Source organism: Phytobacter sp. (assembly GCF_059074235.1).
Window position 1 is genome coordinate 456820 of the sequence record NZ_JCACPZ010000001.1, and the last position, 57671, is coordinate 514490.

Below are 57671 nucleotides of genomic sequence, written 5' to 3' on the forward strand. Positions count from 1 at the left end.
TGGTTGCTCCGCTCTTGTCCTCGTTTGAGATTGATGCACTGGAGGCGGCTCAACAGGCTGCACCGGAATTACCTCGCGGTTTGTTGCTGGACGAGTGGCGAGATGACTGGCATGAACTGACGACACGCCTGGCGTGTGTCTCTATTCACCTCAATCACCGTTTGCTGGATGAAGCGCGCGTGGCCATGTTGCGCGATGCCGGATTACATATTCTGGTCTATACCGTCAACACCCCGGAGCGTGCAGCCGAGCTGTTGCGCTGGGGCGTTGACTGTATCTGTACCGATGCGATCGACGTCATCGGGCCGCATTTTCAGCCTTAAGGCGTGACCGTTTTTAGCGGAATAATGGCCTGCGGTGTGCTGATCGTGTTCTGATTTAGCATGCCGTTGGTCTGTTTAGGTGGCGGCAACATATGCTGTTGCTGAGTCAGTGTCGCGTCGCTGCTAACGCTTTGGTTCAACATGCCGCCGTTTGTGTTGGGGAGCACCTGCTGGGTGCTCGGGTCGAGCTCCCCCGGCTGTGCCTGCCTTACCCGCTGGGCGTTGTTGTTAATCTGCGCTTCCAGATGCTGTTGTTGCAGGCGCGTTTGCGTTTGCAAATTCTGATTTAACATCCCCTTTTGCTGCTGTTGCTGGTTCAACATCTGCGTTTGCATCCGCTGCTGCGTCGGGTTCTCATAACCCGGCAGGTTAGGGTTGTTTGTCGTGTTAATCGGCTGTGCGAATGCGGTCAGCGGCAAAAGTGCGGCTACAAGAATCAATCGTTTCATCATCATTTCCTCCTTCTGAGGCTTCCCTTAAGTTTACTCACTTTCACGCACTACGATGATCTTTTAGGAGTTCTGAACCAGGCTTAAGCGGGGACTGTCGCCCCAACTGAGGAGAACGACGATGATGAAGCAGAAGTTTGCACGTTGGGTGGCGATTGCCGCTCTGACGGCGGGAGGGTGTTTTAGTGTTGCCGCCGCGCCCCCGCCTGTCGCGGCGCCTGCGCCGGTATCCTATGGCGTTGAGGCTGATGTTTTCCACCCGGTTCGGGCGAAGCAGGGCATGGTGGCCTCCGTTGATGAGACTGCAACCCGGGTTGGGGTTGAGATCCTCAAACAAGGAGGGAATGCCGTCGATGCGGCTGTCGCAGTCGGGTATGCCCTGGCGGTCACCCATCCTCAGGCGGGTAACCTTGGCGGTGGCGGATTCATGATGATTCGCACCAAAGACGGCAAAACGGCGGCCATCGATTTTCGTGAAATGGCCCCTGCTGCGGCCACTCGTGACATGTTCCTCGACGATCAGGGCAACCCGGACAGCAAAAAATCCCTCACTTCACATTTAGCTTCAGGTACGCCGGGCACAGTGGCAGGCTTCTCACTGGCGCTGGAAAAATACGGTACGCTGCCGCTTAACAAGGTGGTGCAACCAGCGATTAAGCTCGCGAAGCAGGGCTTTGTGGTCAACGATGCACTGGCTGATGATCTCAAAACCTATGGCAGTGAAGTCATTCCCAACCATGAAAATAGCAAAGCCATCTTTTGGAAAGACGGCGAGCCGCTGAAGAAAGGCGATAAGCTGGTGCAGGCCAATCTGGGTAAAAGCCTGGAGATGATTGCCGAGAAGGGCCCCGATGCCTTCTACAAAGGGTCGATTGCCGATCAGATTGCTCAGGAGATGAGTAAAAACGGGGGGCTTATCACCAAAGAAGATCTGGCGAGCTACAAAGCGGTTGAGCGCACGCCGATTAGCGGTGACTACCGTGGCTACCAGGTCTTCTCCATGCCACCGCCATCCTCCGGGGGGATCCATATCGTACAGATCCTTAATATTCTGGAGAATTTCGACCTCGCCAAATACGGCTTTGGCAGTGCGGACACGATGCAGGTGATGGCGGAGGCTGAAAAATACGCTTACGCCGACCGGTCGGAATACTTAGGCGATCCGGATTTCGTGAAAGTCCCCTGGCAGGCGTTGACCAGTAAGGATTACGCCAAATCACTGGCCCAGCAAATCGACGTCAACAAGGCCAAACCGTCGAGCCAGATTCGCCCCGGCAAACTCGAACCTTACGAAAGTAATCAAACTACGCACTATTCGGTGGTGGATAAAGACGGCAACGCCGTTGCGGTGACCTACACCCTGAACACCACATTTGGTAGCGGGATTGTTGCGGGAAATACCGGCATTCTGATGAACAACGAAATGGATGATTTTTCTGCCAAACCGGGTGTGCCAAACGTCTATGGGCTGGTGGGCGGTGATGCCAATGCCGTAGGGCCGGGTAAACGTCCGCTCTCTTCGATGTCGCCAACAATTGTGGTGAAAGACGGTAAAACCTGGCTGGTAACCGGTAGCCCTGGCGGTAGCCGTATTATTACTACTGTGCTGCAAATCGTGGTGAACAGCATCGATTTTGGGATGAACGTTGCCGAAGCGACCAACGCGCCGCGCTTCCACCATCAATGGTTACCGGATGAGCTGCGTGTGGAAAAAGGCTTTAGCCCGGATACCCGCAAACTCCTGGAGCAGAAAGGGCAGAAGGTGGTAGTGAAAGAAGCCATGGGCAGTACACAAAGTATTATGGTCGGCCCGGATGGCACGCTGTACGGGGCATCTGACCCGCGTACGGTGGATGATTTAACGGCGGGGTATTAATTTTTCCCCCTCACCCGATCCCTCTCCCCAAAGGGAGAGGGATCTGCGTGGAACAGGATTCAGTGCTTCGCCCGCGCCATAAAATAGGCATCCACATATTCACCGTTACGTAGCGCGTATTGCTTGCCGGTGCCTTCAATTTCAAAACCGAACTTGCGATACAGCGCCAGCGCTGGCGCATTGTCGACGAAAACTGTCAGCTCAATACGTTCAATGCGCAGCCAGTTGTCGCAAAGGTTTACCATCTCACGCACCATTGCACTGCCAACGCTGCGCCCACGAAACTCGCTGGAAACGCTGATACCAAAAGTGGCCACGTGGCTGCGACGCGGGTTTTGTTCTACATCCACCACCAGATGCCCGGCGACAACATCGTCAATACAGGCAACCAGATGGCGACGACCCGGCCGCGGTTTTAGCCGCTCCTCCCACATTTCCATAGAGGGATGAGGAATTTGTAGCGTGTCGTGATAGACCTCCGTATGCGCATTGATTTGACGTAATGGCTCGGCGTCCCGGGGTTCTGCATGGCGTACCACGATACTGCTCATTTCCTTTCTCCTTGTTGAATGTTCCCTTTCAACTTCCCTGAGTTACCAAAGTGAGTCAAGCGGCATTTTTTGCAAAAAGGGGTAGACAAGTGCGAATGATAATGATTATTATTGCCATGCGTTCAGGGAAACCTATGCGGTAATCCTGAAAGCACGACATTGCTCACATTGCTTCCAGTATTTCTTAGCCAGCCGGGTGCTGGCTTTTTTTTTGCTCGTTTTTCTCACCCACTGACCACTTGTCCTGTTCAAGGGGTGCGTCACTCTTCAAACCAACAACATTGTTGATTTCCTGGATGGGTGGCAGAACGTCGACCTGCCCAATAAATTCTCCCCCTTTCTTTACCGCAATCTGGCGATACACCAGGGCACCATTTACCTTTCCATTTTCATAGATTTCGACGGTATCAGCGATGCATTGCCCCACAACTGTGCCGTCGATAATAAGCTCACGGCAGCTTATGTTGCCTTCCACAGAGCCATTACGCATGACTTTAATCAGACCTTCAGGGGCGGTGATATTGCCGTGCAGGCTGCCGTGAATGTATACCGGGGTCGAAGACGCTATGTTGCCTTCCACATGGACATCGCTGGCAATAACCGTATTAGTGTGTTTTTCGATACTTGTGGGCGCAGCTTCATTAGCAGGTACAGGCGCGCTTAAAACCGCCGGCACTTCAATGTGTTTGTTTTTTTTGAACATAGGGATGATCCATCCTTGAAATGTTTGAATGGCTAAGGTGATGAAAGCCAATGATCCTGAATATTTGGCAAGCGTATGCAGACCCAGGCACCAGAGCACAAGCGCAAAGAACCACAGTAAAAGGGTGAGGTTTAGCAGGTAGTATTTTCTTTCCATGTGTGGTTCCTGAGTCACCTGTTGACGCTGTCAGCGGAAGGTCTCACTGACCTGATAACACGAAAATGCGGCTCTTTTATGCGGAATTCGGATTGGTACGTCAATATTGTGAAAGGTACTTTAGGAATTATAAGTCTTTGTTTACCTTTGTTTTATAAGAGCCATTGATGAGTTCATTGCAAGTGATAAAACCCACGAATAATTAATCCGCGATGCCCGGCGGTTTTTATCACAAGCTGACTGCGCTAAGGTTTAAAGCTGCAACGCTCAACAAGGATAGAATCATGACCTTACATTGCGCATTTATCGGCTTTGGCAAAAGTACGACCCGATACCATCTTCCCTATGTGCTGAACCGTAAAGAGAGCTGGCACGTGGCCCATATATACCGCCGCAGCCCGAAGCCGGAAGAGCAGCATCCTCAGTATCAACACATCCATTTCACCAGCAGTCTTGATGAAGTACTTAATGACCCGCAGGTCAAACTGGTGATTGTCTGTACCCATGCTGACAGCCATTTTGACTATGCGAAGCGGGCGCTTGAGGCCGGGAAAAACGTGCTGGTCGAAAAGCCGTTTACGCCGACCATGGCTGAAGCCATCACCTTGTTTACACTGGCGAAAAGCAAAGGGCTGACCGTCACGCCGTATCAGAACCGCCGCTTTGACTCCTGCTTCCTGACTGCCAAAAAGGCCATTGAGAGCGGCAAGTTAGGTGAGATTGTCGAAGTGGAGAGCCATTTTGACTACTACCGTCCGGTTGCCGAGACAAAACCGGGGTTACCGCAGGATGGCTCGTTCTACGGCCTGGGCGTGCACACGATGGATCAAATTATTTCACTGTTTGGTCGCCCGGATCATGTGGCTTACGACATCCGCAGCCTGCGTAATAAAGCCAATCCGGATGATACCTTCGAGGCACAGCTCTTCTTTGGTGACCTGAAGGCCATCGTCAAAACCAGCCATCTGGTGAAAATCGACTATCCGAAATTTATCGTTCACGGCACCAAAGGGGCGTTCATAAAATTTGGCATCGACCAGCAGGAAACCAGCCTCAAAGCCAACATTATGCCTGGCGAACCGGGCTTTGCCGCCGATGAGAGCACGGGGGTGCTGGAGTACGTGAATGACGCCGGGGAGACGGTACGTGAAATCCTGACGCCAGAAACGGGTGACTACGGCCGGGTCTATGACGCGCTGTATGCGACAATCAATGATGGGGTGGAAAATTACGTCAAGGAATCTGACGTTCTGACCAATCTTGAGATCCTCGAACGGGCCTTCGAACAGGCGTCTCCTGCCACGGTAACCCTCGTAAAGTAAGGGATTTTAGCGAAATCCGAATCGTTCATTTTTTTTGAACAGAGGAGTCAATTTTCACCCTCTATGATTGCCGGTCGATCGGGTACACACTTACTCCATCGAAACGAACACGAGGGTGAAAACATGATTTACTTACGCAAAGCAAACGACCGTGGCCACGCAAATCATGGCTGGCTTGACTCCTGGCATACCTTTTCGTTTGCCAACTATCACGACCCTAACTTTATGGGCTTCTCCGCACTTCGCGTCATCAACGACGACGTGATTGATGCCGGGCAGGGGTTTGGTACCCATCCCCATAAAGACATGGAAATCCTGACCTATGTGCTGCAAGGCGCGGTGGAACATCAGGACAGCATGGGCAACAAAGAGCAGGTTCCGGCGGGTGAGTTCCAGATTATGAGCGCAGGCACCGGGGTACGTCACTCCGAGTACAACCCGAGCGCCACCGAGCCGCTGCGTCTGTACCAGATCTGGATTATTCCAGAAGCAACGGGCATTACGCCGCGTTACGAGCAGCGTCGCTTTGACGCGAAGCAGGGCCGCCAGCTGGTGCTCTCTCCGGATGCCCGTGATGGTTCGCTGAAAGTGCATCAGGACATGGAGCTGTATCGTTGGGCGTTGTTGAAAGATGAGCAGTCTGTTTACCAGGTGGCTGCAGATCGCAAAATCTGGATCCAGGTGGTGAAAGGTGAAGTGTCCATTAACGGCACCAAAGCGACCACCAGCGATGGCCTGGCTATCTGGGATGAGCAAGCTCTGTCGATTCATGCGGACAGTGACAGCGAAATTCTGCTCTTTGACCTGCCGCCAGTTTGATCCGGCTTAAATAAATGACTCAACCTTCTGGTTAACACCGGAAGGTTGAGTGCTGTCCGTGATAAACTGAACCATTGTTTCTTAGCTTATTACTTCAGGACGATGAAAAAGAAAAGACCCGTACTTCAGGATGTGGCCGATCGCGTAGGCGTGACCAAAATGACGGTCAGCCGTTTTCTGCGAAATCCGGAGCAAGTCTCCATCGCGCTTCGGGGAAAAATAGCGGCCGCGCTTGATGAGCTGGGTTACATTCCCAATCGCGCTCCCGATATCCTCTCTAACGCCACCAGCCGTGCGGTGGGTGTTCTCCTTCCTTCCTTAACCAACCAGGTTTTCGCTGAAGTTCTGCGCGGCATTGAAAGCGTCACCGATGCTTACGGTTACCAGACTATGCTGGCACACTTTGGTTACAAACCGGAGATGGAAGAAGAGCGTCTGGAATCGATGCTTTCCTGGAATATCGATGGCTTGATCCTGACTGAGCGAACTCATACACCACGTACCCTGAAGATGATTGAAGTGGCTGGTATCCCGGTGCTTGAGCTGATGGACAGCATCTCGCCTTGTCTGGATATCGCCGTGGGTTTCGATAACTTCGAAGCTGCCCGCCAAATGACAGCCGCTATCATTGCACGTGGTCACACCGGTGTTGCCTACCTCGGCGCACGTCTGGATGAACGTACTATCATCAAACAGAAGGGGTATGAGCAGGCGATGCTCGATGCCGGGTTAACGCCTTACAGCGTGATGGTGGAACAGTCTTCTTCTTACTCCGCCGGTATTGACCTGATGCGTCAGGCCCGACGCGAATACCCGCAACTGGATGGAATTTTTTGTACCAACGATGACCTGGCCATTGGTGCGGCCTTTGAGTGTCAGCGTCTGGGGTTAAGAATTCCTGACGATATGGCGATTGCCGGGTTCCATGGTCATGACATCGGTCAGGTGATGGAGCCGCGTCTGGCAAGCGTACTGACGCCGCGTGAGCGCATGGGGCGCATCGGTGCAGAACGTCTTCTGGCGCGGATTCGCGGTGAAACAGTTACGCCAAAATTGTTAGATTTAGGTTTCACTTTGTCACCGGGTGGATCAATTTAGTCTGACAAATTTGAACTAGCTCACACTTATTCACTTCTGGCACGAATGGTTATTGCTTCTCCATTTCCCCGGCAGGACAATGTTACCGTTAACTGTTACCCGTAACAATTCATCTTTGTCTCAGTGGGAGCTACGCTTTGAGCACGACAAATCATGATCACCACATCTATGTCCTGATGGGCGTTTCTGGCAGTGGTAAATCCGCTGTCGCCAGTGAAGTGGCGCATCAAATCCATGCCGCGTTTCTTGATGGCGACTTCCTTCACCCGCGCAGCAACATCATGAAAATGGCCGCAGGCGAGCCGTTAAATGATGAAGACCGCAAACCCTGGTTGCAGGCGCTGAACGATGCCGCTTTCGCCATGCAGCGCACCAACAAAGTTTCGCTGATCGTCTGCTCTTCTCTGAAGAAGCGCTATCGCGACCAGCTGCGTGACGGCAACCCGAACCTCTCCTTTATCTACATGAAAGGGGAATTTGAGGTTATCGAAAGCCGCCTGAAAGCCCGTAAAGGCCACTTCTTCAAAACGCAGATGCTGGTGACCCAGTTTGAAGCCCTGGAAGAGCCGGGTGCGGATGAGCGCGACGTTCTTGTCGTTGATATCGACCAGCCGCTGGAAGGCGTTGTCGCCAGCACAATTGCAGTGATCAATAAATAAAGGCAGTGGTTTTGAGTACATTAACGCTTGTTTTAACAGCAGTTGGCTCTGTTTTGCTGCTGCTGTTTTTAGTAATGAAAGCGCGTATGCATGCTTTCGTTGCCTTGATGGTGGTTTCTATTGGAGCAGGTCTTTTTTCAGGTATGCCGTTAATTAAGATTGCGGCAACGATGGAAAAAGGGATGGGCGGTACGTTGGGCTTCCTCGCCATTGTGGTGGCCCTCGGTGCCATGTTCGGCAAAATTTTGCATGAGACCGGTGCAGTCGACCAGATTGCCGTGAAGATGCTTAAATCTTTCGGTCATAGCCGTGCGCACTACGCAATTGGCCTGGCCGGTCTGATTTGCGCACTGCCGCTGTTCTTCGAAGTGGCGGTTGTGCTGCTGATTAGCGTGGCCTTTTCCATGGCGCGCCATACTGGCACAAACCTGGTGAAGCTGGTCATTCCGCTGTTTGCGGGTGTGGCGGCAGCGGCGGCGTTCCTGTTGCCGGGGCCAGCACCGATGCTGCTGGCGTCCCAGATGCATGCGGATTTTGGCTGGATGATCCTGATTGGCCTGTGTGCGGCCATTCCGGGTATGCTGATTGCCGGGCCGCTGTGGGGCAACTTTATTAGCCGCTACGTTGAGCTGCACATCCCGGATGATATTTCCGAGCCGCACCTGGGCGAAGGCAAAATGCCGTCATTCGCCTTCAGCCTGTCACTGATCCTGCTGCCGCTGGTGCTGGTGGGTCTGAAAACGATCGCCGCGCGTTTTGTTGCAGAAGGTTCAGATCTCTACAACTGGCTGGAGTTTATCGGCCACCCGTTCACCGCGATTCTGGTGGCGTGCCTGGTCGCTATTTATGGGCTGGCGATTCGTCAGGGCATGGCGAAAGACCGCGTGATGGAAATCTGTGGTCAGGCACTGCAGCCTGCCGGGATTATCCTGCTGGTGATTGGTGCGGGCGGGGTGTTCAAGCAGGTTCTGGTGGATTCGGGCGTTGGCCCGGCATTGGGTGAAGCTCTCACCGGAATGGGCCTGCCGATTGCGGTAACCTGCTTCGTGCTGGCTGCGGCGGTGCGCATTATTCAGGGTTCCGCCACCGTTGCCTGTTTAACGGCAGTGGGCCTGGTAATGCCGGTAATCGAGCAACTGCATTTTTCTGGCGCGCAAATGGCAGCCCTGTCGATTTGTATCGCTGGTGGCTCGATTGTGGTGAGTCATGTGAACGATGCAGGCTTCTGGCTGTTCGGTAAATTTACCGGTGCAACGGAAGCGCAGACGCTGAAAACCTGGACGCTAATGGAGACCATCCTCGGCACCACTGGTGCGATTGTTGGGATGATTGCATTTACGCTACTGAGTTGAGGTTTCTGCTTGGGGGGGCGGTGCGGTCTGATGCCCTCACCCCAACCCTCTCCCACGGGGAGAGGGAGCAAACACTAAAAAAGGCAACTTGCGTTGCCTTTTTGCTTTTACCTAGCCTTTCATCCACAAACGTATCCCGTCCAGGAACATCTGGGTGGCGAGCATCACCAGCACTAATCCCATCAAACGCTCCAGTGCATTCACCCCTTTCTCGCCGAGCAAACGCAAGAACAGCGATGACTGCAACAAGATCGCCACGGTTCCACCCCAGGCGATCAGCAACGCAATCACCAGGTGGCTCATCTGATTCGGATACTGATGTGAAAGCAGCATCAGCGTTGCAAGCAATGTTGGCCCGGCGACCAGTGGAACCGCCAACGGTACAATAAAAGGCTCTTCACCGGCGGGCAGGCCCATGCTGCTGCCAGACTCGCTCGGGAAAATCATCTTAATGGCAATCAAGAACAGAATAATGCCGCCAGAAATAGAGACGGTTTCAGCACGCAGGTTCAGGAATGCCAGAATATTTTCGCCCGCAAACAGGAAAACTAGCATCAGCGCCAGGGCGATGAGCAGTTCGCGAATCATGATTTTGCGACGACGTTTCGGCTCGGTATGCTTCAGTACCGACATGAAAATAGGCAGATTCCCGAGAGGATCCATAATCAGGATCAACAACACTGCCACTGAAATGATTTCGCTCATGACTCTTCCTGTTTTGCCGCAGATTAGCGGTATTTCTGATGGCTTGCCCATCATTGATTAATTTCACTTGCGACTTTGCGTGCATTTTGTAATGTGGGCTATTAGCGCCAGTTAGGACACTGGCTCGCACAAACAGCACACACCTTCGCAGGAAATACGTTATGAAAAATGTTGGTTTTATCGGTTGGCGCGGAATGGTCGGCTCCGTACTCATGCAACGCATGGTAGAAGAGCGCGACTTCGACGCCATTCGCCCGGTCTTCTTCTCAACTTCCCAGCTTGGACAGGCAGCCCCGACGTTCGGTGGTCAGTCTACCGGCACGTTGCAGGATGCATTCGATCTGGAAGCGTTGAAGGCTCTCGACATTATTGTCACCTGCCAGGGCGGCGATTATACCAACGAAATCTATCCAAAGCTTCGTGAAAGCGGTTGGCAGGGTTATTGGATTGATGCTGCCTCATCACTGCGTATGAAAGATGACGCCATTATTATTCTCGACCCGGTGAACCAGTCCGTTATTACCGACGGACTGAACAAAGGCATTAAAACCTTCGTTGGCGGTAACTGTACCGTCAGCCTGATGTTGATGTCCCTGGGCGGTCTGTTTGCCAACGATCTGGTTGAGTGGGTTTCTGTTGCCACTTATCAGGCGGCATCCGGTGGCGGCGCGCGTCACATGCGTGAGCTGCTGGCACAAATGGGCCAACTGCACGGCCACGTTGCGGCTGAACTGGCTGACCCGGCTTCGGCTATCCTCGATATCGAACGCAAAGTAACGCAGCTTTCTCGTAGCGGTGAACTGCCGGTCGATAACTTCGGCGTGCCGCTGGCAGGTAGCCTGATTCCGTGGATCGACAAACAGCTTGATAACGGCCAGAGCCGTGAAGAGTGGAAAGGCCAGGCGGAAACCAACAAGATCCTCAGCACCGCTTCTGCAATTCCTGTTGATGGCCTGTGTGTCCGCGTCGGCGCACTGCGTTGCCACAGCCAGGCATTCACCCTGAAATTGAAAAAAGATGTGTCTATTCCGACCATCGAAGAGCTGCTGGCGGCACATAACCCGTGGGCGAAAGTGGTGCCGAATGACCGTGACATCACCATGCGTGAACTCACGCCGGCAGCTGTGACTGGCACGCTGACCACTCCGGTTGGTCGTCTGCGTAAACTGAACATGGGCTCCGATTTCCTCTCCGCTTTCACCGTGGGCGATCAGCTCTTGTGGGGCGCGGCAGAGCCGCTACGCCGTATGCTTCGCCAACTGGCGTAATCTCAAATTGTTCAAAAAGGGGTGCTTGTCACCCCTTTTTTTTGCGTAAAAAAGGATTCTACGCGAATGTTGTTATTTTTCTCAGGAGTCAGATAAAGCGTTGGCTATGCTTTAAGTAGGGTGCTTCTGTGCCTTGCCTGAAGGTGGGACGGATCAGAGAGGATGCACATATTGTGCTGAGCCGTTCAGGTCAAAAAAAGTGTCATAACCGGGTGTATAACCTTCCCGGCTTAGGTGTGACACAAATAAAAAAGGATGAAACCATGTCCGTGCTTGTAGATAGAGACGTGATTAACGCGCTAATAGCAGGCCATTTTGCGGATCCCTTTTCCGTTCTCGGCATGCATCAAACTGAGGCCGGGCTGGAAGTCCGCGCATTATTACCTGACGCCTCCGAGGTTTGGGTGATTGAACCCAAAACCGGGCGCAAAGTGGGCAATCTGGATTGCCTCGATTCACGAGGTTTCTTTAGCGGCATCATGCCGCGTAGAAAAAATGCATTTCGCTACCAGCTTGCCATTATCTGGCATGGCCAACAAAATCTCATCGACGATCCTTACCGCTTTGGTCCATTGATTCAGGAGATGGACGCCTGGCTGCTTTCCGAAGGTACCCACCTGCGACCTTACGAAACCCTTGGCGCACATGCCGATACGATGGATGGCGTGACCGGTACACGTTTTTCCGTCTGGGCGCCGAATGCCCGCCGTGTGTCGGTCGTGGGGCAGTTTAACTACTGGGATGGCCGTCGCCACCCGATGCGTTTACGTCGGGAATCCGGTATCTGGGAGCTTTTCATTCCTGGTGCACATAACGGGCAGCTCTATAAATTTGAGATGATTGATGCGCACGGCAAACTGCGCATTAAATCTGACCCTTACGCGTTTGAAGCACAAATGCGCCCGGAAACCGCATCAATGATCTGCGACCTGCCGGAAAAGGTTGAGCAGACCGAAGCCCGTAAAAAGGCCAACGAATTTGATGCCCCCATCTCCATCTACGAGGTACATCTGGGGTCCTGGCGTCGCCATACGGACAATAATTTCTGGCTGAGCTATCGCGAGCTGGCGGATCAGTTAATCCCCTACGTGAAGTGGATGGGCTTTACCCACCTCGAACTGTTGCCCATCAACGAACACCCTTTTGATGGCAGTTGGGGCTATCAGCCGACCGGGCTTTACGCACCGACCCGTCGTTTCGGCACCCGCGATGATTTTCTCTACTTTGTGAAAGCGGCGCATGCCGCCGGGCTGAACGTCATCCTCGACTGGGTGCCGGGTCATTTCCCTTCTGATGATTTTGGCCTGGCAGAATTTGACGGCACCAGCCTGTATGAGCACAGCGACCCGCGCGAAGGCTACCATCAGGACTGGAATACGCTCATCTACAACTATGGTCGTCGTGAAGTCAGCAACTATCTGGTGGGCAATGCGCTTTACTGGATTGAACGCTTTGGTATTGATGCGCTGCGTGTGGATGCGGTGGCCTCCATGATCTACCGCGACTACAGCCGCAAAGCGGGGGAGTGGATCCCTAACGAGCACGGCGGGCGTGAAAATCTCGAAGCGATAGAGTTTTTACGCAGTACCAACCGTATTCTCGGCGAACAGGTGCCGGGTGCGGTGAGCATGGCCGAAGAGTCGACGGATTTTCCCGGCGTCTCACGTCCGCCATCGCTGGGAGGATTAGGCTTCTGGTACAAGTGGAACCTGGGCTGGATGCATGACACCCTGGACTACATGAAGCTCGATCCGGTGCACCGTCAGTACCATCACGACAAACTCACTTTTGGCATGCTGTACAACAACACAGAAAACTTTGTCTTGCCGTTGTCTCATGACGAAGTGGTGCACGGTAAAAAATCCATTCTGGATCGCATGCCGGGCGATGCCTGGCAGAAGTTTGCCAACCTGCGCGCTTACTACGGCTGGATGTTCGCATTTCCCGGCAAAAAGTTGCTGTTTATGGGCAATGAGTTCGCCCAAGGTCGTGAGTGGAACCATGACACGAGTCTTGACTGGCATCTGCTGGAAGGTGGCGATAACTGGCACCACGGCGTGCAGCGTCTGGTTCGTGACCTGAACCGCACTTATCGCCACCATAAAGCCATGCATGAGCTGGATTTTGACTCCTATGGCTTCGAGTGGCTGGTGGTGGATGATAACGAGCGTTCAGTGTTTGTGTTTGTGCGCCGCGATAAAGCAGGCAATGAGATCATTGTTGCCAGCAACTTTACGCCGGTACCCCGTCACGGCTATCGCTTTGGCATTAACCAGCCAGGGCGCTGGCGCGAAGAGTTAAACACCGACTCGATGCACTACCACGGCAGCAACGCCGGGAACGGTGGAGGTGTCTATAGCGAAAACATTCCGAGCCACGGTCGCGAACATTCGATCTCCGTGACATTGCCGCCGCTCTCCACCATCTGGCTGGTCAGGGAGGGGGAATGACGACCCTTACCGCAGGCCAGCCAGCACCACTTGGTGCGCATGTGGTGAAAGGTGGGGTGAATTTCACCCTCTTTTCTGTTCATGCGCACCGCGTGGAGTTGTGCTTGTTTGACGAGGAAGGCAACGAACAACGCGTTGACCTTCCGGCGCGTACAGGCGATGTCTGGCATGGTTTTCTGGCAGGATTGAAGGCGGGGCAACGTTACGGTTACCGTGTGCATGGACCCTGGGATCCCGCTCAGGGTCACCGTTTTAACCCGATGAAGCTGGTAATTGACCCTTGCACACTGCGTATTGATGGCAATCTGCCTGATAACCCGCTGCTGCACGGTGGCCATCACTCCCCGGACCCGCATGACAGCGCGGCGGTTGCTCCGAGATGTGTGGTCGTGGATGAAACCTACGACTGGGAAAACGATCGCCCACCCGCAACGCCCTGGGGCAATACCGTTATCTACGAAGCCCATGTTAAAGGGCTCACGTATCTGCATCCGGGACTGCCGGAAGATATGCGCGGCACTTATAAAGCGCTCGGTCATCCGGTGATGATTGAGTACTTCAAAACGCTGGGGATCACCACACTAGAGTTGATGCCGATCGCCCATTTTGTCAGTGAGCCCCGTCTGCAACGGCTGGGGTTAAGCAACTACTGGGGATATAACCCGCTGGGCCTGTTCGCGCTTGAACCGCGCTACGCCAGCTCGCCGCAGGCTGCCATTAACGAATTCCGTGATGCGGTAAAAACGCTGCACAAAAACGGGATTGAAGTGATGCTCGATATTGTGTTGAACCACACGGCTGAAATTGACCTCGACGGGCCAACTGTCTCCCTGCGCGGAATCGATAACCGTAGCTATTATTGGATCAGGGGAGATGGCGATTATGAGAACTGGACCGGCTGTGGCAACACGCTGAACCTCAGCCATCCTGGCGGCGTCGCCTTTGCGCTCGCCTGCCTGCGGCACTGGGTTGAGTCGTTCCACGTTGACGGTTTCCGGTTTGACCTGGCATCCGTGATGGGCAGAACGCCGGAGTATAGCCCCCATGCACCGCTGTTTGAGGCAATTAAACAGGACCCGCTTTTATCGGGGCTTAAGTTGATTGCGGAGCCCTGGGATATTGGTCCTGGCGGCTATCAGGTGGGCAATTTCCCACCGCCATTTGCCGAGTGGAATGATCATTTCCGCGATGCGACGCGTCGCTTCTGGCTGGAGCAGTCGCTGTCGTTGGGTGAGTTTGCCGGACGCTTTGCGGCGTCCAGTGATGTGTTCCGCCGTGAGGGGCGTTCGCCCTCCGCCTCTGTCAACCTGGTGACGGCTCACGACGGCTTTACGCTGCGTGATTGTGTGAGTTTTAACCATAAACATAACCAGGCAAATGGCGAAGAAAATCGCGACGGTACTAACAACAACCATAGTAATAATCATGGTATAGAAGGTTTAAGCAGCAGTTTTGAGATAACAGAAAGGAGGCGAACCAGCGTCCATGCCCTGTTGACCACACTGCTGCTTTCTCAGGGAACACCAATGCTGCTGGCAGGTGATGAACACGGTCACAGTCAGCACGGTAATAACAACGCTTACTGCCAGGACAACGCATTGACCTGGCTTGACTGGCAACAGGCAAACAGTGGGCTGGTGGGCTTTACCGCGGCATTGATCCATCTTCGCCAGCAAATTCCGGCGTTAACCCGGAATCAGTGGTGGGAAGAGGGTGATGGGAACGTTCGTTGGTTAAACAAGGCGGCGCAACCTCTTAGCGCCGGGGAGTGGCAAGGTGGCTTGCATTGCCTGCAAATCCTGTTGTCCGATCGCATTCTGATCGCACTCAATGGGACACCTGAGGTTGCCGAACTGGTTTTACCCAATGGGGAGTGGCGCGCCATTCCTCCGTTTGCCGGAGAGGATAATCCGGTAGTCATGGCTGTCTGGCATGGGCCCGCGCACGGAGTGTGCGTATTTGAAAGGTCATAAAAAAGGAGTTCGTCATGGTTAGATTAGAGAAGAACGATCCATTAATGTTAGCGCGCCAGCTGCCATTAAAATCTGTAGCCCTGATACTTGCTGGTGGGCGAGGGACGCGCCTGAAAGATTTAACAAAAAAACGTGCCAAGCCTGCCGTCCACTTTGGCGGGAAATTCCGCATCATCGATTTTGCTCTGTCCAACTGCATTAACTCCGGTATTCGCCGTATTGGTGTCATCACTCAGTATCAATCCCACACGCTGGTGCAGCACATTCAGCGTGGTTGGTCTTTCTTTAACGAAGAGATGAATGAATTTGTCGACCTGTTGCCTGCGCAACAGCGTGTGCATGGGGAGAGCTGGTATCGCGGCACCGCAGATGCGGTCACGCAAAACCTCGACATCATTCGACGTTACGGGGCTGAATACATCGTTATCCTGGCCGGTGACCATATCTATAAGCAGGATTATTCCCGCATGCTTATCGATCATGTCGAAAAAGGTGCGCGTTGCACCGTGGCCTGCATGCCGGTGCCCATTGAAGAGGCAAGCGCGTTTGGTGTAATGGCCGTGGACGAAAATGACAAGGTTATCGAATTTGTCGAAAAACCAGCTAATCCGCCTGCGATGCCGAATGACGACACCAAATCACTGGCCAGTATGGGAATTTATGTCTTCGATGCTGAGTACTTGTACTCCTTGCTGGAAGAAGACGACAAGAATGAAAACTCCAGCCACGATTTTGGCAAAGATATCATCCCGCTGATCACTAAGGCTGGCATGGCTTATGCACATCCCTTCCCATTATCCTGCGTGCAATCGGACCCTGAATCAGAACCTTACTGGCGCGATGTGGGAACACTGGAAGCGTACTGGAAAGCGAACCTCGACCTTGCGACCGTCGTACCCGAACTGGATATGTACGATCGGAACTGGCCAATCCGTACCTATAATGAATCTTTGCCACCGGCAAAATTTGTACAGGACAGGTCGGGTAGCCATGGGATGACGCTGAACTCACTGGTTTCGGGTGGGTGCGTGATATCCGGATCGGTGGTGGTGCAATCGGTACTGTTCTCGCGAGTGCGTGTGAATTCGTTCTGCAACATTGATTCTGCGGTGCTTCTACCCGAAGTGTGGGTCGGACGCTCCTGTCGCTTGAGGCGCTGCGTCATTGACCGCGCTTGTGTCATCCCGGAAGGGACGATTATTGGTGAGAACGCAGAAGAAGATGCTCGACGGTTCTACCGCTCCGAAGAGGGCATTGTGCTGGTGACGCGCGAAATGCTGCGCAAACTGCAACAAGAGTAACAGCATCGAGATAGCCTTGCGCGGAAGGGGTCCGCGTGCTGTTTTTCCGCTAGCGCCCGGTAAGCGTTAGCGGTTTTGACAGGAGCGAGAATGCAGGTTTTACATGTATGTTCCGAGATGTTTCCGTTACTGAAGACCGGTGGTCTGGCAGATGTTATTGGCGCATTGCCCGCGGCACAAATTGCTGATGGTGTCGATGCGCGCGTGCTCCTGCCTGCTTTTCCTGATATCCGCCGAGGAGTGACGGACGCTCAGGTTGTCTCCCGCCGGGAGACGTTTGCGGGTCGTATCACGTTGCTGTTCGGACATTTCGATGGGGTTGGGATTTACTTAATTGACGCGCCGCATCTCTATGACCGGCCCGGCAGCCCCTATCACGACACCAATCTTTTTGCCTACACCGACAACGTATTGCGTTTTGCTTTGCTGGGTTGGGTGGGTGCTGAAATGGCCAGCGGGCTTGACCCCTTCTGGCGACCTGATGTGGTTCATGCGCATGACTGGCATGCAGGTCTCGCACCTGCATACCTTGCGGCAAAAGGACGCCCGGCAAAGTCTGTCTTCACGGTACATAACCTGGCCTATCAGGGGATGTATTACGCGCAACACATGAGTGAAATACAGTTGCCATTGTCTTTCTTTAATATGCATGGTCTGGAGTTCAACGGGCAGATTTCGTTCCTCAAGGCCGGTCTGTATTACGCCGATCATATTACGGCTGTCAGCCCGACCTATGCCCGTGAAATCACCGAGCCGCAGTTTGCGTATGGCATGGAAGGACTGCTACGTCAGCGTCAAATGGAAGGCCGGGTCTCAGGCATTCTGAACGGCGTGGATGAAAAAATTTGGGATCCGGCAACGGACCTGTTGCTTGCCTCGCGATACACGCGCGACACGCTTGAAGAAAAAGCAGAAAACAAACGCCAGCTTCAGGTCGCGATGGGCCTGAAAGTGAACGACAAGGTGCCGCTGTTTGCGGTGGTGAGTCGTTTAACCAGTCAGAAGGGTCTTGATTTGGTCCTGGAGGCGCTGCCGGGGCTGTTGGAGCAGGGCGGACAGTTGGCGCTGTTGGGCGCAGGCGATCCGGTTTTGCAGGAAGGGTTCCTGGCCGCAGCAGCAGAACACCCCGGGCAAGTCGGGGTGCAGATTGGTTATCACGAAGCGTTCTCGCATCGCATCATGGGTGGCGCAGATGTCATTCTGGTGCCAAGCCGCTTCGAACCGTGTGGATTAACGCAACTTTATGGACTGAAGTACGGCACATTGCCGCTGGTACGACGTACCGGTGGGTTGGCTGATACGGTGTCCGATAGCTCTCTGGAGAATTTGGCAGATGGAATCGCCAGTGGTTTTGTATTTGAAGACAGTAATGCCTGGTCGCTGCTTCGTGCGATTCGGCGTGCTTTCGTGTTGTGGTCCCGTCCTTCACTCTGGCGTTTTGTTCAGCGTCAGGCGATGGGCATGGATTTTAGCTGGCAGGTCGCCGCGCAGTCATATCGCGATCTTTATTTTCGGTTGAAATAGGTTCCTGGAATCACTCATATGAATGCACCTTTTACTTATGCATCACCCACTTTGAGCATTGAGGCGTTAAAACATTCAATTGCTTACAAGCTGATGTTCACCATCGGTAAAGATCCGGTTATTGCCAATAAGCACGAGTGGCTGAACGCCACGCTGTTTGCCGTGCGTGATCGCCTGGTTGAACGTTGGCTACGTTCAAACCGTGCACAACTGTCTCAGGAAACGCGACAGGTTTACTACCTGTCGATGGAGTTTCTGATTGGTCGCACCCTTTCCAATGCGCTGCTATCACTCGGTATTTATGATGATGTTAAAAATGCACTGGGAGAGATGGGGCTGGATCTGGCTGAACTTATCGACGAAGAAAACGACCCAGGACTTGGGAACGGGGGCTTAGGCCGCCTTGCTGCCTGCTTCCTGGATTCTCTGGCGACGCTGGCATTGCCAGGTCGCGGCTACGGTATCCGCTACGACTACGGCATGTTCAAACAAAACATCGTCGACGGGCGGCAAAAAGAGTCCCCGGATTACTGGCTGGAATACGGAAACCCGTGGGAATTTAAGCGTCATAATACCCGCTATAAAGTGCGTTTCGGCGGACGTATTCAGCAAGAAGGGAAGAAGTCAAACTGGCTCGAAACCGAAGAGATTCTGGCGGTCGCGTATGACCAGATTATCCCCGGTTACGATACTGACGCGACTAACACCCTGCGCCTGTGGAATGCGCAAGCCAGTAGCGAAATCAACCTCGGTAAATTTAACCAGGGCGATTATTTCGCGGCTGTGGAAGATAAAAACCACTCTGAGAACGTGTCGCGCGTACTTTATCCGGATGACTCAACCTATTCCGGGCGTGAGTTGCGCCTGCGTCAGGAGTATTTCCTGGTCTCCGCAACGATTCAGGACATCCTGAGTCGCCACTTCCAGTTGCACAAAACCTATAGCAACCTTGCCGAGAAAACGGCGATTCACCTCAATGATACCCACCCGGTATTGTCAATTCCTGAGCTGATGCGTTTATTGATTGATGAGCATAAGTTTGGCTGGGATGACGCCTTCGAGGCGACCTGCCAGGTGTTCTCATACACCAACCACACATTGATGAGCGAAGCGCTGGAAACCTGGCCGATTGATATGCTGGGTAAAATTCTGCCGCGCCATCTGCAAATCATTTTCGAGATCAATGACTACTTCCTGAAAACCATTCAGGAACAGTACCCAAACGATGTCGGTTTACTCAGCCGTGCTTCCATCATTGACGAATCTAACGGGCGTAGGGTGCGTATGGCCTGGCTGGCGGTGGTGGTCAGTCATAAAGTGAACGGGGTATCCGAGCTGCACTCCAACCTGATGGTGCAGTCGCTATTTGCCGACTTTGCGAAGATATTCCCTATGCGCTTTACCAACGTCACCAACGGCGTGACCCCACGTCGCTGGCTGGCACTGGCTAACCCCCCACTGTCTGAAGTGTTGGATGAGAATATTGGGCGCACCTGGCGTACCGACCTTAGCCAGTTAAGTGAGTTGGAACAGCATATCGATTATCCGCTGGTGAACCAGGCGATTCGTCTGGCTAAACTGGAGAATAAAAAACGTCTGGCAGAGGTCATTGCCCAGCAACTTAACGTGGTAGTGAACCCGAAAGCGCTGTTCGATGTGCAGATCAAACGTATCCACGAATATAAACGTCAGCTGATGAACGTACTGCACGTCATCCTGCGTTACAACCGCATTAAGTCGGACCCAAAAGCGGAGTGGGTACCACGTGTCAATATTTTCGCCGGAAAAGCCGCATCTGCGTATTACATGGCGAAGCACATCATTCATCTTATCAATGATGTGGCAGCGGTGATCAACAACGATCCGGAGATTGGCGACAAGCTCAAAGTGGTCTTCATTCCGAACTACAGCGTGAGCCTGGCCCAGGTGATTATTCCGGCAGCGGATCTCTCCGAGCAAATCTCACTGGCAGGCACGGAAGCCTCCGGTACCAGTAACATGAAGTTTGCCCTTAACGGTGCGTTGACCATCGGTACACTGGATGGTGCAAACGTCGAGATGCTGGAACATGTGGGCGAAGAGAATATCTTTATCTTCGGCAACACGGCGGAAGAGGTTGAAGAGCTGCGTCGTAAAGGCTACAAACCGCGTGAGTACTATGAGCAGGATGAAGAACTGCACCAGGTATTGACGCAAATTGCGACAGGGCTGTTTAACCCTCAGGATCCTGGCCGCTACCGTGACCTGGTGGATTCACTGATTAACTTTGGCGACCACTACCAGGTGCTGGCTGATTTCCGCAGCTATGTGGATTGCCAGGACAAAGTAGATAATCTCTATCGTCACCCGGAAGAGTGGACCACCAAAGCGATGCATAACATCGCTAACATGGGTTACTTCTCTTCTGACCGCACCATTCAGGAATATGCCGAGAAGATCTGGCATATCGATCCGGTACGGTTGTAAAACAACAAACCCGGTAGCGCAGGCTTACCGGGTTCTGAAAAGACGATGCCATAAAGCCGGGTTTTACACCCCGGCTTTTTTATTATGATGCCAGTGACAGTTCGGTTTTGCCGTTGCGTGTCAGCCATTGTGCAACGCGGGACTGTTCATCTGCATTTAGCCACATACCGAGTTTGGTACGACGCCATATAGCATCGTCCAGGCGGCGAACCCACTCATTATCAACCAGGTAACGCAGTTCGGCTTCGTACAGCTCATGACCAAAGTGCTCACCCAGATCCTCAATCGAGGTTTTGTCTTTCAGGATCTCGTCGCTATTACTGCCATAAGTGCGGGCGAAATGGCGGGCCAGTGATTCGGTAATGAACGGGTAGCGACGACGCAGTTTCGCTGCATAGTCATCACGGTCGCCTTCGAGTTCCCCGCCGGGCAGGACGCTGCCTTTGGTCCATGCCGGGCCGATACCCTGATAGTACGTCGCCAGTTTTTCCATGGCATGCTCGGCAAGTTTACGGTAGGTCGTAAGCTTACCGCCGAACACGGACAGCAGCGGTGCTTTGCCCCCGACATCATGGATATCCAGGGTGTAGTCGCGGGTAATGGCCTGCGGAGAATCAGACTCGTCATCACACAGCGGACGCACACCGGAGTAAGTCCAGACGATATCATCGCGGGAGAGCGGTTTCTTGAAGTGCGCGTTGTACGCTTTCAGCAGGTAATTAACCTCGCTTTCGTCGATCTCAACGTTTTTCGGATCGCCTTTGTATTCGACATCGGTAGTACCAATAATCGAAAACTCATCCATCCAGGGAATGACAAACACAATGCGCTTATCTTCGTTTTGCAGGATGTAGGCCTGCTTTTGTGTGTGCACTCGTGGCACAACAATATGACTACCTTTAATCAGGCGGATACCGTACGGCGACGGCAGGTGCATGCCGTCATCAAAGAACTGTTTGACCCACGGACCGGTGGCATTCACCAGGCCGCGCGCCTGCCAGCTAAATTTTTCCCCGGTGTCGATATCTTCTGCCTCAACAATCCACAAACCATTTTCACGTCTTGCCGATGTCGCGCGGGTACGTGTTAACACTTCCCCGCCTTTTTTCACCACCATTTGCGCATTCGCCACGACCAGGCGTGCATCGTCCACCCAGCAGTCGGAATATTCGAAACCGCGCACGATTTCCGGTTTAAGTACGGATTCTGAGCCAAAACGCAAACCTTGCGAACCTGGCAGGCTGGTACGTTTACCCAGGTTATCGTACATAAACAGACCAATGCGAATCATCCATGCCGGACGCAAATGTGGGCGATGCGGTAAACGGAAGCGCATCGGGAAGGCGATATGCGGTGCCATTTTCAATAACACTTCACGTTCAGCCAGGGCTTCGCTTACCAGACGGAATTCATAGTGTTCCAGATAACGTAAGCCCCCGTGAATCAATTTGGAGCTTGCACTTGAGGTTGCACAGGCTAAATCCTGCGCTTCCAGCATGAGCACGGACAGACCCCGCCCGGCGGCGTCTGCCGCGATACCGGCACCGTTGATGCCCCCGCCAATGACAATCAGATCTTTGGTTTCCATGCTGCCCTCACGTACTTTCGTTAAAGCTCATAAATGTTCGATATCGCTCATAATAGCAAAGGAATGCGACCTTGGTAACATCAAAAAAACAATTTAGAGTGATATGCATAACATAATGGCGTTTCAGTGCCGGGAGGACGTAAAATGACCGTCCTACTACGTGCGGCCCGTTTCCCCTCACCCTAACCCTCTACCCGGAGGGGCGAGGAGATAGCCGAGGCAGTTTTGGCGCGACTTACCTGCAATGACTAAAAGAGAGCCCCATGGATCATTTTGTTTGTATCAACGTTGAAGAAACTCACCAGAAACTGCAGCAGAAGAAGGCGGTGTTGGTCGATATTCGCGATCCACAAAGCTTTGCGATGGGCCACACGCCAGGGGCTTTCCATCTTACCAATGACACCCTTGCAATCTTTATGCGTGAGACCGATTTTGAAACGCCGGTCATGGTCATGTGCTACCACGGCAACAGCAGTAAAGGTGCCGCGCAGTATCTCTTACAGCAAGGTTATGACAGCGTATTCAGCGTGGATGGCGGGTTTGATGCCTGGCATCGCCACTTCCCGGCGGAAGTTGCGCACGGAACCCTTCAGGGATAACTGAAACTGCCGCTATACTGTCCTCTTTTCCAGGGACTAAGCGACCACCTTCCATGTTGATGATCACTTCCTTTGCTAACCCGCGTGTCGCCCAGGCGTTTGTCGATTACATGCAGACCCAGGGCGTTATTCTGACTATTCAGCACCATGAACAGAGCGATATCTGGCTGGCAGACGACAGTCAGGCTGAGCGGGTCAGAGCGGAGCTGGCGCGCTTTATGGAAAACCCTGCTGACCCACGTTACCTTGCTGCGAGCTGGCAGTCAGGGCAGACAAGCAGTGGTTTGCACTATCGCCGTTTTCCTCTGCGTGCGGTGTTGCAGGAGCGAAGCGGGCCGTTAATGATTTTCGTTTTTGTGGTCTGTGTGTTCGTCTATGTGCTGATGAACATTGTCGGTGATCAGGCCGTGCTGGTCAGGTTGGCCTGGCCGTTTAACGATGCTGTCCAGTTCGAAGTCTGGCGCTACTTTACCCATGCCGTAATGCACTTTTCGCTGGTTCACATCATCTTTAACCTGTTCTGGTGGTGGTATCTTGGCGGAGTGGTTGAAAAACGTCTGGGGAGTGGCAAGTTGCTGGTTATCACACTTATCAGCGCCTTACTCAGCGGTTTCTTCCAGTTCAAACTCACGGGCCCGTGGTTTGGTGGGCTGTCAGGTGTTGTTTACGCCCTGATTGGCTATGTTTGGCTGCGTGGTGAGCGGGATCCGGAACGTACGGTCTACCTGCCCCGTGGGTTGGCAATTTTCACGGTAGTGATACTGATTGCCGAATGGTTTAACGTATCGGACTCGAATGTTTCTACCGGTGCCCATACCGCCGGGTTACTGATTGGCCTCGCGATGGCGATGGTTGATACAATGAATGCGCGAAAACGAACATAATTATCCAGAGACAATCCATGAAACAAACACAACGTCATGACGCGATCATTGAACTGGTTAAAGTACAGGGATATGTCAGCACGGAAGAACTGGTAGAACAATTCGCAGTGAGCCCGCAAACCATTCGTCGCGATCTCAATGACCTGGCGGAGCAAAATAAGATTTTGCGCCATCACGGCGGTGCGGCACTGCCTTCAAGCTCGGTGAATACGTCCTGGCACGATCGTAAAGCGACCCAGACGGCAGAAAAAGAGCGCATTGCGCGTAAAGTGGCGAGCCAGATTCCTAATGGGTCGACACTGTTTATTGATATCGGCACCACGCCTGAAGCCGTCGCGCATGCCTTGCTTGATCATAGCAATTTGCGCGTGGTGACGAACAATCTGAACGTCGCCAACACATTGCTTAAAAAAGAAGACTTTCGCGTCATCCTGGCGGGGGGGGAATTGCGCAGCCGCGACGGTGGGATTGTGGGCGAGGCCACGCTGGACTTCATCTCCCAGTTCCGTCTCGACTTCGGCATTCTTGGCATAAGCGGCATCGATGCTGACGGTTCGCTGCTGGAGTTTGACTACCACGAAGTGCGTACTAAACGGGCAATCATTGAAAACTCGCGCCACGTCATGCTGGTGGTGGATCACTCTAAATTTGGTCGTAACGCGATGGTTAACATGGGCAGTATCAGCATGGTCGATACGGTTTACACCGACACGCCACCGCCTGCTGGCGTAATGCAGGTACTGACCAGTAATAACATTCAGCTTGAGCTGTGTTGATGTGAAGACGGCTGGCGCAGTGCCAGCCGTAAAGTGCGTTAAACCCCGTACCCCATCATTTTCAACAACCGCTGGGCATGCTGAACGGCATCCTGGCGGTGGGCCACGCCCAGTTTCTGATACAGATTGCGAATGTGCGTTTTGATGGTGGTCGCCGCGACGGCGAGTTCACCGGCAATCTGTTCGTTGCTGTAACCAGAATAAATCAGTCCTAATACCTGCCATTCACGTTGAGTAAGCGGGCTGGTGCGAATCAGTTCTGGCACATCCGGGTGGGTGAGCAGACGCTCAACAAAGTTCTCATCAAAGTGGGCAAACTTGTGGCGATGATGCTGGTTGATGTCGCGCAGGATACGCTGCGCACGGTGTTGATCCAGTTCAGGCAGCGTATTGAGCTGAATAAGCTGACGCAGTTGCTGCGCCATAGCCTCGCCCTCAATCACAAAATGGCTGATAAACCCGGTCCGGTTGGCAAGCTGCAGGGCTTCCAGTAGTACGCGTTGCGCGTCGTTTTTGCGACCGGCCTGCCAGTAGAGCTGATTGAGCAGCAGCAGGTTGCGGTTCAGGTCGCTCATCAGACGCAGGCTGCGGGCGTTTTCGTTTAACTCTTCCAGCACCATCTCCGCTGGGTCAAAATCCCCTAGCAGAATTTGTGCACGGGCAATGTTGCGCCACTGACCTTGAAGGAAGTGGTTATTGGCAAATTCCGGTTTAGGCGTCTGACGCAGCCACTGTGCGGCGGCTTTTTTGTCTCCCACCATATGCCAGTAAATCACCCGGACTTTATCGGCATTCGACACCCAGTCGCTATGATATTGACCATTACCAAGCAGGTTTTCGAGGCGGTGCAAATGGCTGCGCGCGTTATCCAGATCGCCACGGGCCAGCGAGTTTTGAATCACCAGCGCCAGGCATTGCAACTGCTGCTGGGGTTGGAAGGAGTCAAGTACATCCATGCCCTGGCGGGCAGCCGCTTCGGATTCATCGAGGCGCGCCCAGGCCCAAAGAAGCTGAGCACGGATACGCAACAGAAACTCGTGCATAGGGAGCTGCTCAAGATGCTGCTCACGGACCAGCAGGAACCCCTTTTCCTGAGTCTCCCACGCGGCCTGCAAAAAGCCCTGGGCAAACAGAATTTCACTCTGTTGGATAAGGCTCCACAACGCGTAATGCCATACATCGTGGCGGCGGGCCATCTGCTCAGTCTGCTGCATCAGGGACAGAGAATTGGTCAGTAGCCCTTTGCAATGCAGAACTTCGCCATGCACCGATGTGGCGACAATGCGACTGTAATAGTTTGCAAGCGGCAGCTCATCAAGGGCTACCATCGCCAGGCGTTCGGCTTCAACGGCATCACCATCATTAATGGCCACCTGCGCACGCAGGGCATTGAAATCACCGTGGAGCGATGTGTCCATGCGGGTCGTCATCTCTTGCTCGGCTCTTGCCAGCAAGGTGTTAACTTCGCTGTAGCGATGCTGACTTTGCATCAACCAGGCTTGTAGTAGCACCAGACGGGGATTTTCCAACAAGCTCTCCCACGGCAGTGCTTTAAGCGACGCTTCCAGCAGGCTCAGTTCACTATGATTGAACAGCCCCCAGGCGTGGTGGAGCAGAATATCGCGCAGCATGGTGCCATCACCAGCCGCCAGCGCATGGTGAATGGCTTCACTGGGGAAACCTTGTGCCATCCAGCTTTCTGCTGCGGCACGGTGGATTTCTGGCAATTCAGTAGCGAGTTCCCACTGGCAGCGCTGACGGAGGAAGTTGCCGAACAAGGGATGGTAGCTGAACCACTCGCCAGAGTCGTCCATACGTTGTAAAAAAAGCCCTTGTCGTTCGATCTCTTCCAGCCGCATTTGGCCGTTTTCTTCGCCGGTGACACGCACAATCAGTGCATCGTTCATCGAACGTAGCAGCGCACTTTTAAGTAAGAACAAACGGGTGGCTGCGTCGACGTTATCGAGCACCTCGTCCACCAGATAGTCGGACAAATGGCTGGCATTAATGCCCGCCAGGCGACGAGCTGACTGGTGTGCCGCTCCATGGTTTTGCCGCACGGAGAGGGCGATCAACTGGAGTGCCGTGGCCCATCCGGCAACGTCATCACACAAGCGTCCACTTTCGGCGGCTTCAATTGGAGAGGTCAGGCGACAGTCAAAGAACTGCTTGGCTTCCTGGTGATTAAACGCGAGTTGGTGACTACCAATTTCGAGCAGCTGCTCACGTACACGCAGGTTAGCAATACCCAACTGTGGCAGGTTACGCGAAAGCACAATCAGGGTCAGGTTTTCAGGCTGATGGCGCAGGAAAAAACGCATCGCGTCATGGATTACCGGATTGGTTATCAGATGGTAATCATCAATCACCAGATAAAGCGCGCGCTGCCACTCTGCGAGTTCAATAAACAGTTGGGCAAAGAGGGAGGAGAGGCTGGCGTACTGTCGCTTTTGTGCCATTGTTTCGCTACTGACACAGTGACCTCCCGTTGCTTGCTGGATGGCCGCGATAAAGTAGCTGGCAAATCTTTCCTGTTGGTTGTCTCCCTCATCCAGAGAGAACCAGCCAATGTCGTTTTTGCCCGCCGCCCACTGAGAGATGAGCGTCGTTTTTCCGTAACCCGCTGGGCTTGTGATGAGCGCTAGCCGAAAATTGTTCGCGCCGGAAAGTTTCGCCAGCAGGCGATCGCGTACGACAGTATGGTCGAGGCGAACCGGGCGACTTAATTTAGACGGAATCAGCATAGTTATCACTTCACTGTGAGGATAAAGGGGGAAAACGATTTTTTTTGCGCTTCGTAATTAATACTAATAAGGTCGGATAAATCTGGATATATTGCAAGTTATGTCCAAATCTGACGACTGTGAATTTGCACCAGGTCACATTTCTAAATTGTTAACGAATAAATAAGCCGCACTCGCCACAGGCGCAGCAGGGGCCGATTGCGTGATAGATCACCAGCCAATGAGGAAATAGTTTTAAGAAAAATATGGTTTCAATAATGTTATTTAGATAAAAATCTATAAAGCAGCACAAATAGCAAAAATATGTGTGTGATCACTAAAAATTATTATTTCCTCAATGAAGGTTTCAAGCAGGAATAATTTATTGCGAAACGACATTTCATTCTTTTGACATTCTTTCCCGTTAATCTCAATGGTCGTGTCACGCTTCGTTACGCTTCGCGTCATGATTCTTCATGGACAAGGGCTTGAAAAATGTTCAAAAAAACAGCTAACTTTAAGTGGCAGAGATCACATTTTTCGCTCATCCCTGCTACTCCTCCCCGCTGAATCCCTGGCAGGATGAGGACGTCATTTAATGAGCCCGGCAAACTAGCGCTAACGTTGTTTTTATCAATCACAGGATCCGAATTCTCTATGTCAAAGCCTACGTTTAACAAAGCGCAATTCGAGGCGGCCCTGACACGTCAGTGGCAGCAATTTGGCCTGCACGCCGCGCAAGAGATGACATCCCGCCAGTGGTGGCAGGCGGTAAGCGGTGCGCTGGCAGAACTGCTGGTGGCACTGCCGCAGGCGAAACCCGCGAAGCAGCAGCGTCACGTTAACTATATCTCTATGGAATTTTTGATTGGCCGCCTGACGGGCAACAACTTGCTGAATCTGGGCTGGTATCAGGAGGTGAGCGATATACTTCAGGCTCAGGGGCTGAATTTAAGCGATTTGCTCGAAGAAGAGACGGACCCCGCGCTGGGCAATGGTGGGTTAGGGCGTCTGGCGGCCTGTTTCCTGGATTCCATGGCCACTGTTGGTCAGTCTGCCACCGGCTATGGTCTGAATTATCAGTACGGCCTGTTCCGCCAGTCCTTCGATGAAGGGCACCAGAAAGAAGCGCCGGATGACTGGCATCGTCGCACCTATCCGTGGTTCACCCATAATGAGCAACGGGATGTGCATGTCGGTATCGGCGGCAAAGTCAGCAAAGAGGGACACTGGAAGCCTGAATTTACGATTGTCGGCGAAGCCTGGGACCTGCCGGTGCTGGGCTACCGTAACAGTGTGGCCCAGCCGCTGCGCCTCTGGCAGGCGACGCATGCGCACCCGTTTGATCTGACTAAATTCAACGATGGCGATTTCCTGCGCGCTGAGCAGCAGGGTATCGACGCTGAAAAATTGACCAAAGTGCTCTACCCGAACGACAACCACCAGGCCGGCAAAAAGCTGCGCCTGATGCAGCAGTATTTCCAGTGTGCCTGCTCCATTGCCGATATTCTGCGTCGTCATCATCTGGCCGGACGCAAGCTGGCTGAACTGGCGAAGTATGAAGTTATCCAGTTGAACGACACCCACCCGACCATCGCGATCCCTGAGCTGCTGCGGGTCTTAATCGATGAGCACCAGATGAGCTGGGATGATGCCTGGGCTATCACCAGTAAAACCTTCGCCTACACCAACCACACGTTGATGCCGGAAGCGCTGGAGTGCTGGGATGAAAAACTGGTGAAAGCGCTCTTGCCGCGCCATATGCAAATCATCAAGCAGATCAACGATCGCTTCAAAGTGCTGGTGGAGAAAACCTGGCCGGGAGATGAGGCCGTCTGGGCGAAGCTCGCGGTTGTGCACAATAAGCAGGTGCGTATGGCGAACATGTGCGTCGTTGGCGGCTTTGCGGTGAACGGTGTTGCGGCGCTGCACTCTGATCTGGTGGTGAAAGATCTGTTCCCTGAATACAACCAGCTGTGGCCGACCAAATTCCATAATGTCACTAATGGTATTACGCCGCGTCGCTGGATTAAACAGTGCAACCCCGCGCTTGCCGCATTGCTGGATAAGTCGCTGAAAAAAGAGTGGGCCAACGATTTGGATCAGCTTATTCATCTGGAGAAATTTGCAGATGACGCGAAATTCCGCGCGCAATATCGCGCAATCAAGCAGGAAAATAAAAACCTGCTCGCGGAATTTGTTAAACATCGCACCGGGATTGAGATTAATCCACATGCGATCTTTGATATTCAAATCAAACGCCTGCACGAATACAAACGTCAGCATTTGAACCTGTTACATATTGTGGCGTTGTACAAAGAGATTCGCGAAAACCCTCAGGCTGACCGCGTACCTCGCGTATTTCTGTTTGGTGCCAAAGCGGCTCCGGGCTATTACCTGGCGAAGAACATTATTTATGCCATCAACAAAGTGGCACACGTCATCAACAACGATGTGACGGTGGGCGACAAGCTGAAAGTCGTCTTCCTGCCCGACTACTGTGTGTCGGCGGCAGAGCGCCTGATCCCGGCTGCGGATGTCTCCGAACAGATTTCTACTGCCGGTAAAGAGGCCTCCGGTACGGGCAATATGAAGCTGGCGCTGAACGGCGCGTTGACGGTGGGCACGTTGGATGGTGCGAACGTCGAAATTGCCGAGCAGGTGGGCGACGAGAATATCTTTATTTTCGGTCATACCGTGGAAGAGGTGAAAGCCCTGAAGGCGAAAGGCTATGACCCGGTGAAATGGCGTAAAAAAGACAAACAGCTGGATGCGGTACTGAAAGAGCTGGAGAGCGGGAAATACAGCGACGGCGACAAACATGCCTTCGACCAGATGCTGCATAGCATTGGCAAACAGGGCGGTGACCCATACCTGGTGCTGGCAGATTTTGCGGCCTACGTTGAAGCACAAAAACGCGTTGATGAACTCTATCGTGATGAAGAGGCCTGGACCCGTGCGGCTATCCTGAACACCGCCCGCTGCGGGATGTTCAGCTCGGATCGTTCGATTCGCGATTATCAGACCCGTATCTGGCAGGCAAAACGCTAAGGAAAAGCATGGTGAGCAAACGTCTTGAAAGTGCCGCGCTGGCGGCGGGTATTAGCCCGGATTACATCAATGCGCACGGTAAACCGCAGTCTATCGGTGCTGAAACCAAACGGCGTTTGCTGGAAGCCATGCACGCTTCGACGGTGAAGCCGGTGGTGGTCACGCCAGTGCCCCGTGTACTGGTGTTCACGCAGGGTAAGAGAAAGTCATTGCCCATTGAAGGCAAGGGCAGCTTTGACTGGAGCATTACGACAGAGCAGGGGCTGCAGCTTCGGGGGCTGGTTGAGGCCGGGAAAAGCCTCACGTTGCCAGGCAAATTACCCCAGGGTTACCACACGCTGACATTGCGTCAGGACGAGCAGCGCTGGCACTGTCGGTTGATTGTGACGCCTAAACGTTGCTATGAACCGCAGGCCCTGCTGGAAGGCAAAAAGTTGTGGGGGGCTTGCGTTCAGCTCTATACCCTGCGTTCAGATAAAAACTGGGGCATTGGTGACTTTGGCGATCTGAAATCGATGCTGGCGGATGTGGCAAATCGCGGTGGCTCTTTTATCGGCCTCAACCCGATCCATGCCCTCTACCCGGCGAACCCTGAAAGTGCCAGTCCGTACAGCCCATCCTCCCGCCGCTGGCTGAACGTCATCTATATCGACGTGAATGCGGTTGATGATTTCCGGGTCAGTAAAGAGGCACAGGCCTGGTGGAAGCTACCAACCACACAGTCGGCGCTCAAGGCCGCACGCGATGCCGAATTTGTGGATTACTCCACGGTCACGGCTCTGAAGCTGGCAGGCTTGCGTCTGGCCTGGAAGCAGTTTTCCACGCGTAAAGCGGGTGACGATTATCGCGTGGCATTTGATAGCTTCGTGAAGCAGGAAGGGGAGAGCCTCTACTGGCAGGCGGCCTTCGATGCGCTCCATGCTAACCAGGTGAAAGAAGACGAGCTGCGCTGGGGCTGGCCAGCCTGGCCGGAAGAGTACCGCTCAACAGGCAGTCCGCAGGTGAAAGCGTTTTGTACTGAGCATGCGGATGAGGTCAATTTTTACCTCTGGCTGCAATGGCTGGCGTACACGCAATTTGCTGAATGCTGGGAAACCAGCCAGGGCTTCGCCATGCCGATTGGGCTCTACCGCGATTTAGCCGTCGGCGTTGCCGAAGGCGGGGCGGAAACCTGGTGCGATCGTGAATTGTATTGCCTGAAAGCCTCGGTAGGTGCACCACCGGATATTCTCGGCCCTTTAGGCCAGAACTGGGGACTGCCACCGATGGATCCCCATATTACGGCAGCACGTGGTTATGAGCCGTTTATCGATCTGCTGCGGGCAAACATGAAAAGCTGCGGCGCGCTACGAATTGATCATGTGATGTCGATGCTGCGCCTGTGGTGGATCCCTTACGGCGAGACTGCAGATCACGGTGCTTATGTGCAGTATCCGGTTGACGATCTGTTGTCGATCCTGGCGCTGGAAAGCCAGCGTCATCAATGCATGGTGATTGGCGAAGATCTCGGAACCGTGCCGGTGGAAATTGTCAGTAAGCTTCGTGACAGCGGCGTTTACTCTTACAAAGTGCTCTATTTCGAGAGCGACCATGAGAAGAACTTCCGCGCGCCGAAAGCGTATCCGGAGCAATCCATGGCGGTGGCCACGACCCATGATCTGCCTACCTTGCGCGGCTATTGGGAAAGCGGTGATCTGACGCTCGGTAAAACATTAGGGTTGTACCCTGATGAAGTGGTGCTGCGCGGGTTGTTCAAGGATCGCGAACTGGCGAAACAGGGATTACTGAAAGCCTTGCATGCCCACGGTTGTCTGCCGAAAAAGGTCGGGCACAATGCGTCGCGGATGCCGATGACGTCGATGCTCAACCGCGGCATGCAGCGCTACATTGCTGACAGCAACAGTGCATTACTGGGGCTGCAGCCGGAGGACTGGCTCAATATGGCCGGGCCGGTGAATATTCCCGGGACCAGTTATCAGTACAAAAACTGGCGGCGCAAGCTTTCCACGTCACTTGAGAAGATGTTCGCCGATGAGAGTGTGAATAAGCTAATTAAGGATCTGGATAAGCGCAGACGGGCGGCAGGGAAGAAAAAGTAAAAGCAAAAAACCCACCAGATGGTGGGTTTTTTGTTTATTCACGAAAGTACGTGTTGTGACACTTACACCACCATGCCCAGCAGCAAACAGCCGACCAGACCACAAACGGAGATGATGGTCTCCAGCGCGGACCAGGATTTCATGGTCTCACCAATGGTCAGGTTGAAATACTCTTTAAACAGCCAGAAGCCTGGGTCGTTAACGTGAGAGAAAATCACGCTACCGGAACCGACGGCGATAACCATCAGTTCAGGGCTGACACCGGTGGTCGCGATCAGCGGAGCGGCAATGCCGCCTGCGGTAATCGCAGCAACGGTTGCAGAACCCAATGCGATACGCAGTACCGCTGCAATAGACCAGGCCATAAAGATAGGTGACAGGTTGGTGCCATGCATCAGAGATGCGATGTATTTGTCCACGCCGCTATCAACCAGAACCTGCTTGAACGCACCGCCACCGCCGATAATCAGCAGCATCATGGCGATGATTTTGATTGAGCTGGTCAGCGTTTCGTTAATGTCGTCCATGGAACGACCACGGTTCAGACCGAAGGTGAAGACGGCGATCAGCACGGCAATCAGGGTCGCCATTACCGGGTCACCGAAGAACTCCGCGTAAGGCAGAATGGCATGGCCTTTCGGCAGCAGCATTTCTGCAACGGCACGCAGTGCCATCAGCACAACCGGTACCAGAGAGGTCCAGACGCTGACGCCAAAGCCTGGCATCTCTTCTTCAGTGAAGGTTTTCTTGTTGTACAGGCCTTCCGGGATCGGTTTGTCGATACCTTTCAGGAAACGCGCATAAACCGGGCCCGCCAGAATCACGGTCGGGATACCCAGCAGCGTACCGTACAGCAGGGTTTTACCCATATCGGCATGGAAGATGGTCGCAATCGCGGTTGGACCCGGGTGCGGAGGCAGGAAGCCGTGGGTCACAGACAGCGCTGCTGCCATCGGCACACCAACATACAGCAGGGGAATACGCGCAGAGGCGGCGATGGTAAACACCAGCGGCAGCAACAGCACGAAGCCCACTTCATAGAACAGTGCGAAACCTACGGTAAAGCCGGTGAGTACCACCGCCCACTGAATGTGTTTCTCACCAAATTTCGCAATCAGGGTTGTCGCGATGCGCTGTGCACCACCGCAGTCTGCCAACAGTTTGCCGAGCATGGCACCGAAGCCCATGATCAGCGCAAGGCTGCCCAGGGTTCCGCCGACACCGGCTTTGATGGACTTGATCACTGCATCCAGAGGCATTCCCTGCATCATCCCGACGGCCAGAGCCACCAGAACCAGGGCAATAAATCCGTTCAATTTGAAGCGGATCATCAATAACAACAACAAGATTACACCGATAGCAACGATGACTAATGGCATGATTTACCTGGCCTTAATTTGTTATGGGTAACGTCAGTGTTTCTTCAGCACATACCCGGCTTTCAATAGGAGAAAACGCAGCGCTGTGGCACCAATACGGCTTACATCCATAATTAAAAATAATAGCTGGATGTTTTTATAATGTTGGTGCCTGCGCGGATGATACGGGTAACATCTGTAAAAAGAGAATCACCTGGTGGGGGTAAATTTGCGAAGTGAGATGTGGGTCATATTAACGGCGAGAAATTATTGCAAAAAAACGGCGGAAATTTGATTCGAAGGATACGGGTAACACATTCTCCCGCCTGGGCAGGAGAACATGTGAAGCGCGAAAATCAGTAGTAGGAGTGCTCGCCGCGCTGGTGTTCGGTCAGATCCCGTACACCTTTGAGGTCAGGGAATTCAGCCAGCAGCTGCTTTTCGATCCCATCTTTCAGGGTGACATCAATCATCGAGCAACCGTTACAGCCGCCGCCGAACTGAAGGATAGCGTAGCCGTCGTCGGTGATTTCCATCAGCGTCACACGGCCACCGTGGCCTGCCAACTGTGGATTAACCGTTGCCTGCAACATGTATTCGACACGCTCCATCAACGGGGCGTCATCGGTGACTTTACGCATTTTGGCGTTAGGGGCTTTCAGCGTCAGCTGAGAACCGAGTTGGTCGGTCACAAAATCGATTTCCGCATCTTCCAGATACGGCGCGCTCAACTCATCGACATAAGCGGTGAGCTGTTCGAATTCCAGGGCGGTGTCAGCGGCTTCCACTGCATCTGGCGGGCAATAAGAAACGCCGCATTCTGCGTTTGGCGTGCCTGGGTTAATCACAAACACGCGAATTTGCGTCCCTTCTTCCTGATTTGCCAGCAATTTAGCAAAATGCGCTTGCGCAGCATCGGAGATATGGATCATAGCAATGGCCTAATAGTTGACTATTTTACTTGGTTATAATACGCCCATCATCGAGGCTCTACAAGGTTCGACACAGGCACCATACCTGAACAGTCGCCGCGCCATTGCGTAACAGCAGTTGGCTCATTTCCGCGACAGTACTGCCGGTAGTGACGACATCATCCACGATAACCATATGGAGTCCCTTCACCGGCAATTCAAGGCGAAAGGCATTTTTCAGGTTGCGTTTACGCAAGCGGGCGCTCAACTGATGCTGGATTTGGGTCATCCGCGTGCGCCGGAGCGCGGCGGGTTCATAGCGGCAGCCTAACCAGTGTGCCAGCCGTCGGCAGAGTAGATCGCTCTGATTATAGCCTCTTCGCCACTGGCGTCGTTGCCAGAGTGGGACGTTGACCAGCATATCGGGGAGCGGGATTGGTCGGGTTCGATGAGCCTCTCTGACCGCCAGTAACAGCAGCCGCGCCAGGGGCTGAGCGAGCTCGGGACGCCGGGAAAACTTCATCTGATGTACCAGTTGACTGAGCGGCGGCGTGTAGCCACTGACCGTTATCATCTGCTGCCACGGCGGCATTTTCTGCAGACAACGGCCGCAGGGCAACGTGCGGCTGAGTGCGGGTAAGGCACAGCGTGGGCAGACGGGCACGTTAAGGGGGATGTTTCTGGCACAGCAGGAACAAATCCCCCAATGAGCGAGGGCCAGCGGCATTCGGCATAGCCAGCACAGACCGGGCACTGTTAGCATGTTCCACCTCCTTGTATGAATAAAGAGAACCATAACTGATGAACGATATCTGGTGGGAAACTAAAGGCGAAGGACATCGCCATCTTGTGCTGCTTCACGGGTGGGGTCTGAATGCGCAGGTGTGGGATTACATCGTACCTGAACTGAGTTCGCATTTTACGCTTCACCTGGTGGACTTACCGGGTTATGGCCGCAGTACCGGTTTTCCGGCAATGTCGCTTAACGAGATGGCTGAGATTGTGCTGGCAAATGCGCCCGAGCGAGCTATTTGGTTGGGCTGGAGCCTGGGTGGCCTGGTGGCCAGCCAGATAGCGTTAATGGCACCCGCGCGCGTCAGCGGACTGATCACGGTGGCATCGTCCCCCTGTTTTAGCGAGCAGGCGTCCTGGCCTGGGATCAAACCAGACGTTCTGGCCAGTTTCCAGAAACAGCTCAGCGAAGATTTCCAGCGCACGGTAGAGCGTTTTCTGGCATTGCAGACGATGGGAACAGAGACGTCCCGCCAGGATGCGCGCCAGCTAAAAAATGCAGTTTTATCACTGCCGATGCCAGCACAAGAGGTTCTGAATGGCGGGCTGGAGATCCTCAAAACCGTTGATCTACGCGACGCGCTGGTCGGCCTTTCGCTGCCGTTTCTGCGCATGTATGGTCGACTGGACGGACTGGTACCACGCAAAATGGTCGCCCCTCTGGACGCGCTATGGCCCCAAAGTGAGTCGATTATTTTTGGCAAAGCAGCGCATGCACCGTTTATTTCTCATCCGCAAGATTTCTGCCATGCATTGATCGAATTTAATAATACACACATGTAATTATTGCCATCACCTGGAAAACTTGTGATTTGGGAACAATACTGAGAACGCGACGGTGACTGCGTTTTTGCAGGGCGTTGCAGGATAAAAACTGAAAAACCTGAGGAGAATCATGGCTATGAAACTTGTTACAGGTATTGTTGCGTCTCTGGTGATTGGGTCCCTGTCCTTTGGCGTAATGGCCGCACAGGAACTGGAAAAAGATAAAGTGGCGGGGATGAATCTGACGAAGGTCGGGACCATTACCACTTCCGACACCTCCGCGCCAATGGACGCGAAAAAAGAACTGTCCAAAAAAGCCGATGAGCTGGGTGGCAAATATTTTGTTGTGACCAGCGGCGAGAAAAAAGAAAAAGACGTCTACGCCACGGCGGATGTCTATAAGTAATATTAAAGTGAATGTTGAAGCGGGCCTGTTGGCCCGCTTTTAGTTTCCGGTCAGCGACCACCACTCCTGCTGACAAGCGGATTTCCCTTCCGGACACGCTTTGCAATTTCCTGTCAAACAGACATCAGCCTCTTGTTGAATGCGCACGACTTTTCCCATTGCCTCCATGCGACACAACATGGCCTCCACCATCGGACGGGAAAGATGCAACGCACTGCTGAGCTGGCTGGCTTCCATCCGCCCTTGCAGTGCCAGCATATTACGAACGTCAATTAACGATGCCATAGGCGCGCCTTAGTGGCAGTCTCCTGCCGGGCTTTCGCAGCAACTGGCTACCGTTTTGCGGGTGGTCAGCAGATTAACATCCACCCGACTTCTGGCTCGGCGCAAGCTGCCAACAACGACAATGTTGAACAGAATGACCGCCAGAATGCAGGTAAGGCTGTATGTTGGGTGCGAGCTAAAGTTAGTGGTCTGGTAAAACAGTGTTGCCAGCGAATAGGCGATATTGAGTCCCCAAAGAACAGAGAAGCCCATCCAGCCCCGGTTCGATTCACGGGAAATCGCCCCCATGACCGAAATGCAGGGAATGTAGAGCAGTACGAAAATCAGGTAGCTGTACGCGGCACTGGCGCTGCCGAATTTCTCGCTCATCACGCCCATGGTGCCAGTTTCCATTTCACCATCACCTTTGCTGGCCTCGATGGGGTTCGCCAGAACACTTAAGCTGAAGGTGCTTTTCAGGCTGGTCCAGGTCTCTTCCAGTGCGGACTCCAGTTCACCTTTCAGGCTGAATTCTTGCGGATTAAATTCAGCGTTATGGATAGTTTCGGCGGTATAAAGAGTGTTCAGCGTCCCGACAACGACCTCTTTTGCCATCGCCCCGGTAAACAGGCCTACTGTTGCTTGCCAGTGGTCGGGTTGGACACCAATCGGCTGTAGCAGCGGTGTAAACACGCGGCTGACAGAAGCCAGTGCAGAGTCGTTAATGTTATCGACGGTTTTGCCGCTAAGGGAGAAGCTGTTCAGTGCGCTGAGGAAAATGCTGACCACGACGATCACTTTACCGGCACGCAGAACAAAGCCTTTCAGGCGTTGCCAGGTTTGCAGCACCAGGCTTTTCAAATGGGGAACGTGGTAGACCGGCAACTCCATAATGAATGGGGAGGCTTCGCCGCGCATGATGGTGTGTTTCAGCATTAACCCGGTCAGGATCGCCATAACAATCCCCAGAACATACAGCGAGAAGACGGTCAGTGCGCCTTGCTGACCAAAGAAGGCAGCAGAGAAGACGGCAAAAATGGCCAGCCGAGCGCCGCAGGACATAAACGGTGCCATCATGATGGTCATCAGACGTTCCCGGGGCGCATCCAGCGTGCGAGCACCCATCACCGACGGGACATTGCAGCCGAATCCGACAATCAGCGGCACAAAGGATTTGCCCGGTAAGCCGAGAGCCTGCATCAGTCTGTCCATCACAAAGGCCGCACGTGCCATGTAACCCGAATCTTCCAGGAAAGAGAGGAAGAGGTACATCATGCCAATTTGGGGGACCAACGGCAGAACGGTATTGATACCACCGCCCAGCCCCTGCGCCAGGAAAATCGTCAACCAATCAGGGAAGTGCAGTGTGGAGCCCAACCACTGAATACCGTGAACAAAAATGGCAACCGAACCAGCATCAAAAATAGGGGCGAGTGCGCCACCTATATTGATGGCCAGCAGAAACATCAGATACATCACGAACAGGAAGATGGGCAGACCCAAAAAACGGTTCAGAATGATGCGATCCACTGCGGCGGTAAACTGGCTGGGTTCAGCGGTCAACGTATTGCTGACGGCATCGCAGACTGCTGAAATGGTTTGATAGCGTGCATCGGCGATATGCAGCGCCGGATCCTCAATTTCACGCTGTAAACGTGCCAGTGAGGTATCCAGTTTGAGTGCCGCGTCACCGGCATAGGCGCGGCTGTATATATCACCTTCCAGCATTTGCAGGCCCAGCCAGCGGCGCTGCTGTGTCGGCATTTCGGTCGACATGGCCTGAGCCAGCGCATCCGCTTCGTGCTGCAGCGGTTGAGCATAATGAACGAGTTCGACAGGGGTGTTTTTCTGGTGGCGGTCGACGGCAAGTTTTAGTGCATCAATGCCGCGACCACGTGTTGAGACCAGAGGAACAACCGGGCAACCCAGTCGGGCGGATAACGCATCAATATCAATACGGACTTTCTGTTTTTCCGCAATATCCAGCATGTTGAGTGCCAGTATGCAGGGAATACCCAGTTCCAGCAGTTGTAAGGTGAGGTACAGATTGCGCTCAAGGTTGGAGGCATCCACTACGTTAATCAGCAGGTCGGCATCACCGCTTAGTATGTAATGGCAGGCTATTTGTTCATCAAGAGACGTTTGTGACGAGATGGTCGTTAGTGAGTAGGTACCTGGCAGGTCAACCAGAGTGACCTGGTGATCGGTAGTGGAAAACTGCCCCTCTTTACGTTCGACCGTCACACCGGACCAGTTGCCCACACGCTGTCGGGCACCCGTTAGCTGATTAAATAAGGTGGTTTTGCCGGAGTTCGGATTACCAATCAATCCAATGGTTAACTTTTTCATTTTTTATCTCACTGGACAGGATTAACGGGAAATAGCTTCCAGTTGCAAAAATGCGATGTCTTTTTTGCGTAATACCAGATTAACGCGGCGGGTTTCGATATGGATGGGGTCGCCAAGCGGTGCCACTCGAACCACATTAAAAGACGACCCTGGCAACATGCCGAGAGAGAGCAGTTTCTGGCGCCACGCGGGGCTGATATCGCGCGAAAAACCCGTTATTTTCCACGTACTGTCAGGAGATAATTGCATAGGACCTACTTATCTTTATCACGAGTGATTTTCGTTGTTCGTCGAATAAATTCCATTAAACCAGATGGTTAGTTTGCTAAGCGTCAGATGATAACCAGAACGAACAATGATAATGAGAATAGTTTTTATCTTCACTTATTTAACCGCGATATCATCCGGAGTTAAATCGTAAATCGCCGCATCGTTGATATGGCGCAATATTTATCTTGTTTTTCTATTACTCATAACGACTTAAAAAGTATGAATAAATATGGACATTTATTTCTTTATCTTAATGTTTTATTAAGAATTGACGTTGTTATTTTGTAAATAACGCAATCGATTATCATTCATTAATTTAATAGTGGGAATGAATGTGGTGAGATATTTTGAATGTTAATAAGGCATGTGCAGAAAAAAATGGGAAAGAAGCAACGTGCAAGGGGTATGACGGGGTTTGTTTTTTTGAATAACTACATATGAATTTCCCCTCCTCGAAAGGAGGGGAACGTCGTACGTTAGCGTTTTTTGCCCATTGCAGCGGCCAGCGCGTCCATCATGGCGCTGTTGCCTGCTGGTTGAGCTTCACGCCCACGAGGTTTCGCCGCTTTCGCTGCCGGACGAGTCTGTTCACGGCTGCCACCATTACTACGGCGTGCGTTGGTTTCGCCTGGCTGCTCATCCAGACGCATGGTCAGTGCAATGCGTTTACGTTGCAGATCGACTTCCATGACTTTGACTTTAACGATGTCACCCGCTTTCACTACCGTATGTGGATCTTCCACAAACTTGTCAGCCAGTGAAGAAATATGTACGAGGCCATCCTGATGCACGCCAATATCCACGAAGGCACCGAAGTTGGTCACGTTCGTGACAGAGCCTTCGAGTACCATCCCAGGCAGCAGGTCGTTCATGGTTTCGATGCCATCGGCAAAGGTCGCGGTTTTAAACTCAGGGCGCGGGTCACGGCCTGGTTTCTCCAGCTCTTTGATGATGTCCGTCACGGTCGGAACGCCCACGTGTTCATCGGTAAAATCGGATGGTTTGAGCTTGCGCAGTTCGCCGCTGTTGCCCATCAGGTCACGCAGAGATTGCGCCGTTGCTGCCAGGATACGCTCGACCACAGGGTAGGTTTCCGGGTGCACCGTTGAGGCATCCAGGGGGTTATCACCGTGGTTGATACGCAGGAAGCCGGCACACTGTTCAAAAGCTTTCGGCCCCAGACGGCTGACTTTCAGCAATTGCTGTCGGTTCTGGAATTGCCCGTTTTCATCGCGCCAGGAGACGATGTTCTGCGCCATCATGCGGGTCAGCCCGGCGACACGGGTGAGCAGAGGGACGGACGCCGTGTTGAGATCCACACCCACGGCGTTTACGCAGTCTTCAACAACCGCATCCAGCTTACGGGCAAGCTGCGTCTGGCTGACGTCGTGCTGATACTGGCCGACGCCGATAGATTTCGGGTCGATTTTCACCAGTTCAGCCAGTGGGTCCTGCAAACGGCGGGCGATAGAGACAGCACCACGCAGAGAGACATCGAGATCCGGGAACTCCAGCGCGGCCAGTTCGGATGCCGAATAGACGGACGCCCCCGCTTCGCTGACGATCACTTTCTGCCCGGTCACTTTCGGGAACTGCTTTTGCACATCGAGGTAGAAACGTTCAGTTTCACGGGATGCGGTACCGTTGCCGATAGCCACCAGTTCAACATTGTGTTTCTCGCACAATGCCGCCACCACAACGGCGGCTTTGGCTGCCTGACCGGTATGCGGGTAAATGGTATCGGTCGCGACCAGTTTACCGGTGCCATCCACTACTGCGACTTTAACGCCGGTACGCAGGCCAGGGTCAAGGCCCATGGTCGCGCGCAGGCCAGCCGGAGCGGCCATCAGCAGGTCGTGCAGGTTACGGGCAAACACGTTGATGGCTTCATCTTCAGCACGTTCACGCACGGTTCCCATTAATTCGGTTTCGAGATGCATCAGCACTTTAATGCGCCAGGTCCAACTGACAACGCCGCGACGCCAGCTGTCCGCCGGGGCGTTGTTCAGACGCAGGCCGAGGTGGTCGATGATGATTTGCTCGCAATAGCTCTCTTTTGGCGGCTCGTCGAACTGCGGGTCAGCATTCAGAGACAGCTGTAAAATGCCTTCGTTGCGACCACGGAACATCGCCAGTGCGCGGTGAGACGGGGCGGTGGCAATCGGTTCGTGGTGATCAAAGTAGTCACGGAACTTCGCGCCTTCTTCTTCTTTACCGCTGACAACGGTCGCGACGAGGTGGGCATTTTTCCAAAGATAATCACGGACTTTGGCCAGCAGCGCTGCATCTTCAGCAAAACGTTCCATCAGAATGTAGCGAGCCCCGTCCAGTGCGGCTTTGCTGTCCGCGACACCTTTTTCAGCATCAATAAATTTGGCGGCTTCAGTGTCAGGTGAGTGTGAGGGTTCGTTCCAGAGCCGATCTGCCAGGGGTTCGAGACCTGCTTCAATCGCGATTTGCCCGCGGGTACGGCGCTTCGGTTTGTACGGCAGATAAAGGTCTTCGAGTTCCGTTTTGCTCAGGGTAGTGTTGATGGCTTTTTCCAGCGCTTCTGTCAGCTTACCCTGCTCACCGATAGATTTGAGGATTGCGAGGCGACGGTCTTGCAGCTCGCGCAAGTACCCCAGACGCGTCTCCAGATTACGCAGTTGCGTGTCGTCCAGACCACCGGTCACTTCCTTACGATAACGTGCAATAAACGGCACGGTGTTCCCTTCATCGAGCAGGCGAACGGCAGCTTCTACCTGGTTGGCGCTGGCCTGAATTTCACCTGCAATAATGCGGCAGAAAGAATCATTCATCATGGATTAGCTTCATCTGAGTAAAAATTTAAGGGACAGTTATACGGATTGACCGGCAAAAATGCCAGTCATCGACCGGGGCTTCAGATTGTTCCGTCTGGTTTGACGTAGTCAATCTCGTTGACGTACCAGCTGGCTTCTCCGGCAGGGGTATTCACCACAGCGAGGTCACCGACCTCTTTTTTCAGCAGGGCGCGGGCCATCGGGGAATCAATCGAGATGTAGTCTTTGCGACCAAAAATTTCATCGTAGCCGACGATGCGAAAACGCAGGGTATTCCCGTCATCGTTTTCGATCTCAACCCAGGCGCCGAAGAAGACTTTGCCTTCCTGTTGCGGGGAATAATCGACAATTTTCAGGTGTTCAATACACTTGGTCAGGTAGCGAACCCGGCGGTCAATTTCACGCAGGCGTTTTTTATTGTACTGATAGTCGGCATTCTCACTGCGATCGCCCAGGCTTGCGGCCCAGGTGACCTTTTTGGTGACCTCCGGGCGTTCCTGTCGCCAGAGGAAATCCAGCTCTTGTTTTAATTTTTCGAAGCCTTCACGGGTAATCAGAGGCGTTTTCATCGCGTTGCCTTAATTTTATTCATCGGTTTCTTTACAAATAAACGCCCGTTAAGGTGCGGATAAATCATCATTTATGTGATGCAATGTGCATATAAGCTACTGTTAAATATGCTTTGTAACAATTTCGACTAGAATTTATACCAGATTTCGCTGGTTGTTAATGTGCTCTTTTTTAAGAATACGTCATCATAATTGTCGGAACCTTTGGGAGTAAAAACAATGCAAGAGAACTATAAAATCCTGGTCGTGGATGACGACATGCGCCTGCGTGCACTGCTTGAACGTTATTTGACTGAGCAAGGCTTCCAGGTCCGCAGCGTCGCGAACGCTGAACAGATGGATCGCTTGCTGACGCGTGAATCCTTCCACCTGATGGTCCTTGACCTGATGTTGCCGGGCGAAGATGGCCTGTCTATTTGCCGCCGTCTGCGCAGTCAAAGCAACCCGATGCCTATCATTATGGTAACGGCGAAAGGGGAAGAGGTTGACCGTATCGTGGGCCTCGAAATCGGCGCTGACGACTATATTCCAAAACCGTTTAACCCGCGTGAACTGCTGGCCCGTATTCGTGCGGTGCTGCGTCGCCAGGCGAATGAACTGCCGGGTGCGCCATCTCAGGAAGAGGCGGTCATTGCCTTTGGTAAATTTAAACTGAATCTTGGCACCCGTGAAATGTTCCGCGAAGATGAGCCGATGCCATTGACCAGCGGTGAGTTTGCGGTGCTGAAAGCACTGGTGAGCCATCCGCGTGAGCCGCTCTCTCGCGATAAGCTGATGAACCTGGCCCGTGGTCGCGAATATTCCGCGATGGAGCGTTCTATCGACGTACAGATCTCCCGCCTGCGCCGCATGGTGGAAGAGGATCCGGCGCACCCGCGTTATATCCAGACCGTATGGGGTCTGGGCTACGTCTTTGTGCCGGACGGTTCTAAAGCATGAGGCGAATGCGCTTCTCGCCGCGAAGTTCTTTTGCCCGCACGCTGTTGCTGATTGTCACCTTGCTGTTTGTCAGCCTGGTGACAACCTACCTTGTGGTGCTGAACTTCGCGATTTTGCCCAGCCTCCAGCAGTTCAATAAGGTTCTCGCTTACGAAGTGCGTATGCTGATGACCGATAAGCTGCAACTGGAAGATGGGACTCAACTGGTAGTCCCACCGGCGTTTCGTCGTGAGATTTATCGCGAACTGGGTATTTCGCTTTATTCGAACGAAGCCGCTGAAGATGCCGGTTTGCGTTGGGCGCAGCATTATGAATTCTTAAGCCAGCAGATGGCGCAGCAACTGGGTGGCCCGACGGAAGTGCGCGTTGAGGTCAACAAGAGCTCGCCGGTGGTCTGGCTGAAAACCTGGCTTTCCCCCAACATCTGGGTGCGTGTCCCGCTGACGGAGATCCACCAGGGTGACTTTTCACCACTGTTCCGCTACACGCTGGCCATTATGTTGCTGGCGATTGGAGGGGCGTGGCTGTTTATTCGTATTCAAAACCGACCCCTTGTCGATCTTGAGCACGCGGCCCTCAAGGTGGGGAAAGGCCATATTCCTCCACCACTACGTGAGTATGGCGCATCAGAGGTTCGCTCGGTGACCCGTGCATTTAACCAGATGGCGGCCGGTGTGAAACAACTGGCGGATGACCGAACGTTACTCATGGCCGGTGTCAGTCACGATTTGCGCACACCTTTAACGCGTATTCGCCTTGCGACGGAAATGATGGCCGAAGAAGATGGCTATCTCGCTGAATCGATCAATAAAGATATCGAAGAGTGTAACGCGATTATCGAGCAGTTTATTGATTACCTGCGTACCGGGCAGGAAATGCCGATGGAGTTGGCGGAACTCAATGCCGTGCTCGGTGAAGTGGTCGCGGCTGAAAGTGGATACGAGCGTGAAATCGAAACGGCGCTTAATGACAGCGAGATTGAAGTTCGCATGCATCCGCTTTCTATTAAGCGTGCGCTGGCCAATATGGTGGTTAATGCCGCGCGCTACGGCAACGGTTGGATCAAAGTTAGCAGCGGAACGGAGCTGAATCGCGCCTGGTTCCAGGTTGAAGATGATGGTCCGGGCATTAAACCTGAACAACGTAAACATCTGTTCCAGCCGTTTGTCCGTGGCGACAGTGCGCGTAGCACCAGTGGTACCGGGCTGGGTCTGGCGATTGTTCAACGTATTGTCGACAACCATAACGGCCTGCTGGAATTGGGCGTCAGTGAGCGCGGGGGCTTATCTATTCGCGCCTGGCTACCGATTCCGGTCACGCGAATTAGCGTCCAGCCTAAAGAAAACGCATAAAAAAACCCGCCACCTGGCGGGTTTTGTTTGTGGCGTGTTGCAAAATTACAGTTTGGGTCCGGCACTCACCAGTGCAGCGCCTGCGGCTGTATCCGTATACTTCTCAAAGTTACTGGTGAAGAGCTTCGCCAGCTGCGTTGCTTTTTCCTGCCACTGTTCCGGTGTCGCGTAGGTGTTTCGCGGATTGAGGATCCGTGTGTCTACGCCCGGTAACTCGGTCGGGATCGCCAGATTAAACATCGGCAGGGTGAAGGTTTCGGCCTCATCCAGCGCACCGTCCAGAATGGCGTCAATAATCGCTCGCGTATCTTTGATGGAGATGCGTTTTCCGGTGCCATTCCAACCCGTGTTCACCAGATAAGCCTGTGCGCCCACAGCCTGCATCCGTTTCACCAGCACTTCTGCGTATTGCGTGGGGTGTAGTGAAAGGAATGCTGCGCCAAAGCAGGCTGAGAAGGTCGGAGTCGGTTCCGTTACACCCCGCTCGGTCCCTGCCAGTTTTGCTGTAAAGCCAGACAGGAAGTGGTACTGCGTCTGGTTCGCCGTCAGACGGGAAACCGGAGGCAGTACGCCAAACGCATCCGCCGTCAGGAAAATCACTTTGGTGGCATGACCCGCTTTTGACACCGGTTTGACGATATTGTCGATGTGATAGATCGGGTAAGACACGCGGGTGTTTTCTGTTTTTGAGGCATCATCGTAATCAATGCTGCCATCGGCACGTACGGTGACGTTTTCCAGCAGCGCATCACGACGAATGGCGTGGAAGATATCCGGCTCAGCTTCCTCAGAAAGCCTGATGGTTTTCGCGTAGCACCCCCCTTCGAAGTTAAACACGCCGTCATCATCCCAGCCGTGTTCATCATCGCCAATCAGGCGACGTTTCGGATCTGTAGAGAGGGTGGTTTTCCCGGTTCCGGAGAGACCAAAGAAGACCGCCACGTCGCCTTTCTCACCAACGTTGGCAGAGCAGTGCATAGAGGCGATGCCCTTAAGCGGAAGCAGGTAGTTCATCATTGAGAACATCCCTTTCTTCATTTCGCCACCGTACCAGGTGCCGCCAATAAGCTGGATGCGCTCGGTGAGGTTAAACGCCACAAAGTTCTCGGAGTTCATTCCCTGTTCTTTCCATAACGGGTTGGTGCACTTAGCCCCGTTCATGACGATAAAGTCAGGATCAAAGTCGGCGAGTTCTTCGTTGGTGGGGCGGATAAACATGTTCTTCACGAAGTGTGCCTGCCAGGCCACTTCGGTGACGAACCGAACGGAAAGACGGGTATCCGGGTTTGCGCCGCAGAAGGCATCAATAATAAAGAGACGTTTACCGGAAAGTTGTTGTGTCACCAGACCTTTAAGATATTGCCAGGTTTCAGGTGAGAGCGGCTTGTTGTCGTTCTTACCTTTGCCTTTATCAGACCACCACACGCTGTCGCGGGTAGTATCATCACGGACAATATACTTATCTTTCGGCGAGCGGCCTGTAAAAATGCCGGTGTCGACGGCGACAGCACCAGAATTCGTTAACACTCCTCGCTCATATCCTTCCAGGTCTGGACGGAGCTCTTCCTGATACAACGTATCGTAGTCGGGGTTGTAAACGATATCCTGAACATCGTTGATACCATAAGCTTTGAGATCCTGCGGGGTTAAATCTTTAACGCGCATGTCACTTCTCCTTAGCCAATATGTACTGCCTGAAATTGTAGGGTTGTTATCCCGTCCCTGACCGCGACACGGCTCATAGATTTACGTATCTCGACAAACCCTTATCGACGGAAAACACTGTGACATCCGTCATGAAGCGAGACAGATTTTGGCAATCATAGCCATTATGATCGAGAAAATGTTCTTAAAGCGACATAAAGCGATATTTTTAACGGTGGGATTGTGACTGTAATCGCTTTCATGAAAGTAAGTTACGTAAGGCTTACAGAAAGAATTTTAGCGGAAACGTGACGTGCCAGACAAAAGCGCCACCGCAAGGGGTGGCGCTTAAAACAGAATAATGATGAAAGGTTAATGCACTTGCGGATCGGCAGGGGAAGCGTTGTTACGAATCTCTGCAATATCCATAGAATTAAAGAGATAGTGGTTGCCGCAGTAATCGCAGTTCATGTCGATTTCACCTTCTTCGGCGATGATACTGTCGACTTCGTCATCCGGCAGCGTCTTCAGTGCATCAGCGCAACGCTCGCGGGAGCAGGTACATTTGAACTCAACGTCCTGTGGATCGTACAGGCGCACCTCTTCTTCATGGTACAGACGATGCAGCACGTCTTCGGCAGCAAGCGTCAGGAGTTCGTCTGCTTTAATGGTTTCAGTCAGAATGCTCAGATGCTCAAAATCAGCGGCCTGAGTTTCCTGAGCTGGCAGAACCTGGAGCAACATGCCGCCCGCTGCCGGGGTGCCAGCCACTTCGCCAGTGCGAATGAACAGGCGCGTGGGTAACTGCTCTGAACGCAGGAAGTAATCTTCCAGGCAGGCGGCCAGCGTATCGCCTTCCAGTCCGACAACACCCTGATAGCGCTCGCCTTCTTCAGGGGAGATAGTAATGACCAGATAGCCATTGCCCACCAGAGTCTTCAGGTCTGCACCTTCAGGAATGTCGCCCTGCACGCGCGCCACACCACGCATCTGCTGACGGTTGTTGCCGTTGATTACTGCCAGACTCAGCGGGCCATCGCCCTGCAACTGAACGGTAATATCGCCCGCGAATTTCAGTGTTGCTGTCAACAGGCTGGTGGCAACCAGTAACTCCCCCAGGATGGTTTTCACCGGCAGAGGGTAGTTGTGGTTTTCCAGCATCTGCTTCCAGGTTTCCGACACGGTTACCAGTTCGCCGCGCACGGCGTAATTTTCAAACAGATAGCGGTGTAATTGGTCATGTTGAGCCATAATTTTCTCTCTTGCAGGTGCGCGCTACTGGCTGTCACCGTGTTTAAATTTCATCAGGTCGCGGCGTTCTTTTTTATCCGGACGGCGGTCAGGATGGGGCATCGTTAACGCATTCAGCTTGCGCGCCTGCGCCATTTTTTCGCGCTTTTCAACGCTTTCAGCCGTCTCTTCATAAAGCAGCACAGCTTCGTCTGCCGGACGGCGCTGTTCGGTGATGCCTTTAATAATCACCGTGCGCTCGTCATTCCCCTGCCGCAGGGTTAGCGTCGCATTCAGCTCGATAACTTTACTCGGCTTGCTGCGCTGACCGTTGTAATGCACTTTGCCGCCTTCAATCATTTCGCGGGCCAGGGCGCGCGTTTTATAAAAGCGCGCTGCCCACAGCCACTTATCCAGACGGACGTCCTGCGCGGGCTGCTGTTTCATCACCTCTCCTTCACGCTGAGTGCGGGGATCAGGTGGCGGTAGTCGTTCATGCCCGGGTGACGCAGATAGGTTTTATCCGCAAGACCCGAGTCCGGGTTGGTAACACCGAGGCAATAACGAATACCGAATTTTGCGGCGGCATCCAGAATCGGCTCGCTGTCATCAATAAACAGCGTGCGTTCAGGGTTCAGGCCCGTCTCTTGCTCAACGGCTTGCCATAAACGCTGATCCTCTTTCGGATAACCAAATGTGTGGGTAGAAAGTAATAAATCAAGGTGTGCTGCAAGCCCGGTGTGTTCAAGCTTCACCGCCAGGTTATGTGGATGCGCATTGGTCAACAGAATGCGTCTTTTCCCACACTTTTGCAGCGCATCCAGAAAGGGCACGGTATCTTCACGTAACACTGCGCGTGGTCCTTGCTGGGTCGTCATCGCACAGATATCCAGCCCTAAGCGTTCGCTCCAGAAATCCAGACAGTACCAGTTTAGCGTATGCTGAACGGCATGGTACTCCTGGCGGATAATCACCTGCGCCTCAGCGGGCGTGATTCCCTCTTTCGCGCCGAATGTTTCCGGGACCAGGGTTTGCCAGAAGTAGTTATCGAACGCAAGGTCGAGGAGTGTGCCGTCCATATCCAGCAGGACGGTATCCACGTCGCGCCAGTTGATATCAAAATGCATAGAAAACTCCAGCCAGAAATAAAAATGCGCGACAGGTTAACACACCTGGCACGCAATCGGTTTATCAGGTCAGGCTTTCAGGGGCAGGGATAAGTTTTGGATTCAGGCAGTTCTCATAGTACTGCTGAATGTCGGCCAGACGCGTGCGGTTGCGCTGATAGCGGCGCAGGGCCAGAACACCGTTATAAAGCGTGCAAACAATCATTGCCAGCAACAGGAAGGCCGTGCTGACATAACGCCAAAGCCCGGATGCATCCGGAATACGGTGCAGGCTGATATGGCGGGTACCGTTGGCGTCAGTAGAAATATTGGTAATGATGCCCTCGGCGCTGAATGGCGTCTGCATCAGCATCTCAGCGAGTCGCTGGAACTCATTCCACTGGTCAGAGGCCGGGTAGTCGTACAAAGCTACGGGCGGATAAGGCTGATCGACCAGTTCACTCCCTTCTTCACTGATAATCAAAAAGCCACCAGGTGCGGGGCTATTGAGTGACTGCGCGGCACGCGTTGTTTCACGCAGGATGAACGGTGCGGTTGAGGTAGTCACCAGATTATCCAGAGATTCAGCACTGACCGGGCGAAGCAGAACGTTGACTCCGGTGAGTTTACCCGCACTGGCACGTGTGGTGAGCGTGTCCCAGTCTTTGCTGTTACCCAGATTGACCAGCGCGTTTTTCAGGCGCAAGCAGTCGTCGTCGGCGGCACACAGATCTTGCGTTTTTAGCACAATCTCAGAGAAATCATCTAACAGCACCATCCCCGATTTTTGAATCGCAGAACGCAGGGCAGGGCTGACGCGGGAGTCATCTTCTGCTTTGGGATGCAACTGGCGGTTAACCTCTGCGGCCAGCGCAGTGGCTTTGGTGACGGTTTCCGATTCTGGCAATGGCAGCGGAGGTGCATTATTCCAGATAATCTGGGAACAATCGAAAGGGGTAAACGGTGAACTTTGACGGGCCGTCCAGTTGCTTGATGAGTGAATGCTGCACATGCCGGTGCTGTGAACGCGTAACGAATCGCCAACACGTAACCCGGTGGCGTCAAGATCACTGACTTTTGTGGCCTCGATGGTTTGCGCACCCTTAATCCATGACAGCGTAAACTTGATAGGCATATCCAGCGGTACCCAAATCAGCAACATGATTAATACTGCCAATGCCCCCAGTGAAATAACGGCGCTTCTGACCCAATGCTGTAACGGGAAGTGACTAACTTCATCATGAAGGGATAAGAAACGCCCCTGGCGCACCACATGGCGATCCAGATAGATATCAATGTCACTCTGCTGTCCGAGATCTTGCGCGATGTAGGGTTGCCAGTGGCGAGGGTAGATCAAATCAATAATGCCTAATGAGATGTTATTGATTTGCTCTTGATCGTTTTCACCAAACAGACCCCAACGTTTTGGCGTACCGCGCAGGCAGTGGATTTCCCGTAATGCCGTTTTGGCCGGGGGGGCAAATAATCCCCATAATCCGGCGGCAAGCAGCATGATCCCCCCGCCCGCAAGCCAGGGTACAAAGACCTCTGGTGCCACCAGACAGAAGAAAAACAGCAAGAATGAAGTCGCAATGAGCAGAGCTTCACGCATCCCATCCGGGCGACTTAACGCATACTCTTCGGGGGTTTCATGGCGAATGTTGAGCAGCTCAATTTGCTCCGTCTCTTCGCCGCGAATCGCCGAGTGCGAGGCTGAAACATTTTCTGGCATCAGCCCTTGTTCGTCGTAGCGCGATTCGCTCAGGGTATGACCGTTGAGTGAAATCACCAGCGGCAGGGTGTCTGTGCGAATCAGTTCAACGTTATTCTCATCGGTAATATGCTGCTCCCAGAAGGGGGGCAAATGGACTTCAACAGAGTCCAGGTAATAACGCCATTTATTCGGGGCATCGGTAGTGATGCCATAGCGCGTGATCGCCTGGGTAAGATGAATTACGGTATTACTTTGGGCATTGAGTGTAAGCGAGACCGGTGCAGTGGTCGCGCCCGTTGGGCCGGGTACCTGACGGGTACGGGAAAGTGCTTCCAGATAGCTTTCAACGGCGCTGCGCTCTTCTGGTTTTAGTTTGCGGGTTGTCGCACCTGCAAAAGTCTGGAGGTGTGGTAAACGATATCGCCTCTGCGATCTCATTCGATATACCCACCCGGCGGTGAGTGCGCAGGCCAGCATAGCAGCGAAAAAAATTAAAATGGTGCTCATGCTTTCCCCATCTTACTTTTAGTAGCAGGTGTAGTCAGTTGCACCTTTTCCCATCAATATTATCAGCGTAATCAAAAAGTTTGCAGGCAAAATCGTGTTTTTAATCTTTACATGCCTCACAGCCTTTCCAAGGGTAGCAAAGCCCTTATAGAGGGAATATCAGCAAATTCTTAGTTTTATTTCAACCTCTTGACTTTTAGGTTTATTTGGAAAATATCTAAAATGAGGTTACGAAAATGTAAATGCCAGGCAAATGACATTGCCCAAATGCGCCAGTGTGTCGCACAATAATGTCAGTATTCTCTGGAAAGACCGATAATAATGAGCGAATCATTGCAAAAACCCATCATTCTTAACGTTGAAACCGTTGCCTCTTCACGATTGTTTAACGTTGAAAGCGTGGATCTGGAATTCAGTAATGGTGTACGTCGCGTTTACGAGCGTATGCGGCCTTCTTCCCGTGAGGCGGTAATGATTGTCCCTATTGTAGACGATCACATTATCCTTATTCGCGAATATGCCGTCGGTACTGAATCCTATGAATTAGGGTTTTCGAAGGGATTAATTGATCCGGGAGAAAACATGTATGAGGCGGCGAACCGGGAATTAAAAGAAGAAGTGGGTTTTGGTGCCCGGGAACTGACATTCCTTAAAAAGCTCAGCATGGCGCCGTCTTATTTTTCCAGCAAAATGAATATCCTGCTGGCAGAGGATCTCTATCCTGAATCGCTTCCTGGTGATGAGCCAGAACCGTTGCCGCAAGTGCGATGGCCTTTGGCTCATTTGATGGATCTGCTTGAAGATCCAGACTTTAACGAAGCCCGCAACGTCAGTGCGCTATTCTTACTCAGAGAGTGGCTAAAAGGTCAGGGCAGGTTGTAAAAAAAGGCGCTTTCGCGCCTTTTTTGTTTTCGTCAGAACAGTTCGTGCGTTTCACCGTTATCGATGATCTCGGTGCCCACTTCATGCACCGCCTGCTGCGTCGGCTGTGTCCCTTCGATGAAGTACTCCTGTCGACTGCTTCCGCCACTGGCTAACTGCCCCGTCCCGCGATCGATATTGACTGTCACGACACCCGGTGGTGGGGTGAGCGGTTCTTCTGGCACCCCCTTGAGGACGGATTGCATATAAGCGTCCCACGCCGGTTGTGCGCTTTTTGCTCCACCTTCATATCCGGAGATCTGATCTTTGATCGCCCCTGATGCCGTCGTACGGCCGAGATCGCGACGATGATCGTCAAAGCCAATCCAGACCGAGGTGACAACGCCCGGGCCATATCCGGAGAACCAGGCATCTTTTGAACTGTTGGTGGTACCGGTTTTACCGCCAATATCATTACGCTTCAGGTCGCGACCCGCACGCCAGCCCGTACCTTGCCAGCCTGGTTCGCCAAACACGTTACTGTTGAGCGCGCTTTTGATTAAGAACGACAACGGCGTGCTGATGACATGCGGTGCGTATTCTTGCCCACCACTTTTCACGACAAGGTCCTGGTTCGCCTGCTCGAGTTGCGGCATCGGCACGGCGGCATTTGGCTGCTCCTGAGAGGTCGCCACGTTTTCCATGTCTTTATTTTCGAGCACATTAGATTTCGGCGTATCGCCATAAATCACCGGGATATCGCAGTCAGCGCAGGCAATTTTAGGTTTGGCTTCAAACAGTACGCCGCCCTGATCGTTCTCGATTTTGGTAATGAAATACGGGTCAACCAGGAAACCGCCGTTAGCCATAACGGCGTAACCACGTGCGACCTGCATCGGGGTAAAGGAAGCGGAACCCAATGCCAGTGATTCAGTGTGGACGATGTTCTGCGCCGGGAAGCCGAAACGCTGCAAATACTCAGCGGCATAATCGACACCCATCGCACGCATCGCACGCACCATCACCACGTTTTTGGACTGCCCGAGACCCTGGCGCAGACGAATTGGTCCAGCGTACTCATCCGGGGAGTTTTTCGGTTGCCAGTCAGAGCCTGCACCCGCATCCCAACGAGAAATCGGCACGTCATTGAGAATGCTCGCAAGCGTCAGGCCTTTATCCATCGCTGCGGTGTAGAGGAATGGCTTGATGTTGGAGCCCACCTGACGCAGCGCCTGGGTAGCACGGTTAAATTTGCTCTGGTTAAAATCAAAACCGCCGACAAGGGCTAGTACCGCGCCATCGCGAGGATTGATCGACACCAGCGCGGAGTTAACATCCGGCACCTGCGCCAGCCACCAGGTTTCATTCACCGGGCGAACCCAAATTTGCTGTCCGGTCTGTACGACATCGGTCACTTTACGCGGGGTTGCCCCTTGCTGCGTATCAGAACGATAAGGGCGTGCCCAACGTACACCGTCCATATGCAGTGACACGGAAGTACCGTCCGCCAGCATTGCCATTGCTTCCTGCTGGTTTGCGGCGGTCACAACCGCCGGTTCCAGCGGGCCATAGGACGGTAACGCTTTCAGGGAATCGGTGATTTTTTTCGTATCCCATGCGGCTTCGCCCGGTCTCCACAATACGTTTGATGGGCCACGGTAGCCGTGGCGCATATCGTAATCCATGACGTTATTACGCACGGCATCCTGAGCAGACTGCTGCACTTTGCGCGTCACGGTGGTGTAGACGCGGTAGCCATCTTCATAGGCTTTCTCACCGTAGCGCGTCATCATTTCCTGACGCACCATTTCAGAGAGATATGGCGCAGAGAAGGCGATTTCTGGCGCATGGTAATCAGCGTCAATGGTATCGGCCCGGGCCTGATCGTACTGAGTCTGGGTGATATACCCTTCGCTCAACATACGCGACAGCACCACGTTGCGGCGTGCTGTTGCACGATCCATTGAGTAGAGCGGGTTAAAGGTTGACGGTGCTTTTGGCAGGCCGGCAATGACGGCCATTTCACTTAGCGTCAACTGGTCCGCCGATTTACCGAAATAGACTTGCGCCGCTGCACCCACGCCATAGGCACGGTAGCCGAGGTAGATCTTGTTGAGATAAAGCTCGAGGATTTCGTCTTTTGTCAGCAACTGCTCAATACGTATTGCGAGGAACACTTCCTTTATTTTACGCATCAAGGTGCGTTCCGGACTCAGGAAGAAGTTACGCGCCAGTTGCTGCGTAATAGTACTTGCCCCCTGTGAAGCATGGCCTGAGAACAAGGCAACGCTTGCGGCGCGGAAAATCCCTACTGGATCGACGCCATGATGCTCATAAAAACGGCTGTCTTCCGTCGCAATGAAGGCTTTCACCATTTCAGGTGGAATTTGACTTAAGGTCAGCGGGATGCGTCGTTTTTCCCCGTATTGCGCAATCAATTCGCCATCGGCGCTGTAGATCTGCATCGGGATTTGCAGTCGCACGTCTTTGAGCGTGGCGACATCAGGTAGCTGCGGTTCAATGTATTTGTACAAACCATAAATCGAACCTGCTCCCAGCAGAATGCAAAAGACTGCAAGGATGAATAAATACTTTACGAACTTCACCGGAGGATTCCCATTTAGTTTCATTTGGGCAGTTTATAAACAACCGCGCGGTAGTATAAATGCAAGCCTGATGCATTGATAGAGCCGTCATCTTTCCCGGCGATAAGGAGATCGTGATTTATGGCATTTGGGCACTGGCAGATTGGACTGCATATTCAGCAAGATAGCGTGGTTGGCGTCGCATTGACGTCGGGTCGAGCGGGCTGGTCATTACGCCGTTGGTGGCAGATGGAACTCCCCACTGGAACAATGGAAAACGGGCAGTTGCGCGTGCCGCAACACCTGCTTACGACTTTAGCGCCCTGGCGTAAGACGTTACCGCAGCGTCACTGTATTCGACTGGCGTTTCCTGCCGCACGAACGTTGCAAAAGCGGGTGCCCCAACCGGCGATGAAACTGCGGGAAAACGAACTCGCCCATTGGCTTTCTCACTCTTTGGCTCGCGAACTGGAAATGACGGCGACCGACCTGCACTTTGATTATATCGAAGATACGCTTTCACCCACCTACAGCGTCACCGCAGCACAACATAAAGAAGTAGCCGAACTACTGACGCTGGCAAAGTCCTTACAACTGAATGTTTCGGCAGTGACGCCGGATGCCAGCGCATTACAACAGTTTATCCCTTTCCTGAATCCTCCTGGTCAATGCCTCATCTGGCAGGATGAGTCGCAGTGGCTCTGGGCAACGCGGGCTGCGTGGGGGCGACAGTCCTGCAAGGAGGTGAGTTCACCTCTGTTACTGGCTTCCCGGTTAGGTGTTTCTGAGCGTGAAATGGTGCTTTGTTCCGATGAGGAGCAGGGATTTGACCCCTGGCAAGCCGTAGCGCAGCGCCACCCTCCCTTACCTGCGCAAGGTGCGCGTTTTGCAGTGGCGATTGGGCTCGCGTTGGGACATCACTTGTGAGTGGGCGGGCGGTTAATCTTTTACCCTGGCGGGAGCGGCGACGTCAGCGTTGTCGCCATTTTTGGTTCAGCGGGATTGTGCTTGCTGGCGTGGTGATCACCGGTATGACCTTAGGATTGCAGGCCGTTGCCCGTTTTGACAGACAGATGGCCTCGCTTTGGCTGCAATCGGAAGCCGAAGTGCTTGCGAGTATTTCATCACGCGAGCCAGGCTTCAGAGCATTGCGTGAGCAGTGGATTCAGCAGCAGGCCAGGGCCCAGCGGCAACAGATTACGCGTGAATGGCAGGCGCGGCTACATTCACTTGCTGAACAGATGCCAGACGATGCCTGGCTGACAGGTCTCCACTTCCGGCAGGGGCGTCTTGAGCTTACTGGCCTCACCCACACTTTTGCGGCATTAAGCGAGCTTGAGCTGGCGCTAAAAGCGACTCATGGTTTTCGGCTGAAGCAAACAGGTTCGACCGAGCGTGATGCTCAGGGGCGCTGGCAGTTTCGTTACGAGCTTGAGAGGGAGGGCGGGGATGATACACGGTCTTGAATTCTGGTATGCCCTTTCCCCTCGTGTTCGTGGCCTGACGGGTATCATTGCCGTCGCGCTGATTCTGGGGTTCTGCTGGTGGGCTCTGGTTCTTCCGGGTAAAACGGAACAGTTAACGATTGAAGCAAAGTGGGCCGAGCGACGGCAGGAATGCCTGACACGCTGGCAAGAGTTGATGAATCTCAAGCCCCCAATCGAAGCGGAACAGATAAATAGTGGTGAAGGTGAGGCATTTTCTCCGCTCTTATTTCAGTCCTCAGGTCGACAGTTGATTCGTTGGCAACCTACTGCTTCTGGCGGCGAAATGGCACTGGCGGCGCAGTGGGCAGAGGTACCGCAAACATTTATTCATCTTGCTGAACGCAACATGCGCGCAGCGGCATTTTCTCTGGAGCAAAAAGAGAGCGGGTTGCACTTTACTTTACAGCTGGAGCGGGATCATGGCCGCTAAACGTGCACTCGCATTTTGCTTTTTGCTGCTGCCCCTTATTGTCGGGATGCGCGATCCCTTTCAGCCTGTTCCCGATCGCTGTGAGCTTACGCGCATGTCGCTCTGGCGTTACCACGGTATGGTTGCTGTGAACGATCGAATTGTGGGGATCGTGCGTGATCCCGTTGGAATATGGTGGCGTGTAAGTGAAGGCAAAATGCTGTCCGGTGGCTGGCGAGTGATTCGTCTTAATAAGGAAGAAGTGACCCTTGAAAACGGTGAGGGATGCTCGCCGGGAGACTGGCACTGGAAACGAGAAGGAACTCAGGATGATAAAAAGCAAAGTGGTCCTAATCTGTCTTTGCCTCGCAATAGCGAACGTGAACGCAAAGGAGAAACCATCCCCGCTGGTGACGTTGACCGTAGATGATGTGCCGGTCGTGCAAGTTCTGCAGTCACTCGCGGAACTGGAAAAACATAACCTGGTGATTTCGCCTGATGTGAGTGGCACCTTGTCGCTTCACCTGGTAGATGTTCCCTGGCAACAGACCCTGCAAACGGTGCTCTCCAGCACCGGTCTGACGATGCGGGCAGAAGGGAATATTTTGCATGTGCACTCCGCAACCTGGCAACA

The 57671-nt window shown here is 53.2% G+C and carries 48 protein-coding genes (2 of these 48 only partly in view); 28 read left to right on the forward strand and 20 right to left on the reverse strand.

The features are described 5' to 3' along the window. Positions 1-323, forward strand: partial view of a glycerophosphodiester phosphodiesterase gene (ugpQ, locus tag AC5JPW_RS02120; protein ID WP_494238010.1) — the 3' end only. Its footprint begins 418 nt before the window's first position; 323 of the gene's 741 nt are visible here — the last part of the coding sequence; its start codon lies off the left edge, out of view; the stop codon is at positions 321-323. Here the strand turns inward: ugpQ and AC5JPW_RS02125 are convergent. Continuing rightward, positions 320-772 (reverse strand): DUF2756 family protein, encoded by a 453-nt coding sequence (locus AC5JPW_RS02125; RefSeq protein ID WP_494238128.1) that lies wholly within the window; start codon positions 770-772, stop codon positions 320-322. The genes ugpQ and AC5JPW_RS02125 overlap by 4 nt on opposite strands. A 121-nt stretch (positions 773-893) precedes the next feature. On the opposite strand from AC5JPW_RS02125, the gene ggt reads away from it, so the two are divergent. After that, positions 894-2648, forward strand: coding sequence for a gamma-glutamyltransferase (gene ggt / locus AC5JPW_RS02130; protein WP_494238012.1), 1755 nt, complete (start codon positions 894-896; stop codon positions 2646-2648). Between the two features lie 59 nt (positions 2649-2707). Here ggt and yhhY read toward each other — a convergent pair whose 3' ends face one another. Beyond that, positions 2708-3199 carry an N-acetyltransferase gene (gene yhhY / locus AC5JPW_RS02135; protein ID WP_494238014.1) on the reverse strand — a complete coding sequence of 164 codons (492 nt, stop codon included), beginning with the start codon at positions 3197-3199 and terminating at the stop codon, positions 2708-2710. Between the two features lie 184 nt (positions 3200-3383). Further along, the gene (locus AC5JPW_RS02140; protein WP_494238016.1) at positions 3384-4058 is read right to left on the reverse strand and encodes a bactofilin family protein; all 675 of its coding nucleotides are present in this window, start codon (positions 4056-4058) and stop codon (positions 3384-3386) included. Positions 4059-4342: 284 nt separating this feature from the next. Here AC5JPW_RS02140 and AC5JPW_RS02145 point away from each other — a divergent pair, with 284 nt between their 5' ends. The 5 genes from AC5JPW_RS02145 to gntU all read left to right on the forward strand — a co-directional run bounded on the left by AC5JPW_RS02145 (position 4343) and on the right by gntU (position 9308). After that, on the forward strand, positions 4343-5380 hold the full coding sequence (locus AC5JPW_RS02145; protein ID WP_494238018.1) for an oxidoreductase: 1038 nt from the start codon (positions 4343-4345) through the stop codon (positions 5378-5380). A gap of 123 nt (positions 5381-5503) precedes the next feature. Beyond that, positions 5504-6199 carry a pirin family protein gene (locus AC5JPW_RS02150; RefSeq protein ID WP_494238020.1) on the forward strand — a complete coding sequence of 232 codons (696 nt, stop codon included), beginning with the start codon at positions 5504-5506 and terminating at the stop codon, positions 6197-6199. A 102-nt stretch (positions 6200-6301) separates the two neighbouring features. Further along, the gene (gene gntR / locus AC5JPW_RS02155; RefSeq protein ID WP_494238021.1) at positions 6302-7297 is read left to right on the forward strand and encodes a gluconate operon transcriptional repressor GntR; all 996 of its coding nucleotides are present in this window, start codon (positions 6302-6304) and stop codon (positions 7295-7297) included. A 137-nt stretch (positions 7298-7434) separates the two neighbouring features. Next, entirely contained in the window at positions 7435-7956 is a 522-nt protein-coding gene (gene gntK / locus AC5JPW_RS02160) for a gluconokinase (RefSeq protein ID WP_494238022.1), read from the forward strand. A gap of 11 nt (positions 7957-7967) precedes the next feature. After that, positions 7968-9308 (forward strand): gluconate transporter, encoded by a 1341-nt coding sequence (gntU, locus tag AC5JPW_RS02165; protein ID WP_494238023.1) that lies wholly within the window; start codon positions 7968-7970, stop codon positions 9306-9308. 111 nt (positions 9309-9419) lie between these two features. Here gntU and AC5JPW_RS02170 read toward each other — a convergent pair whose 3' ends face one another. Continuing rightward, a complete protein-coding gene (locus tag AC5JPW_RS02170) occupies positions 9420-10013 on the reverse strand; it encodes a YhgN family NAAT transporter (protein WP_458045442.1) in 594 nt (197 codons plus the stop codon). 161 nt (positions 10014-10174) lie between these two features. Between AC5JPW_RS02170 and asd the strand changes: the two genes are divergently transcribed. The 6 genes from asd (at position 10175) to glgP (ending at position 20995) form a co-directional block, all read left to right on the forward strand. Then, positions 10175-11281, forward strand: a complete 1107-nt coding sequence (gene asd, locus AC5JPW_RS02175) for an aspartate-semialdehyde dehydrogenase (protein WP_494238025.1) — start codon at positions 10175-10177, stop codon at positions 11279-11281. Between the two features lie 263 nt (positions 11282-11544). Further along, positions 11545-13731: a 1,4-alpha-glucan branching enzyme gene (glgB, locus tag AC5JPW_RS02180; protein ID WP_494238026.1), complete on the forward strand. Its 2187-nt coding sequence runs from the start codon at positions 11545-11547 to the stop codon at positions 13729-13731. Then, positions 13728-15704, forward strand: coding sequence for a glycogen debranching protein GlgX (glgX, locus tag AC5JPW_RS02185; RefSeq protein WP_494238027.1), 1977 nt, complete (start codon positions 13728-13730; stop codon positions 15702-15704). The genes glgB and glgX overlap by 4 nt, the downstream gene beginning before the upstream one ends. A 14-nt stretch (positions 15705-15718) precedes the next feature. Continuing rightward, positions 15719-17005, forward strand: a complete 1287-nt coding sequence (gene glgC / locus AC5JPW_RS02190; protein WP_494238029.1) for a glucose-1-phosphate adenylyltransferase — start codon at positions 15719-15721, stop codon at positions 17003-17005. 90 nt (positions 17006-17095) lie between these two features. Continuing rightward, on the forward strand, positions 17096-18529 hold the full coding sequence (gene glgA / locus AC5JPW_RS02195) for a glycogen synthase GlgA (RefSeq protein ID WP_494238030.1): 1434 nt from the start codon (positions 17096-17098) through the stop codon (positions 18527-18529). An 18-nt stretch (positions 18530-18547) separates the two neighbouring features. Next, on the forward strand, positions 18548-20995 hold the full coding sequence (gene glgP, locus AC5JPW_RS02200; RefSeq protein WP_494238032.1) for a glycogen phosphorylase: 2448 nt from the start codon (positions 18548-18550) through the stop codon (positions 20993-20995). An 82-nt stretch (positions 20996-21077) separates the two neighbouring features. Here the strand turns inward: glgP and glpD are convergent, their stop codons facing one another. Beyond that, a complete protein-coding gene (glpD, locus tag AC5JPW_RS02205; RefSeq protein WP_494238033.1) occupies positions 21078-22583 on the reverse strand; it encodes a glycerol-3-phosphate dehydrogenase in 1506 nt (501 codons plus the stop codon). Positions 22584-22846: 263 nt separating this feature from the next. Between glpD and glpE the strand changes: the two genes are divergently transcribed. The 3 genes from glpE to AC5JPW_RS02220 are packed head-to-tail and all read left to right on the forward strand — an operon-like array spanning position 22847 to position 24842. Continuing rightward, entirely contained in the window at positions 22847-23182 is a 336-nt protein-coding gene (glpE, locus tag AC5JPW_RS02210; protein ID WP_494238034.1) for a thiosulfate sulfurtransferase GlpE, read from the forward strand. A 53-nt stretch (positions 23183-23235) separates the two neighbouring features. Further along, complete coding sequence (gene glpG / locus AC5JPW_RS02215; protein ID WP_494238036.1) at positions 23236-24066, forward strand: rhomboid family intramembrane serine protease GlpG; 831 nt, start codon at positions 23236-23238, stop codon at positions 24064-24066. 17 nt (positions 24067-24083) lie between these two features. Beyond that, complete coding sequence (locus AC5JPW_RS02220) at positions 24084-24842, forward strand: DeoR/GlpR family transcriptional regulator (protein ID WP_494238037.1); 759 nt, start codon at positions 24084-24086, stop codon at positions 24840-24842. A gap of 38 nt (positions 24843-24880) precedes the next feature. Here the strand turns inward: AC5JPW_RS02220 and malT are convergent, their stop codons facing one another. Beyond that, positions 24881-27586, reverse strand: coding sequence for an HTH-type transcriptional regulator MalT (gene malT / locus AC5JPW_RS02225; protein WP_494238039.1), 2706 nt, complete (start codon positions 27584-27586; stop codon positions 24881-24883). A 636-nt stretch (positions 27587-28222) separates the two neighbouring features. Here malT and malP point away from each other — a divergent pair. Together malP and malQ are read left to right on the forward strand one after the other, a co-directional pair. After that, positions 28223-30616, forward strand: a complete 2394-nt coding sequence (malP, locus tag AC5JPW_RS02230; RefSeq protein ID WP_494238040.1) for a maltodextrin phosphorylase — start codon at positions 28223-28225, stop codon at positions 30614-30616. Positions 30617-30624: 8 nt separating this feature from the next. Beyond that, entirely contained in the window at positions 30625-32715 is a 2091-nt protein-coding gene (gene malQ, locus AC5JPW_RS02235) for a 4-alpha-glucanotransferase (RefSeq protein ID WP_494238041.1), read from the forward strand. Between the two features lie 62 nt (positions 32716-32777). Here the strand turns inward: malQ and gntT are convergent, their stop codons facing one another. The 3 genes from gntT to gntX form a co-directional block, all read right to left on the reverse strand. Next, positions 32778-34094 (reverse strand): gluconate transporter, encoded by a 1317-nt coding sequence (gntT, locus tag AC5JPW_RS02240; RefSeq protein WP_494238042.1) that lies wholly within the window; start codon positions 34092-34094, stop codon positions 32778-32780. 335 nt (positions 34095-34429) lie between these two features. Further along, entirely contained in the window at positions 34430-35005 is a 576-nt protein-coding gene (gene nfuA, locus AC5JPW_RS02245) for a Fe-S biogenesis protein NfuA (protein WP_494238044.1), read from the reverse strand. Positions 35006-35063: 58 nt separating this feature from the next. Beyond that, positions 35064-35747, reverse strand: coding sequence for a DNA utilization protein GntX (gene gntX / locus AC5JPW_RS02250; protein WP_494238045.1), 684 nt, complete (start codon positions 35745-35747; stop codon positions 35064-35066). 38 nt (positions 35748-35785) lie between these two features. Here gntX and bioH point away from each other — a divergent pair, with 38 nt between their 5' ends. Beyond that, positions 35786-36559, forward strand: coding sequence for a pimeloyl-ACP methyl ester esterase BioH (bioH, locus tag AC5JPW_RS02255; RefSeq protein ID WP_494238046.1), 774 nt, complete (start codon positions 35786-35788; stop codon positions 36557-36559). A gap of 118 nt (positions 36560-36677) precedes the next feature. Then, positions 36678-36947, forward strand: a complete 270-nt coding sequence (locus tag AC5JPW_RS02260) for a YdgH/BhsA/McbA-like domain containing protein (protein ID WP_494238129.1) — start codon at positions 36678-36680, stop codon at positions 36945-36947. A 39-nt stretch (positions 36948-36986) separates the two neighbouring features. Here the strand turns inward: AC5JPW_RS02260 and feoC are convergent, their stop codons facing one another. From feoC to greB, 5 genes are all read right to left on the reverse strand, one after another. After that, positions 36987-37232 carry a [Fe-S]-dependent transcriptional repressor FeoC gene (gene feoC, locus AC5JPW_RS02265; protein WP_494238047.1) on the reverse strand — a complete coding sequence of 82 codons (246 nt, stop codon included), beginning with the start codon at positions 37230-37232 and terminating at the stop codon, positions 36987-36989. Between the two features lie 9 nt (positions 37233-37241). Further along, on the reverse strand, positions 37242-39560 hold the full coding sequence (gene feoB / locus AC5JPW_RS02270; protein ID WP_494238048.1) for a Fe(2+) transporter permease subunit FeoB: 2319 nt from the start codon (positions 39558-39560) through the stop codon (positions 37242-37244). Positions 39561-39581: 21 nt separating this feature from the next. After that, entirely contained in the window at positions 39582-39809 is a 228-nt protein-coding gene (gene feoA, locus AC5JPW_RS02275; protein WP_494238049.1) for a ferrous iron transporter A, read from the reverse strand. Between the two features lie 497 nt (positions 39810-40306). Beyond that, positions 40307-42634, reverse strand: a complete 2328-nt coding sequence (locus tag AC5JPW_RS02280; RefSeq protein WP_494238050.1) for a Tex family protein — start codon at positions 42632-42634, stop codon at positions 40307-40309. Between the two features lie 80 nt (positions 42635-42714). Continuing rightward, entirely contained in the window at positions 42715-43203 is a 489-nt protein-coding gene (greB, locus tag AC5JPW_RS02285; RefSeq protein ID WP_494238051.1) for a transcription elongation factor GreB, read from the reverse strand. A gap of 219 nt (positions 43204-43422) precedes the next feature. Between greB and ompR the strand changes: the two genes are divergently transcribed. Both ompR and envZ read left to right on the forward strand, forming a co-directional pair. Further along, entirely contained in the window at positions 43423-44142 is a 720-nt protein-coding gene (gene ompR / locus AC5JPW_RS02290; protein ID WP_001157751.1) for an osmolarity response regulator transcription factor OmpR, read from the forward strand. After that, positions 44139-45494: a two-component system sensor histidine kinase EnvZ gene (gene envZ / locus AC5JPW_RS02295; RefSeq protein WP_494238052.1), complete on the forward strand. Its 1356-nt coding sequence runs from the start codon at positions 44139-44141 to the stop codon at positions 45492-45494. Before ompR ends, envZ begins: the two co-directional genes overlap by 4 nt. A gap of 45 nt (positions 45495-45539) precedes the next feature. On the opposite strand, the gene pckA is transcribed toward envZ, so the two are convergent. From pckA to AC5JPW_RS02320, 5 genes are all read right to left on the reverse strand, one after another. Further along, complete coding sequence (pckA, locus tag AC5JPW_RS02300; protein WP_494238053.1) at positions 45540-47159, reverse strand: phosphoenolpyruvate carboxykinase (ATP); 1620 nt, start codon at positions 47157-47159, stop codon at positions 45540-45542. 351 nt (positions 47160-47510) lie between these two features. Further along, complete coding sequence (hslO, locus tag AC5JPW_RS02305) at positions 47511-48389, reverse strand: Hsp33 family molecular chaperone HslO (protein ID WP_494238054.1); 879 nt, start codon at positions 48387-48389, stop codon at positions 47511-47513. 24 nt (positions 48390-48413) lie between these two features. Beyond that, positions 48414-48815, reverse strand: coding sequence for a ribosome-associated heat shock protein Hsp15 (gene hslR / locus AC5JPW_RS02310; RefSeq protein WP_494238055.1), 402 nt, complete (start codon positions 48813-48815; stop codon positions 48414-48416). Then, positions 48815-49495 (reverse strand): GMP/IMP nucleotidase, encoded by a 681-nt coding sequence (gene yrfG, locus AC5JPW_RS02315; RefSeq protein ID WP_494238056.1) that lies wholly within the window; start codon positions 49493-49495, stop codon positions 48815-48817. The genes hslR and yrfG overlap by 1 nt, the downstream gene beginning before the upstream one ends. A 64-nt stretch (positions 49496-49559) precedes the next feature. After that, positions 49560-51695 carry an intracellular growth attenuator family protein gene (locus AC5JPW_RS02320; protein ID WP_494238057.1) on the reverse strand — a complete coding sequence of 712 codons (2136 nt, stop codon included), beginning with the start codon at positions 51693-51695 and terminating at the stop codon, positions 49560-49562. A 321-nt stretch (positions 51696-52016) separates the two neighbouring features. Here AC5JPW_RS02320 and nudE point away from each other — a divergent pair, with 321 nt between their 5' ends. Then, the gene (gene nudE / locus AC5JPW_RS02325) at positions 52017-52577 is read left to right on the forward strand and encodes an ADP compounds hydrolase NudE (protein ID WP_494238058.1); all 561 of its coding nucleotides are present in this window, start codon (positions 52017-52019) and stop codon (positions 52575-52577) included. 32 nt (positions 52578-52609) lie between these two features. Here nudE and mrcA read toward each other — a convergent pair whose 3' ends face one another. Then, the gene (mrcA, locus tag AC5JPW_RS02330) at positions 52610-55162 is read right to left on the reverse strand and encodes a peptidoglycan glycosyltransferase/peptidoglycan DD-transpeptidase MrcA (protein WP_494238059.1); all 2553 of its coding nucleotides are present in this window, start codon (positions 55160-55162) and stop codon (positions 52610-52612) included. 120 nt (positions 55163-55282) lie between these two features. Here mrcA and AC5JPW_RS02335 point away from each other — a divergent pair, with 120 nt between their 5' ends. The 5 genes in view from AC5JPW_RS02335 to hofQ are tightly spaced (each overlapping or abutting the next) and all read left to right on the forward strand, a layout consistent with a single transcriptional unit that may run on beyond the window. Continuing rightward, complete coding sequence (locus AC5JPW_RS02335) at positions 55283-56068, forward strand: DNA utilization protein HofM (RefSeq protein ID WP_494238060.1); 786 nt, start codon at positions 55283-55285, stop codon at positions 56066-56068. Continuing rightward, on the forward strand, positions 56065-56607 hold the full coding sequence (locus tag AC5JPW_RS02340; protein ID WP_494238061.1) for a PilN domain-containing protein: 543 nt from the start codon (positions 56065-56067) through the stop codon (positions 56605-56607). The genes AC5JPW_RS02335 and AC5JPW_RS02340 overlap by 4 nt, the downstream gene beginning before the upstream one ends. Next, positions 56591-57058, forward strand: coding sequence for a HofO family protein (locus AC5JPW_RS02345; protein WP_494238062.1), 468 nt, complete (start codon positions 56591-56593; stop codon positions 57056-57058). Before AC5JPW_RS02340 ends, AC5JPW_RS02345 begins: the two co-directional genes overlap by 17 nt. Beyond that, positions 57048-57467 (forward strand): HofP DNA utilization family protein, encoded by a 420-nt coding sequence (locus tag AC5JPW_RS02350; protein ID WP_494238063.1) that lies wholly within the window; start codon positions 57048-57050, stop codon positions 57465-57467. Before AC5JPW_RS02345 ends, AC5JPW_RS02350 begins: the two co-directional genes overlap by 11 nt. Further along, a protein-coding gene (hofQ, locus tag AC5JPW_RS02355; protein ID WP_494238064.1) for a DNA uptake porin HofQ crosses the window boundary here: on the forward strand, positions 57367-57671 show its 5' portion. It continues 946 nt past the right edge of the window; 305 of the gene's 1251 nt are visible here — the first part of the coding sequence; its start codon is at positions 57367-57369; its stop codon lies beyond the right edge, outside the window. Before AC5JPW_RS02350 ends, hofQ begins: the two co-directional genes overlap by 101 nt.

What these genes read in the sequence shown, in the direction of transcription:
- AC5JPW_RS02125 (WP_494238128.1), bottom strand. Translation starts at nt 772, where the DNA reads ATGAAACGATTGATTCTTGTAGCCGCACTTTTGCCGCTGACCGCATTC.
- ggt (WP_494238012.1), top strand. Translation starts at nt 894, where the DNA reads ATGATGAAGCAGAAGTTTGCACGTTGGGTGGCGATTGCCGCTCTGACG.
- yhhY (WP_494238014.1), bottom strand. Translation starts at nt 3,199, where the DNA reads ATGAGCAGTATCGTGGTACGCCATGCAGAACCCCGGGACGCCGAGCCA.
- AC5JPW_RS02140 (WP_494238016.1), bottom strand. Translation starts at nt 4,058, where the DNA reads ATGGAAAGAAAATACTACCTGCTAAACCTCACCCTTTTACTGTGGTTC.
- AC5JPW_RS02145 (WP_494238018.1), top strand. Translation starts at nt 4,343, where the DNA reads ATGACCTTACATTGCGCATTTATCGGCTTTGGCAAAAGTACGACCCGA.
- AC5JPW_RS02150 (WP_494238020.1), top strand. Translation starts at nt 5,504, where the DNA reads ATGATTTACTTACGCAAAGCAAACGACCGTGGCCACGCAAATCATGGC.
- gntR (WP_494238021.1), top strand. Translation starts at nt 6,302, where the DNA reads ATGAAAAAGAAAAGACCCGTACTTCAGGATGTGGCCGATCGCGTAGGC.
- AC5JPW_RS02170 (WP_458045442.1), bottom strand. Translation starts at nt 10,013, where the DNA reads ATGAGCGAAATCATTTCAGTGGCAGTGTTGTTGATCCTGATTATGGAT.
- asd (WP_494238025.1), top strand. Translation starts at nt 10,175, where the DNA reads ATGAAAAATGTTGGTTTTATCGGTTGGCGCGGAATGGTCGGCTCCGTA.
- glgB (WP_494238026.1), top strand. Translation starts at nt 11,545, where the DNA reads ATGTCCGTGCTTGTAGATAGAGACGTGATTAACGCGCTAATAGCAGGC.
- glgX (WP_494238027.1), top strand. Translation starts at nt 13,728, where the DNA reads ATGACGACCCTTACCGCAGGCCAGCCAGCACCACTTGGTGCGCATGTG.
- glgC (WP_494238029.1), top strand. Translation starts at nt 15,719, where the DNA reads ATGGTTAGATTAGAGAAGAACGATCCATTAATGTTAGCGCGCCAGCTG.
- glgA (WP_494238030.1), top strand. Translation starts at nt 17,096, where the DNA reads ATGCAGGTTTTACATGTATGTTCCGAGATGTTTCCGTTACTGAAGACC.
- glgP (WP_494238032.1), top strand. Translation starts at nt 18,548, where the DNA reads ATGAATGCACCTTTTACTTATGCATCACCCACTTTGAGCATTGAGGCG.
- glpD (WP_494238033.1), bottom strand. Translation starts at nt 22,583, where the DNA reads ATGGAAACCAAAGATCTGATTGTCATTGGCGGGGGCATCAACGGTGCC.
- glpE (WP_494238034.1), top strand. Translation starts at nt 22,847, where the DNA reads ATGGATCATTTTGTTTGTATCAACGTTGAAGAAACTCACCAGAAACTG.
- glpG (WP_494238036.1), top strand. Translation starts at nt 23,236, where the DNA reads ATGTTGATGATCACTTCCTTTGCTAACCCGCGTGTCGCCCAGGCGTTT.
- AC5JPW_RS02220 (WP_494238037.1), top strand. Translation starts at nt 24,084, where the DNA reads ATGAAACAAACACAACGTCATGACGCGATCATTGAACTGGTTAAAGTA.
- malT (WP_494238039.1), bottom strand. Translation starts at nt 27,586, where the DNA reads ATGCTGATTCCGTCTAAATTAAGTCGCCCGGTTCGCCTCGACCATACT.
- malP (WP_494238040.1), top strand. Translation starts at nt 28,223, where the DNA reads ATGTCAAAGCCTACGTTTAACAAAGCGCAATTCGAGGCGGCCCTGACA.
- malQ (WP_494238041.1), top strand. Translation starts at nt 30,625, where the DNA reads ATGGTGAGCAAACGTCTTGAAAGTGCCGCGCTGGCGGCGGGTATTAGC.
- gntT (WP_494238042.1), bottom strand. Translation starts at nt 34,094, where the DNA reads ATGCCATTAGTCATCGTTGCTATCGGTGTAATCTTGTTGTTGTTATTG.
- nfuA (WP_494238044.1), bottom strand. Translation starts at nt 35,005, where the DNA reads ATGATCCATATCTCCGATGCTGCGCAAGCGCATTTTGCTAAATTGCTG.
- gntX (WP_494238045.1), bottom strand. Translation starts at nt 35,747, where the DNA reads ATGCTAACAGTGCCCGGTCTGTGCTGGCTATGCCGAATGCCGCTGGCC.
- bioH (WP_494238046.1), top strand. Translation starts at nt 35,786, where the DNA reads ATGAACGATATCTGGTGGGAAACTAAAGGCGAAGGACATCGCCATCTT.
- AC5JPW_RS02260 (WP_494238129.1), top strand. Translation starts at nt 36,678, where the DNA reads ATGAAACTTGTTACAGGTATTGTTGCGTCTCTGGTGATTGGGTCCCTG.
- feoC (WP_494238047.1), bottom strand. Translation starts at nt 37,232, where the DNA reads ATGGCATCGTTAATTGACGTTCGTAATATGCTGGCACTGCAAGGGCGG.
- feoB (WP_494238048.1), bottom strand. Translation starts at nt 39,560, where the DNA reads ATGAAAAAGTTAACCATTGGATTGATTGGTAATCCGAACTCCGGCAAA.
- feoA (WP_494238049.1), bottom strand. Translation starts at nt 39,809, where the DNA reads ATGCAATTATCTCCTGACAGTACGTGGAAAATAACGGGTTTTTCGCGC.
- AC5JPW_RS02280 (WP_494238050.1), bottom strand. Translation starts at nt 42,634, where the DNA reads ATGATGAATGATTCTTTCTGCCGCATTATTGCAGGTGAAATTCAGGCC.
- greB (WP_494238051.1), bottom strand. Translation starts at nt 43,203, where the DNA reads ATGAAAACGCCTCTGATTACCCGTGAAGGCTTCGAAAAATTAAAACAA.
- ompR (WP_001157751.1), top strand. Translation starts at nt 43,423, where the DNA reads ATGCAAGAGAACTATAAAATCCTGGTCGTGGATGACGACATGCGCCTG.
- envZ (WP_494238052.1), top strand. Translation starts at nt 44,139, where the DNA reads ATGAGGCGAATGCGCTTCTCGCCGCGAAGTTCTTTTGCCCGCACGCTG.
- pckA (WP_494238053.1), bottom strand. Translation starts at nt 47,159, where the DNA reads ATGCGCGTTAAAGATTTAACCCCGCAGGATCTCAAAGCTTATGGTATC.
- hslO (WP_494238054.1), bottom strand. Translation starts at nt 48,389, where the DNA reads ATGGCTCAACATGACCAATTACACCGCTATCTGTTTGAAAATTACGCC.
- hslR (WP_494238055.1), bottom strand. Translation starts at nt 48,815, where the DNA reads ATGAAACAGCAGCCCGCGCAGGACGTCCGTCTGGATAAGTGGCTGTGG.
- yrfG (WP_494238056.1), bottom strand. Translation starts at nt 49,495, where the DNA reads ATGCATTTTGATATCAACTGGCGCGACGTGGATACCGTCCTGCTGGAT.
- AC5JPW_RS02320 (WP_494238057.1), bottom strand. Translation starts at nt 51,695, where the DNA reads ATGAGCACCATTTTAATTTTTTTCGCTGCTATGCTGGCCTGCGCACTC.
- nudE (WP_494238058.1), top strand. Translation starts at nt 52,017, where the DNA reads ATGAGCGAATCATTGCAAAAACCCATCATTCTTAACGTTGAAACCGTT.
- AC5JPW_RS02335 (WP_494238060.1), top strand. Translation starts at nt 55,283, where the DNA reads ATGGCATTTGGGCACTGGCAGATTGGACTGCATATTCAGCAAGATAGC.
- AC5JPW_RS02345 (WP_494238062.1), top strand. Translation starts at nt 56,591, where the DNA reads ATGATACACGGTCTTGAATTCTGGTATGCCCTTTCCCCTCGTGTTCGT.
- AC5JPW_RS02350 (WP_494238063.1), top strand. Translation starts at nt 57,048, where the DNA reads ATGGCCGCTAAACGTGCACTCGCATTTTGCTTTTTGCTGCTGCCCCTT.